Genomic DNA, 57,671 nt, shown 5'->3' with positions numbered 1-57,671 from the left:
TTGGTCACGCGCTGCACGCAGCTGCGGGGACTTGCCCCGATCATCTTGTTGCGGTTGTCCGTCACCAGCGTGAACTCGTCGCTGCTGAAATCCTGCGCAATAACCCCGATGTGATCATTGCAGACCAGGATGATATTCCCGGAACCGGTCGTGCGGTGCAATGTGCACTCGACGAACTTTTGCGCCGAGGTCATAGTCTTTCGGGCACGATCTTGGTGACCTACGGCGATGTCCCCATGCTTGATGCAGATACCCTGAATGCTCTTGTTCGTTCTCACGATGAGCGCGGCGCAACAGTCTCAGTGCTGACGACAATTGTCAATGATCCCACCGGATATGGGCGGATCATCCGTGATGATGCCAGCGGTGATGTTTGCCGGATTGTCGAACAAAAAGATGCATCCGAAGCAGAGCGTCAGATCCGTGAAATTAATGCCGGGATCTACGCATTTGATGGTGAATTCCTACGTGATGCGTTGATGCACGTTGGGACCAATAACAATCAGGGTGAGGTTTACCTTACGGATGTCCTTGCTCAGGCATACCAGGCGGACCGCGTAACAAACGGTGTTGTACTTGACGATCAATGGATGGCGCAGGGCTGCAACGACCGGGTCCAGCTTGCTGAATTGGCCGCAGAAATGAACCGTAGGATCTGTGTGGAACATATGCGTGCAGGCGTTTCCATTGTGGATCCCTCAAGCACGTGGATCGAATGTGATGTTCGCATTGATGCGGATACGACGATCTATCCCAATACTGTTCTGCGCGGTCGTACCCAGATCGCCACGGGCTGTGAAATTGGCCCGGGAACAACGCTGACGAATGCGCAGGTCGGGCCGGGGTGCCGAGTACCTGCCGCCTGGGTCAGTAACACACGCCTAGAAGGCGATACGATAGTAACGCCTTTTACTTCGATCGAACGGTGAATAAGGTTACTGCTCGACGAAAAAAGTCCGCATAAACGGGAGGGACATACCGCATGACGGGGCTGGTAACCAGCGGTGAAAAGCGTCTGGTTCTTGTATCGGGTCGAGCACACATTGAACTCGCCCAGCAGGTTGGCGAAGAGTTGGGTTGCGGAGTTTCTCCGACGACCGCGTATGACTTTGCCAGTGGGGAAACCTACGTTCGTTTTAACGAATCAGTACGTGGTGCGGATGTCTTCGTCCTGCAATCGCATACCGGTGAAGTGAATAAGTGGCTGATGGAACAGCTCTTGATGATCGATGCAGCGAAGCGAGCATCGGCCAAGCGCATTACCGCAGTCGCCCCCTATTACCCCTACGCGCGCCAGGATAAGAAACACCTGGGGCGCGAACCTATTTCTGCCCGGCTTATTGCTGATCTGTACAAGACGGCAGGAGCGGATCGCATCATGAGCGTTGACCTGCACGCTTCACAGGAACAGGGCTTCTTCGACGGTCCGGTTGACCACCTCTGGGCAATGCCCGTCCTGGTTGAGTACGTGCGCTCACACGTTGATCTTTCCAATGTCTGCATGGTCTCGCCCGATGCCGGTCGCATTCGTGTCGCAGAGAAATGGTCAGCAAAGTTGGGTGGATGCCCTCTAGCCTTTGTTCACAAGACTCGTGATACCACCCGTCCCAATGTCGCTGTTGCTAACCGTGTCGTTGGTGATGTTGCGGGTAAGCAGTGTGTTCTGGTCGATGACATGATCGATACCGCCGGTACCATTTCCGAAGCCGTTAAGGTTGTGATGAACGCGGGTGCCTCGTCTGTTATCGTTGCTGCAACCCACGGCATTTTGTCCGATCCTGCAGCTCAGCGTCTTTCCGAATGCGGTGCCCAGGAAGTGATCGTTACTGACACCCTGCCCATTGCACCTGAGAAGCGCTTCGATAATCTGACAATCCTGCCGATTGCTCCGCTGCTTGCACGTGCAATCCGCGAGGTTTTCGACGATGGATCGGTCACATCTCTCTTTGATGGGGTCGCCTGAGGCCTCAAAACGCGCTATTCTGGCTAGGTTGCTCCGGCGAGGGCGCGAAAGCGCCGTTATCGACAGGGCTTTCTGTAGGGTTATCCTTCAGATTCCTAGCGCCGGTGCGTGGAATGAACTATTTGAAGGAGGCTCTCATGAGCAACCCCACGCTGGTCGCACAGACCCGTTCTGAATTTGGTAAGGGTGCAGCACGTCGCGCACGTCGCGCAGGCCTGGTTCCCGGTGTCCTTTACGGTCACGGTGGCGAGCCCGTTCACGTTGATCTCCCCGCTCACGAGCTCTTCCTGGCTGTCCGTGGCCAGAAGAACGCTCTGCTTGAGCTGGTCATCGAGGGTAAGAAGCAGCTTGCTCTGGTGAAGGAAGTTCAGCGTCACCCCGTCTCCCGCGATCTGCTCCACGCAGACTTCCTGGCCGTCAAGGCCGGTGAACTGGTTGACGTTGAGGTTCCCGTCTCGATCATCGGTGAGTCCGCAGCCGGCACCCAGCACACTCAGGAAGAGTTCGCACTGCTGGTTAAGGCCCCCGCCACCGCTATCCCCGAGTCCATCGAGGTTGACATCACCGGTGTCGAGGCCGGCACTGCCGTTCGCGTCGCCGATGTGACCTTCCCCAAGGGCGTTGTCTCCGAGCTCGATCCCGAGACCGTCGTTGTCACGGTTTCTGAAGAGGTCGTCGAGGTCGAGGAAGAGGAAGCACCTGCCGAGGCTGCTGCAGAATCTGCTGAGTGATCTCACTTCGCTTAAGGGAGGCTTGCCGTTTGGCAAGCCTCCCTTTTTATTACACTGAGAACTATGAATCGACTTCACGTCATTATTCCCGCCGGGGGAGTGGGCTCTAGGCTGTGGCCACTGTCGCGTAAGGATCGGCCGAAATTTCTGCTTGACCTTCGCATGAGCGGAAAGAGCTTGCTCCAAGAGACCATTAACCGTCTGGCTCCAATTGCCGCTTCTTTCACGATTGTCACGGGGCGTGCACATGAACAAGCCGTTCGTGCTCAGATCCCCCAGGGACTTGATGTCACTGTTCTTGTCGAGCCTCAAGGACGCGATTCGATGCCCGCTATTGGTTTGGCGGCTTATGTTATTCGCCAGCGCTTTGGTGACGAGGCTCCGATTGCTTCCTTCGCGGCCGACCACGCGATTACCCATCCTCAGGTTCTTCTTGAGTGCATAGAACGTGCGCTGGAAGTAGCTCAGAAGGGCTACGTTGTCACGATTGGCCTCAAGCCGCTGACCCCTTCAACGGCCTATGGCTACATCGCCCCGGGAGAAACCTTTGAGAAGGAGTCTCCCGAAAAGGGATCTATCGTGCGTTCTTTCGTTGAGAAACCGGATGAAGAGACCGCGAAGCGTTACTGCGAACAGGGCTACCTGTGGAACGCTGGAATGTTCATCATGACCGCAGGGACTCTTGCTCGTGCACTTACGCGTTTTCACCCCGATATGGATACGCATCTAAGCGCGATTGGAAGCCAATGGGGAAGCGATAGCTTTGCCCAGACGCTCAGCGAAGAATGGCCCGCACTGACGAAGATTGCCATCGATCACGCCATCGCCGAACCGCTTGCCTCTGAGGGGGGAGTGGCTGTTGTTCCTGCAACGGATATGGGCTGGACCGATGTAGGCGATTTTGATGCGCTTGCGCAGATTAGCTCTGAAGGTCAGGCCCTTCGGATTGAGTCGCCTGGTTCATTCGTCCGATCGTTGACCGGCCAAAAGATTGTTGTGGTTGGAGCGCCGAATATGGCTGTCATCGCTACAGAGGACGCAATCTTGGTTGTTGACCGTAATCGCGCGCAGGACGTGAAACACGTGGTTGACCAGTTGACGCAGAGCGGAGAGGAAGAACTCCTTTAGGATGAAGACCATGACTCGACACGCGCGTGCACACCTATGCGCAGCAACAAGCGTTTTTCTGCTTCTCCTTGCTGGCTGCTCCTCAGCCCCTTCCTCACATGCTCAAACTCAACTGTGCGGAATTTCTGACGCAGCTGGGTGGGAGAGCGCGACCTCGCAGACTCCGGCGAAACGGGCAATTTCGCAGGCGGCCTCGGAAATCGGAGGGGAGGCAAAATTTGCCACCGGCGAAGGTGAATTGGACGGCCTTCTCAAGGGCGGATGCACCATTGTTGTCTCCGAAGGCCAGGGAATGACCCAGGCCATCACTCAGGCGGCAAAGAAAAACTCATCAGTTCGCTTTATTACCGTTAATTCTGGTTTTGAATCAGCAAATAAGACTGTTGAGCTCAGTAATGGCAAGGCTGTTGTCTCGCGCGCAACCCAGGGCGCCTATATGGCTGGCTATGCTTCCGCCGGTTTGACGACGACCGGAACCATTGCCGGATTTGGTGGGATTGAAACCAGCGAACGCGAAGCATTGATGGATGCCTTTGCGCAGGGAGTCGACGCCTACAACCTTTCGTATGGGACATCGATCCGCTTTGAAGGATGGGATACCACCCGCATGCGCGGAACCTTCACCGGAAACGATGATCCGGCAAGCATTAAGGACGCAGCGTCCAAGGCGCTTGCTGCGGGTGCAGATATCTTGGTTCCCTTCGCAGACGCTGGGAACCAAGGTGCGCTCCACGCACTTGAGGCAGCTGGAAATAACTCGGCCCAGCGCGTGGTATGGATGGGGGATGATCTTCCCAGCGATCTTCCCCAGGTTATTACAGCGGTCACTACGACCACGAAGGACCATGCGACCGAGGCTATTACTTCCGCACGAGGAAGCGATTTCTCAACGAATGCGGTCATCGATTCTCTTGATAATAACGGCGTGACGCTGGCTCCTTTCGCTGCTCATGAGGCACTCATGACCCCCGAGCTCAAAGACTCCTTGGCGTCGATGCGCCAGCAGCTGCTTACTGGCAGTCTTGTGATCACGACCCAATTTGATCCCCTCTTGATTTCTCCCCATAAGTGAAGGAACCCATGGAACACACACACCAGAATTCCTCCTATCGTCGAGGCCCGGTAATCCTTCGTGGAGGAAAGATCCCCCGCGAAACATCCGATACCGGCCTGCTGCGCCCCCAGTCCTCTGCGGATTGGCTGCACGAGGACCCCTGGAGGGTGCTTCGTATCCAGTCGGAGTTCGTCGAAGGTTTTGGAGCGCTTGCCGAGTTGGGGCCGGCAGTGTCGGTTTTCGGCTCGGCTCGCACCCCTGCCGGAAGCGAAGATTGGGAGCGTGCGCGCGCCATTGGCTCCCTATTGGTTCAGGCGGGCTTTGCCGTGATTACCGGTGGGGGACCGGGAATTATGGAAGCGGCCAATAAGGGCGCGTGGGAAGCGGGAGGAACCTCCGTCGGCTTGGGAATCGAGCTTCCTCACGAGCAGGGAATGAATGAATGGGTCAATGTTGGAATTAATTTCCGTTATTTCTTTGCCCGCAAGACCATGTTCATGAAGTATTCTTCGGGCTTTATCGCTATGCCGGGTGGTTTTGGCACCATGGATGAGCTGTTTGAGGCGGCAACCTTGGTGCAAACCGGTAAGGTACATTCCTTCCCGATCATTTTGGTTGGGCGCGACTATTGGGGTGGATTAGTTCAATGGATTAATTCGACCATGAAGGAATCGGGAATGCTTTCAAGTAATGACCCTCAACTTTTGCACGTGGTCGATAGTCCCGAAGAAGCTGTGGAAATAGTAATTGGACACAAATAATTCAATACCTTACTAAATTACGCCATTCTCGGTAGAATAAATGTGTTTTTAGCGGTATTTAATACCCGGCGTTCAGAAGGGAAACGAACATGGCAGCTATGAAGCCGCGAACCGGAGATGGCCCCCTCGAGGCAGAAAAAGAGGGTCGTGGGATTGTCATGCGTATCCCCAGCGAAGGCGGTGGCCGTCTGGTCATCGAACTCAGCGCTGACGAAGCACAGGAACTGGCTCAGGCCTTAGCTAACGCCCTGTGAGGCACTCAGGGCTTCCTCAAGAGTCAGACTCCCGACATAGAGAGCCTTGCCAACAATCACTCCATCCAGATAACCTTCACGCCTCAAGGTGTGGATATCCTCGACATGACGGATTCCTCCTGAGGCAACCAGAAGCGTAGGTGTTTTCGCCCGTAGATCTCTGAGTAGGTCTACGGGCGGACCCATAAGTGCCCCGTCTCGTTGGCGCTCGGTGACGATGTAGCGCTGCACACCCGCAAGATCTAGAGCGCGGCAGACTTCCCAGAGGTTCCCCGCGTCTCCATCAACGCCTCGTGGACGAATTCGATCGCCCTCTACGTCAATGCAGATGTTGAGGTGCCCGGCAAACTCAGCGATCAAAGTGCGGACCCGATCGATATCAACCAAGGCTTGAGAAGCCAGATTGACGCGATCAGCACCTGCCTGAAGCGCTGCTTCGATATCCTCCCCGCTGCGTACACCACCAGACCACTCGATGCGGCATTCAGAGGTGTGCCTGCCTGGGCCGGATGCTCCAGATCCGTCCAGCTCAGAAATTACCTCAGAAAGCACATCTGAGTTGCTTCCTCGCTCAAAGGCCGCATCAATATCGACCAGATGAATCCAGCGAGCACCCTGAGCGATGAAGGAACGCGCAACCTCGCAGGGATCAGCACTGGCCTGGTCCTCACCTCCGTCAGCTCTACGGTGCGTGAGGGCCCGGCCATTGGCGATATCAAGTGCGGGAAGAATATCCACGACTCAGTTGTTTCCGTGATTGAGGGTCGCTTGGTACATCGGTGCGAAGAACTCGCCCAGCCGCACAAGAGTTTCGTTCAGCGCTTCTCGAGTGCCGTTCTTTTCCTCTTTCGCGATTTGGGCCGCGTGCTCGGCGATGATGCGCACGATCGCTGAACCCGAAATCGCGCCATCTGCTCCCGCTTGGAGTGCAGCACGCACGTGTTCGGGTCGCGAAATTCCAAACCCCAAGAGAACGGGAGCGGCCGCTTCTTCGCGAAGCTTTGCAACCGCCTCGTGCAAGCCCACGGTCGAGGCCTCGTGATCTGCGCCCGTCACGCCCACGCGAGAGACCGCGTAGACGTAGCCGCGTGCAGAGTGCGCGACGTCGCTCAGGGTGCGAGGCGAGGCCGATGGGGGAGCGATGTACACGCTGTCGATGCCCGACTTGAGTGCTGCTTCTCCAAATGGATGCCCCTCGCGGATCGGGAGATCTGGAATGAGTACCGAATCGACTCCCGCCTGCGCGCAGAGCTCATAGAAACGATCAACCCCAATGGAGAAGGGCACATTCGCGTAGACCAGCAGGCCGATGGGGAGATCGGGGTGTGAGTCGCGAATGCGAGAAATGATCCGGAAGCACTCATCGATAGCAGTACCGGCCTGAAGGGCCCGCAGGTGTGCTTCCTGAATAACAACGCCGTCTGCGACCGGATCTGAGAAGGGAATCCCAAGCTCCAGAGCATCTGCGCCATCGGTGATGAGCGCCTCGATGATGGCCTCGCAAGATGAAGGAGTGGGGTCACCCAGCATAACGAAGGGGACGATTGCCCCGCGTTCCTGTGCGGCGCAGCGCTCAAACATTGATGCGTAGCGAGTCATCGTTCCTCCTTAGATGAACCCAGATCATAGGAATGAGTCCTATGGGTTCCAGAACCGGCGCGTTCTTGTGCAACAAGCTCAGCGGCGCGGGCAACGGCTCCGTCCCTAGAGAAGGAGCCTCCCAAGCGCTCGCGGACTTGGTCAAGGTCCTTGTCACCTCGGCCGGATAGACACACAAGCAGTGTGGGGACGTGTCCCTCGCGTGTCTCGAGCCCCTCGGTGTGGCCCGTATCCTTGAGCTCGCGCGCCATCTTGAGGGCGTAAGCCAAGGCGTGAGAGGACTCCATTGCCGGAATAATTCCCTCATGACGTGAGAGGTCGATGAAGGCGTTGACGGCCTCGTCATCGGTAATTCCCACGTAGTGAGCGCGGCCGCTCGCAGCTAAGTAGGCGTGCTGTGGACCGACACCGGGGTAGTCCAAGCCGGCGGAAATTGAATAGGACTCTTCGACTTGTCCCTCGTCAGTGCGCATGAGGTAAGAGCGCGCACCGTGAAGAACGCCGACCTTACCCTCATGAATCGCCGCGCCGTGGTGTCCGGAATTCAGCCCCTCACCCGCAGGTTCAACACCGTAGAGTGCAACAGATGGGTCGTCAATAAAGTCAGCGAACATACCGATTGCATTCGAGCCTCCACCCACGCATGCAATAACCGCGTCGGGGAGTGCACCGGTTTGCGCGAGGATCTGAGCACGGGCTTCGGTTGAAATAATGCGGTGGAATTCGCGAACCATGGTGGGGAAGGGGTGCGGACCGGCCGCGGTTCCCAACAGATAGTGCGAGGTCTTAAAGGTCGCTGTCCAGTCGCGCAGGGCCTCGTTAACGGCGTCCTTGAGGGTCCCACTGCCCGCGGTCACGGGGACAACAGTTGCACCCATGAGCTCCATGCGCTCGACGTTTGGGGCCTGTCGAACAACATCGACCGCGCCCATGTAGATCGTGCATTCCAATCCCAAGAGCGCGCACACCATTGCGGTTGCGGTCCCGTGTTGGCCGGCTCCGGTTTCAGCGATGATGCGCGTCTTACCCATGCGCTTAGCCAGCAGAGCCTGTCCCAGAACCTGATTACCCTTGTGTGCGCCACCGTGGACCAGATCTTCACGCTTGAGGAAGATCCGAGCACCGCCACCGGGAAGGTTGCGCAGCTCTGTGACGGGGGTGGGGCGTCCCAGGAACTGATGGAGCAGAGTGTTGATCTCCTCGATGAAGGTTGGGTCGTCAATTGCCTGGACGAAGGCTTCTTCAAGCTGGTCCAGTGCGGGGATCAGAAGCTCGGGAACGTATTGTCCGCCGAATTGTCCGAAGTAGGGAGAAAGTTTCGTTGGGCGCTCGGGAGTTTCTTCGTCGTTTGTGCCCTCTGTCTTTGCGCCGAGGCGCTCACTGGAGTAGGGCCTCCACGAGGTGTGCAGTGCAACTTCTTCGAGGAAATCATGGCCGGCACTGGGCTGGCCTCCTGTGATCTGCCAAGCTGCCTGCGCGGGATCATCCGATCCCGAGAGCGAGGAGCCAACCAACAGTGCATCAACGTAAGGGGCAAGAGTCAGCACATCATCGCGCGAATGAACGCCAGACTCGCCAACGATCACTGCTCCCTGTGGAGCAAGGGGAGCCAGCTTCTGCGTGCGGGTGATGTCGATCTGAAGCGTGCGCAGATCGCGATTGTTGATGCCAATAATGCGTGCGCCCAAGCGCTGGGCGCGGCGCATATCCTCTTCGCTGTCAACTTCGGTGAGGACGTCCAATCCCAGGCGATGTGCCGCCAAGGAAAGTTCTGTGTAGTCCTCATCGTCCAAAACGGACAGCATCAGTAGGATCGCATCTGCCCCGTGCGAGCGAGCAGCCGTGATCTGAATGGGATCGATGATGAAGTCCTTGCACAAGACAGGCTGGTTAACCTCGTCTCTGACCTCATCGAGATCAGTGAAATTACCGTTAAAACGGTCGGGCTCTGTTAACACACTGATCGCTGCGGCGTAGCGTGAGTAGGCACGAGCCAAGAGACGTGGAGAATATGCCCCCTCGATAATTGTGCCCAAAGTTGGTGAAGCGGACTTGCACTCCATGATGATTGCCGGGCCGCTGGGATGAGGCTGGAAGCCTTCCTTTTCGTCGTAACGACGCGTGCGTAGTGCGTCCTCAAAAGAGCGTGTCGAGCGAGGAAGCGTCAGGGGATCGATGTGTCCGTAGGCCTCGTGCAGTTCGGGAAGACGCGTACGACGCTGAGCGACGATCGAATCAAGGACGGTCCCGGTTTCGCGCAATCGCGTGGAAATGGGAGAGAAAGACGGCTGGTTCACTGATTCTCCTGCTCTTTCAATTCGCGTGCGGTTGAAACGATGGTGTCAAGGTGGGAGGCAACGGCGCCGCTGGAGAGTTGCGACAGTGCCAATTCAGTTCCCTGGTTCAAAGATTCCGCCTTGCCAGCCAGATAGAGCATCGCACCGCTTGTCGCAGCGATGGCCTCTCGTTGGGCTGGCGCACCCTTTCCGGCGAAGATCTCAGAGATCAGACGCAGGTTTTCTTCTGCATCCCCACCGACCAACTCTGAGAGTGGAGCAGGAGTAATTCCCAGCTCCTCAGGGGTCAGGGTAAATGAAGCAATACCCTCTGGGGTGATCTCGCGGACCTCGGTGGGGCCATGGACAGCAAATTCGTCCGTACCGCTACCGTGAACCACCAGTGCATGCTTCAGGCCCAAGGACGCCAAGGCCTTCGCAACGACATCGAGGAGTTCAGGTTTACCAACCCCCAGTACCTGGTAGGACAGCGGTGCAGGGTTCACCAGGGGACCGATGAGATTGAAGATTGTCGGGTTCTTCAAAGCGCCGCGCACGGGTGCAACATAGCGCATCGCCGGGTGGTACTTCTGTGCGAATAAGAAGCAGAAACCGGTGCGTTCCAGGAGCGCCGCTGAAGAGGCGGGGGAGAGGTCTAGGGGGATACCTGCAGCCTCAACAAGGTCTGCGGCTCCCGCCTTCGAGGACACCGCTCGGTTACCATGCTTGGCAACCTTGAGTCCCATGGACGCCGCAACGAAAGCCGAGGCCGTCGAGATATTGATTGTTCCGACACCGTCACCGCCCGTTCCAACGACGTCAATGACGTCTGGGGCCGTTGTCGTGAAGTGTTGTGCTGCTGAGCGGAAAGCTTCCGCAGCACCCGCAATTTCACTGGGCTGTTCACCGCGCGCATGAAGCGCTCCAAGGAAAGCTGCGATTTCAATTTCGCTGAGTTCCCCGCGTGACATCTCCTCGAAAACGGAACGTGCCTGTTCCTGGTCTAATACGTGACCGTTCAATGCGCGGCGCAGAAAGGACTCACTCATGTTCATTCCTTGAATTAGTAGCGGTGGATAGGGTTAGGTCAGTCAGTAGAGCACGCAAAAGAAGCGGCCCAGCCGGGGTTAGGATCGATTCTGGGTGGAATTGCAGACCGATACACGGTGCACTGCGGTGACGCGCAGCCATGACAATCCCATCACGGGTGTGTGCTAAGGAAACCAAAGCATCGGGAAGGCTACGCGTGCCCAGAGAATGGTAACGAGCGACGGAAATATATCCGTGCTCAGCATCGTCACCGGGACGAGGTGCCTCTGCAATTGCGGAGAAAGCAGGATCTTCAATACCGGCCTCGGTAAGCTCAATGCGGTCGGTGCGCCCATGGGTTGCCCCTACGGGGCCGACGATGCCCCCACAGGCCTCGACCATTGCTTGGAAGCCCAGGCAAATCCCCAATGTTGGGATATTCTCGCGGAGGGCCACCTCAAGGATGTCCATCATGTTTCCTGCGCCTCGGGGGTGTCCCGGACCGGGGGAAAGAATCAATAGTGGGCGTTCTCCCGCGGCGCGCTCGGCTTCGGTCGGAACAAGTGCCTTGAGGAGCGTTGCTGTTGGGGTCGTATTGCGGAAGACCTGCACTGCGGCCTCGCGGGCGGTTAAATCCACCAAGTTATAGACGAAAGAATCGCGGTTATCCAGGAAAATCACGCGCATCTTAGAACTCGCTTTCTTCCGCATTTGAGGAAATAGTTAACGGCCGAGCGGTTGAGGCGGCCAAAGCGCGCAAAACAGCGCTTGCCTTGTGGACGGTTTCTTCAGCCTCGCGAGCGGGGACAGAATCTGCAACGACTCCGGCTCCGGCCTGCACGATTGCCTGTCCGTCCTTGACGAATGCCGAACGGATGACGATGCAGGTATCAAGTTCTCCGTCGCCTCGAAGGTAACCAACAGCACCACCGTATGAACCGCGGCGTTTGCCTTCGTAGTTGCGAATGAGCTCTGCCGCACGAAGCTTTGGAGCGCCCGTCAGTGTACCCATGGTCATCGAGGCGCGGAAAGCGTCCAAGGGGTGCAGATCTTCTGCCAGAGTGCCGCTGACCTCAGATACCAGGTGCATGACTCGGGAATAACGGTCGACGCGCAAGAGCTGTTCAACGCGACGAGTTCCTCGTTGTGAAACGCGCGCGACATCGTTGCGTGCCAAGTCGACGAGCATAACGTGTTCGGCAACTTCCTTCGCATCCGAACGCAATTCAAGTTCCAAGCGGATGTCTAGTTCGTGATCGATGTTGCCGTCGGGGGCAAATCCTCGAGGGCGTGTCCCCGCGATCGGACGAATTGCAACCGTTCCGTCCTTTGCTGAATGAAGGAGCGAGGATTCCGGAGATGCTCCGAAAAGCTCGAAGTCGTCCGCGCCGATATAGAACATGTAAGGACTGGGATTCTCATCTCGCAAAAAGCGGTAGCTTCTCAGTGCATTCGGGCAATCCGCGATAAAACCGCGCGAGGGAACGACCTGGTAGATGTCGCCAGCAGCGATGTGCTCTTGCATGGTCGTAACCAGAGCCTCAAAGTCATCATCAGAGATGGTCGGGCGTGCAATAAGAGGCTGCGATGAAGGATCGATCTTCATTTCCGAGGCCGTGGGAGTCTCGGTCGACAGCGGGGCGTGGTCGATAGCCTGGGCAAGCGCATCGATTTGCCGCTCAAGAGAATCACGGTCGAGTGAGGCTCCGACAATGTTGGCGCTTTGCGAAGGATGGTCGACGACCAAGATGATTCGCGCAAGGAAGAACAGGTAATCAGGGCAGGAATTAAATCCCTGTTCGATATCGGGTAGGGATTCGTATGTTGCGAGGTAATCGAAAGAAACGGTTCCGGCGACCAAAGGCAGGTGCGGGTGATCGATGGGAGTATCGGTAAGAACTCGCAACGGCTCCATGGTTGCGCGCTCTTTCAAACGTGTTTCCTCATCGGCCTCGTCTTCGCGGAGGGAAGGGAGCTCAAAGAGAGCATGCGTGTCCTTCCGCTCGCGTAGAGCGTTCGGGAGAGCCTCGCAGACCTGATTGAGCGCGCTTTGGCCATCAACCGGATTGGTTGAGGTGACGCGTACGAAGTCTCCATCGCATTGAATCGACGCGGAAGTATCAAGAACCGCAATGGTGGTGAGGTGCTGCTTCGAAGCGATATCGGCGCTATCCAACAGGACAACTCGTGTGGGGTGGCCCGAGGCCGATTGGGGGACCAATCCCTTCTCGCACAGGTACGCCAAAAGCTTGCCGCCGTCTGGGTGGTAGCGCACCTCGCGCGAGATCACGTGGGGTGTGTCTGCGTGTGTCATTGTGTTCCTATCCCTTGCCCTCGGCGGGCCAACGCAACGAAAAAGGCCCGCCACATGAGCGAGCCTTGATCATTTCCAGGTACGTCAAAGGAGGCCCGCCCTTAGGGGAGCCACCACCACATCTGTGATGCTGAAGTACCAAACATGTTTTTCATACTAATGCGGGGTGCTCGGGGGCGCCAACGGTACCAGTAAGTGAGACATACGAAGTGAGTCGGATAGGGGAATCATCAAGAGCGGTGCCCGTAGATCGCGAGAACGAGATCTACGGGCACCAGAAGAAGGGAAGAAGAAGCGGCCTGGCTCAGCGTCGTTTGACTGCAGCAAGAAGGCCATCGCCAACGGGGAGCATCGCGGGAATGAACTCCTCAGAAGATCCCAGAACCTTTGCAATCTCGCGCATCATGACGGTTTGCTCATCGCGCTGCGCGGGATCAGCAACCTGGTCATGCCAGAGAGCGTGGACAATCACGATCAGTCCGCCGGGGCGGAGGACACGGAGCGCATGATCCAAATAATCGGGGATTTCAGCGTTGGGTGCATCGATCACCATCATGTCGTAACCGCGGGCAGCCATACGGGGTAGAACATCCAGCGCGCGACCGGCAATGAGGCGGGTGCGTTGGGAGGGAATCCCAGCTGCCGTAAAGGCGCGGCGTGCGTGCTTGTGAAATTCGACCTCTTGATCGATAGTGGTCAAAACTCCATCCGGAGACATACCTTGGAGCAGCCAGAGACCAGAAACGCCGGCACCCGTACCAATCTCCAGAACCGCTTTCGCGCCGCAGGTTGCAGCCAGAAGACGAAGGGCGGCGCCAACTCCGGTTGAGACAGGATCAGCACCCAAATCGGTGGCAGCCTCGCGAGCTTGCGCAAGAAGCTCGTTTTCTTCGACGAATTCTTCTGCGAAAACCCAACTCAAGGCTTTATCTGACGCCATCTTTTCCTCCGCACTCGTGTACCTATGTCTCATAGGTTACGCACAACCCTTGTCAACTTTATGACTACGCGCCATGGTGGCGGCGATTCCTTGAATTAAATGGTTTTGTTCAGGGGAGCGACACCCAGCGGGCGTCCCGCAAGTCCGCGCGAGGCGTGAGCAAGCTTTCCAGCGAGCTCTTGGAGGACCTGCGCAGCGGGACCTTCGTGTGTTGAAACAGGATCGCCAGCGTCGCCGCCTTCGCGTAGTGAAATGTCCAGCGGAACCTGTCCCAGAAGCGGAACCGAATAGCCGAGCTGAGCGCTCAAACGATCAGATACAGACTGGCCGCCACCGTGACCGAAGATCTCCAACTTGGAGCCGTCAGGCTGGGGGAGGTAGGACATGTTCTCGATGACACCGATGACCTTTTGATCAGTCTGGGTTGCAATGGAACCGGCGCGCTCAGCGACCTCGGCCGCAGCAATCTGCGGAGTTGTCACAACAAGAATTTCAGCATTGGGCAGGAGCTGTGCGATTGAAATTGCAACATCACCGGTGCCGGGAGGCATATCGATGAGTAGAATATCAAGGTCGCCCCAGAAAACATCTGCAAGGAATTGCTGAAGTGCGCGGTGGAGCATGGGGCCACGCCAAATGACGGGCTGGCCATCGGGGACGAACATGCCAATCGAAACGACCTTGACTCCTTCGGCTCCCAAAGGCGGAATAATCATTCCGTCAATGACCTGAGGATCATGGCTCACTCCCAGCATTCGAGGAATTGAGAAACCGTAGATGTCGGCATCCATCACGCCGACCTTGAGGCCTTGGCGAGCCAATGCAGCGGCAAGGTTTGCGGTCATTGAGGACTTGCCGACGCCGCCCTTTCCTGAGGTGACGGCAATGACGCGTGTCAGAGAATCGGGGCGTGCAAACAGAATTTCGCGCTCGGGGCGACCGCCGTTGAGCTTTTCGCGAAGAGCCTTTTTCTGCTCATCGTTCATGACATCCATGGTGACCTTGACATCCGTCACGCCATCAAGGGCGCTGAGAGCCTTATTCACGTCCTCTGAGATCGTTGTGCGCAGAGGGCACCCCGCTGTCGTCAGCAAGATCGTGACCGAAACCGTTGAGCCATCGATATTGATGGCATCGACCATATTGAGATCAGTAATTGGACGACGAATTTCGGGGTCGATAACAGTCGACAGGGCATCAAGAACGTTCTGCGAGGTCAAAGTCATGGTGTTAATCCTATGACCCAGCAACGGTTTGCGCAGACTGGTTTAGCTGTCGGCGTGAAGCGGAGTAGACAGATCCGCAGAATCTTCTGCTTGGTCCGTATTTGCCTGAGCGCTGAGCTGAGCAAATCGTTCGTCACGCTCTTCAAGCTCCTCGCGCAGATCGTTGAGCATATCGCGAAGTTCCGATCGGACGAAGTCGCGTGTTGCAACATCTTGCAGTGCAATGCGAAGAGCAGCAATTTCGCGGGTCAGATACTCGGTATCGGCAAGATTGCGTTCCGCGCGCTGACGGTCTTGTTCTGCTTGAACGCGGTCACGATCATCTTGGCGGTTCTGTGCAAGAAGGATCAGAGGCGCCGAATACGAAGCCTGGGTTGAGAAGGCGAGGTTCAGCAGAATAAAGGGATAGGGATCCCAGGCGTACTGTTCCGAAACCTTGTAAAGAAGGACATTCGCGACAATCCATGAGACGACGAAAATCGTCATGTAGAGAATAAACTTCGGCGAGCCCATGAAGCGGGCCGTGGCCTCGGCAAACTGGCCAAAACCATCGCCGGAGGAACGGCGGCGGAAAAGCTTAAACTTCCGCTCGGTGGGGGTATCAAGACGATCAGCCATCAATACTCCTTGCCATTACTCGGTCGGTCACATCATCATCCCAGTCGCGCCAGTCACGTGGCAGCAGCTCGTCCAAAACGTCATCAACGGAAACGGCGCCCAGAAGGTGTCCATCCTCATCGACAACGGGAAGAACTGTCAGGTTGTATGTCGCCAGCAGACGCGTCACAGTCGCGACGTGAGCGTCGGGGGAGAGCCTGTCGAGGTCGGTGTCCATGATGGTCCCCAAAAGTGTATTCGGGGGTTCGCGAAGTGCGCGCTGGAAATGGACAGCGCCCAAGTATTGGCCCGTCGGTGTTTCCAATGGGGGACGTGCGATGAATGTCGCTGCGGCCAAAGAAACCGGAAGATCGGAGCGCCGAATAGAAGCGAGCATCTGAGCGACAGTTGCATCGGGGGCTAAGATGACCGGTTCGGTAGTCATCAAGGAACCGGCTGTTGATTCTTTGTAGGCCATCAGTCGGCGAACGTCTGCAGCTTCATCGGGTTCCATCAAGGACAGCAGAGACTGTGCTGTTTCAACGGGAAGCTCAGACATGAGGTCGGCTGCATCGTCGGGCTGCATCGCGTCCAAAACGTCCGCAGCGCGCTTGGATTCCAGCTGAGAAACGATCGAGACACGGTCGTCTTCACCCAGCTCTTCCAGCACATCTGCAAGACGTGAGTCGGGGAGCTCCGTTGCGACGGCCAATTGTCGTTCTGCAGGAAGGTCGTGAAGGAAGTCTGCGAGGTCGGCAGCCTTCATGTCTTCCGTGTGTTGAATCAGGGCGGTAGCAGCTTGGTTCGAATCGGTCTTAAGCAGTGAAGAGACCTCATCGACGCGAACTGTCATGGTTGTTCCGCCGCGTTTGAAGCCCAAAGTTGTTGTGCGGACGCGCTGGACGTGCAGGGTGGAGATGATCCAGTCGCGAGGCCGGCGCTGCTGCATAGCGACGTCAAGGATCTTCACAGCGCCGCTTCCGTCATTCATTGTGACTTCACGATCGAAAAGCTCAGTGATGACAAGCGTTTCAACGGGGCGCTGGTTGAAGGAACGAATATTGAGCAGGCCGGTGGTGATGACGGAACCGGATTCAATCGCCGTCACGCGGGTGAAGGGCAGAAACACGCGTTTTCGAGGGCTGACCTCGACGACGAAGCCAATCACATTGGCGGTCGAATTCAGGCGAAATGTCACGACAACGTCGTGAATCACACCAACTTTCTCGCCCAATGGGTCAAAGACGGAGGTACCGGCAAGTTTGCCGATGTAGATTCGGCGTCCGGTTGTGCCGACGTTTATAGGTGCACTGCTCACTTGGCCAGTTTATCCCCAGAGCGAACTTCTTACCCGCCCACGCCAAGCAAGTTCTCGCTACGATGGCAGAATACGAAAGGGAAAAGTATGAGCGTACCTGTGAGCGGAACCCGGCGGACCCGTGGGGGCGGAAGCCTTCCTGACGGCACCGAAGTTGCCTCCTATGCTTCTTACGATCAGGCTTTGGCAGCGCTTGAGGTCTTGTCAAACAATGACTTTGAGGTTGAGAACGTCAGCGTGGTTGGTACCGACCTCTATTCGGTTGAGCGAATTATCGGGCGCGTGACCTGGGCTCGAGCGGTTTCCCAGGCAGTGATGAATGGTGCGCTGTGGGGTGCCATGATCGGTATCGTGCTCTCTGTCAATCAGGGAAACACGATGGTCTGGGTAGGTGCCTGCATGTTGGCGGGTGCCCTGATCACAGCCTGTCTAAGCACTGCAATGTTCTTGATCCGCCGCCGTCGAGGGGACTTTTATTCTCAGTCCCAGGTAGTCGCCGGTCGCTATGCGGTGATCATTTCGAAGGCTGCTGGTAGTGATCGCATTCGCGAAGCTTTCGATCTCCTGCAGAAGACCGAAGGTAATCAGATGCGTCCGCGTCGAGTTCGCACTGTTCGCGAAAGCACTGGTCCAACTGAGTATGGCTCACGTCCCGATGAGAAGCCTCGTTTTGGAGTGCGTTTGTCGCAACTGCCAGAAACTGACGCCAGCGCTACCGGCGCGGAGCATCGCGACGACGAAAGCTCGCAAACGGATCCTCAGAACTGACGTATATACGCGCGAAGTGGCCTCGTCCCGGCTGGGACGAGGCCACTTGTGCATTCAGGCTTATGCGCGCCCTTGAGCGCTGGCAATCCACGCCTCAACATCGGCAATGGTGCGCGGGATGTCTTCCGAGATTCGGGTGACGCTGCCATCAGCGTTCACTAAAACATCATCCTCAATGCGCACACCGATTCCGCGGAATTCCTCGGGGATTGCCATGTCATCGGCGCGGAAGTACAAACCGGGTTCGATGGTGAAGCACATTCCGGGCTCCAACAGCGCATCCTGGTACATTTCGCGACGCGCCTGAGCGCAGTCGTGAACATCCAGACCCAGGTGGTGGCTTGTGCCGTGAGGCATCCAGCGGCGGTGCTGCTGACCATTGGGAGAAAGCGATTCCTCTGCACTGACGGGCAGCAGGCCCCATTCTTCAAGGCGTGCGGCAATAACCTTCATAGCGGCATCGTGCACATCGCGGAAGCGGGTTCCGGGTTGATTGGCACGCTCAAGAGCGGCCTCGCAGGCATCCAAAACTGCCTGGTACACCTTCGCCTGAGTGGGGGAGAAGGTTCCATTGACGGGCAGAGTACGGGTGATATCTGCGGTGTAGAGCGAATCAACCTCAACGCCGGCATCAACCAAAACCAGGTCGCCATCGTTAACTGGACCGTCGTTGTCGATCCAGTGCAGAGTATTCGCGTGGTTGCCCGAGGCGGCGATGGTGTCGTAGCCCAAGCCGTTTCCTTCTTCGCGGGCTACCGCACCAAAGGCGCCCTCAATGACGCGTTCGCCGCGGCGGTGACCAACGGCTCGAGGAAGTGAACGAAGGATATCTTCAAATCCAGCCTTTGTGATCTCGACTGCGCGACGCAATTCAGAGATCTCAAATTCGTCCTTGCACAGGCGGATTTCTGAGAGGCGCTCTTCTAAAGCGTCATCAGTTTCGGCCGCGTCGCCACCAAAAGGCAGGCCTGCCTGCATGCGCACCTCGTTGACCATGGCTTCCACGGCCTCGTCGACGTTGCGAACCACGCGTAAACGGACGATTCCTGCGTCCTTGGCCAGAGCATCGCGAAGGGTATCGATGTGTTCGCAACGCAGACCGGTTTCGGTTGCAACTTCCTCGAGGGAAGGGCGGGCACCCACCCAGAACTCACCGTAGCGTGAGTCAGAGTAGAACTCTTGGGAAGAACGGGAGGTGCGAGGCTTGAAATACAGCACCGCCTCGTGACCGCCTTCTGGAAGGGGTTCAAGGACAATGACCGAATCGGGTTCGCGCTCTTGCCCAAGACCGGACAGGTGAGCGAAAGCCGAGTATGCGCGGAAACGGTAGGTGCAGTCGTTTGAGCGAACTTTGTAGGTCCCTGCGGGGATAACCAGTCGTTCACCGGTGAAAGGTTCTCCGGCTGCAGTTGCGCGAGCGGGAAGGTAGTCGGCAACGGCCGATCGAGTAATACCCGGATCGGGACGTGGCCCCCAATGGGAGCCCATGAATTCTCGGAATGCATCTGAGGATGGGCGGCGCGAGCGATTATTCACGCGCTCAGCCAAAGAATCGGGTGCTTCCTCCGCGGAGGTTGTTTCAGTCGTAGTCATAGAGTCATGGTCTCACTTTCCCCGTGCGGCGTGCTACGCGGACCGTATTCTAAATACATGACGAGGATCGATCTTCATACACACAGTGCGTACTCGGACGGTACCGATACTCCCGCCGAACTCATGGAGAAAGCGCGTCAGGCGCATGTGGATGTCGTGGGGCTGACTGACCACGACACCTACGCTGGCTGGGACGAGGCCGCAGCCTGCGTTGAGCGAACTGGGGTGTCCTTAGTGCGCGGGGTCGAGTTGTCCTGCGCGCGTGAGGGGATCACTGTTCATCTTCTGGGATACCTTCCCGATCCCGCGAACGAGGCCCTGCTCGCAGTGCAGCGTCGTGCAACTGAGTCGCGTCTCACGCGTGCGCAAAAAATTGTTGAACGCCTCGCAGAGGATTACCCAATCACGTGGGAGCAGGTGCGCGCTCTTGCTCCTGAGGATGGACCGGTTGGGCGTCCGCATATTGCTGATGCCCTGGTTGAAATAGGCGCTTTTCCTGATCGCAGTGCCGTTTTTACGCAGACTCTGCATCCTTCCAGTAAGTATTACGTCATGCACTGGGCGCCTGACCCCGTCGATGCTGTAGAGCTGGTTCGAGCCGCCGGGGGAATCCCTGTGCTGGCTCATCCGCACGCGCGGGCTCGCCAAAGGCTTCTGCCAGAGGAAGTCATTGATATGATGAAGGACGCGGGCCTGTTCGGGATTGAGCGCGATCATCGTGATCATGCCGAAGAGGATCGAGCCGATGTGGAGCGGATCGCACGCCGTTTGAAGCTGGAAGTATTTGGTTCCTCCGACTATCACGGCTTAGGAAAGCCGAATCAACTTGGTGAAAACCTAACGGATCAGTCGGTGCTGAACAAACTTGAAGAGGAAGCGTTTTTAGAGGTCCTGCACCCATGAGTATCGGTTCTGTTGTGGACATTACGGTCTTGTTGACGACTTTTGCGACTTTGATCGTCATTTTGGACCCTATGGGCTTGATGCCTGTCTTCTTGGGCTTGACCTCCAAGCTGTCACGCACGACTCAGCGTAAAGCGGCTTTTCAGGCCTCGCTGGTGTCTTTCGGAGTCATCCTTGCTTTCGCGTTCCTTGGGCAGCAGATTTTGCGCGCACTCCATATTTCAATGGAATCTTTGAAACTTTCCGGTGGCGTACTGCTGTTCTTGGTTGCAATGGAATTGTTGACCTCCAGCGACATGGAGCAGCCGGATACCGGTGATGACGCAGTGAACGTTGCATTGGTTCCGCTGGGGATTCCACTGCTCGCGGGCCCGGGTGCGATTGTTGCTGTGATGGTCTCGATGGCACAGGCTCACACAGTTGGTTCCATTGTTGGCGTTGTTGGTGCAGTGGTTGCAACCCACGTGGTGATTTGGCTGTCAATGCGTTTTGCTTTGGAGCTCTCACGGTTCCTGGGAACGGGTGGCATTATGTTGCTCACGAAGATTTCCGGTGTGCTTTTGGCCGCTATTGCAACAGAACTGGTCATGGGGGGCGTTTTCGACTTTATTAAGAACGCTGGAATCGTTCACTAGTCAGGTTGGCAGTCCGTCGTCTTTTTTATCTCGCCCCGCTTTGCGGGGCTACAGTAGGCTTATTCCAGTGCTACCGGTAGTGCTGAGTCAATCGCAAGGAGAGATTTTATGAGCCTGTCCCTAGAGGAACAGCTGAAGTCCCAGGTACGCGCCGTGTCCGGGCGTCCAGAACGCGTCTCGACTGAAATGGAAGCGTGGCAGGGCCTTTCGGCGGCAATCATTGATCATATTGCTGATCGCTGGCATGCAACTGAGCGCAGCTACTCAGTGGGTCGTATGGAACACTACTTCTCCGCAGAGTTCCTCATGGGACGCGCGTTGCTCAATAACCTTTCCAACCTTGGAATGGTTGACGAGGCGCGCGAGGCTTTGGCTGCACTCGGCAAGGATCTGTCCGTGGTTCTGGAAGAAGAACCCGATGCCGCTTTGGGTAATGGTGGTCTTGGCCGTCTGGCAGCGTGCTTCCTTGATTCTTGCGCAACCTTGGATCTTCCCGTTGCCGGTTATGGCATCTTGTACCGCTACGGGCTTTTCAAGCAGCTCTTCGACAACGGTTTCCAGACCGAGCACCCTGATCCCTGGATGGAAGAGGGCTACCCCTTCGTCATTCGTCGCGAAGAAGAACAGCGCATTGTTCGTTACGCGGATCTGACCGTTCGCGCGATTCCTTATGACATGCCGATTACCGGTTATGGCACCCAGAACGTCAATACTTTGCGTCTGTGGAAGGCCGAGCCCATGGAAGAGTTCGACTACGACGCCTTCAATTCGCAGCGCTTTACCGATGCGATTGTCGACCGCGAGCGCACCATGGATATCTCCCGTGTTCTTTACCCGAATGACACGACCTTTGAAGGTAAGGTTCTGCGTGTTCGCCAGCAGTACTTCTTCTGCTCTGCGTCGCTGCAGGCCATTGTTGATAACTACGTTGCTGAGCACGGTTCGGACCTGCGCGGTTTTGCAGAGTACAACGCCATCCAGCTCAATGACACTCACCCTGTTCTTGCGATTCCTGAGCTCATGCGCATCCTGATGGATGAGCATGGCCTGGGTTGGGAAGATGCGTGGGATGTTGTCTCGCGTACCTTTGCTTACACAAACCACACAGTTTTGGCTGAGGCGCTTGAGACCTGGGATATCCACATCTTTGATCGCCTCTTCCCGCGCATTTCCGAAATCGTCCGAGAGATCGACCGTCGCTTCCGCATTGACATGTCCGAGCGTGGTGTTGATGGCGCGACTATTGACTACATGGCTCCCGTCGCCGGTAACACGGTCCGCATGGCCTGGATCGCCTGCTACGCCTCGTACTCGATCAATGGTGTGGCCGCGCTGCACACTGAAATTATTAAGCGTGAGACGCTCAAAGAGTGGTACGCGATTTGGCCTGAGCGCTTCAACAATAAGACCAATGGCGTGACTCCGCGTCGTTGGCTCAAGCAGTGCAACCCCCGCTTGGCAACCCTTCTGGATGAAGTGACCGGCTCGGATCGCTGGGTGACCGACCTTGATGCGCTTTCTGAGTATACGGGTGCGGGTAACTCGGAGCTTTATTCTCGTCTGGCTCAGATTAAGCATGCGAATAAGGTTGACTTTGCTGCATGGATCAAGGACCGCGAGGGCGTCGAGATCGACCCAGATGCAATTTACGACGTCCAGATCAAGCGTCTGCACGAGTACAAGCGTCAGCTGCTCAATGCGTTCTACGTCTTGGATCTGTACTTCCGTATGAAGGACAATCCGGCTTTGGATGTCCCCAAGCGAGTGTTCATCTTTGGTGCGAAGGCCGCTCCCGGCTACATTCGTGCGAAGGCGATTATTAAGCTGATTAACACCATTGCCGATCTGGTCAACAATGATCCGGATATCAATGGCCGTATCAAGGTTGTTTTCGTTCACAACTACAATGTTTCGCCCGCCGAGCACATCATTCCCGCCGCGGATATTTCTGAGCAGATTTCGATGGCCGGTAAGGAGGCTTCCGGTACCTCGAACATGAAGTTCATGATGAACGGTGCGCTGACCTTGGGAACCTTGGATGGTGCGAACGTTGAGATTCTCGAGGCCGTGGGTGAGGAGAACGCTTATATCTTCGGCGCGACCGATGATGAGCTTCCCGAACTTCGTCGCCACTACGATCCTCGTTGGCACTATGAGAACGTGCCTGGTCTCAAGCGCGTGATTGATGCTTTGACCGATGGCACCTTGGATGACTCCAACTCCGGTTGGTTCCATGATCTGCGTTGGTCGCTTCTGGAATCGGGATACGAGCCCGCTGACGTCTACTACGTCTTGGGCGACTTCGCCTCTTACCGTGAGACGAAGGACCGTATGGCACAGGATTACCGCGATCAGGAAGCTTGGTCGCGCAAGGCCTGGATCAATATCACGGGTTCCGGTCGTTTCTCCTCTGATCGAACCATCAGTGACTACGCTCGCGAGGTCTGGCACATCAACGCCGAACCGATTGCGTGAATGCGTAAAATGCGGCCTTTCAAAGGCTGAATGCATGGCTTAATGCCGTAACGCCCCGTTGGGATTTCCCAACGGGGCGTTTGCTGTTGTTCGTCTTCTGAGCAAACTGTATTACTGTGTTGACACAGTTTCGATAGTGTGGCACTGTATTAGTGTATTAATACAGATAGACAGGAGGGACACATCGATGCGCATCGATGACACCCGTCCAATCTGGATCCAATTAGCTGATTCGTTTCGCGGTCGTATTACCGACGGTACGTGGAAACCTGGCGAAAAGATCCCCTCCGTGCGTGATCTCGCGATCGAGGCAGGCACCAATCCCAATACCGTTCAGCGAGCTCTGAGTGCACTTGACGAAGAAGGGTTGACGGTCCCGAAGCGGACCGCAGGACGCTTTGTTGCAACTGATGAGAGCGCTCTGCATGCTCTGCGGACGAACGACGCGCATCTCGCGGTAGATGCTTACATTCGCGCATGTCGTTCACTGGGAATCGATCTGGAAGGTGCTCAGGCTCTGATTGATCAACGTTGGGATACCACGGAGAAGTAGCCAAGGAGGAAAACTCATGACCACACAAACTGAGCGGTCGAGGTGTGCGGGGCAGGGCCTCGTTCACGTCGAGCACCTCACGAAGCGTTACCGGAAAACACCGGCTCTACGGGACTATTCGCTGTCACTGGATGCCGGGCACATCGTCGGTCTGATGGGCCCCAATGGATGCGGCAAGACCACGCTGCTCAAGATTCTCGCCGGAGTCCTCTCTGACTATGAGGGAACCGTGAGCATCGACGGGCACGCGCCCGGCGTTGCCACCAAAGAGATCGTTTCCTACTTGCCCGACGCAGACTTCCTCAACGCCGAGTGGACCGCGGCCGATGCTATCCGCGTCTACTCCACGTTCTTCGCTGACTTCGACGCCGAAAAGGCTGCCTCGATGGTTGACTTTTTCGGATTGCCCACCGACCGACGCCTCGAGGAGATGAGCAAGGGCATGGGGGAGAAGCTTCAAATCAGCCTCGTCATGTCCCGGCGTGCCCGCGTGTTTCTGCTCGACGAACCCATTAGTGGCGTCGACCCTGCCACGCGCGATGTGATCCTCGAGGGCATCCTGCGCGAGTTCGATCCCACGTCCCTGCTCATCATGTCCACCCACCTCATCTCCGACATCGAGCACTTCGTCGACTATGCGCTCTTCATGAAGGACGGACAGGTCCTTCTACAAGGAGACGCCGACGACCTGCGGGCCACCCACGGCGATTCCCTCGACGCCATCTTCCGGAAGGAGTACCGCTGATGTTCACCAAGCTGCTTGCCTACGAGATCCGCTCGCGTTACCGCACGGACGCCCGCTCCTTCGGGGCGTTCATCGTTACTATTGCCGTCGCGTCGGGAATCGTCGCCGCCGCATAGCCGGGGATCAGCGGCTCCACCGCTGTCCTCGCCTACGCCCTGTGTGCGCTCACGCCGGTCGCCTGCGCGATCGCGGCGATGGCCGACTACTGGAAGACCCTGTACGGTCAGCGCGGCTACTTCACGATGAGCCTGCCGATCTCCGGAAGGGTGATCTTCTGGGCGAAGAACACGCGCATCGCGATCGAGTGCCTCCTGGCTCTGTCTCTGGCCGTCGGTGGAATTATCGCCGTCGCTTCGGCTGCCGCGTGGAGCGACGGCATTAGCCTCGCCGAGTACACGGCCGGGCCTCGTTCCCTCGTCGCCGGAGTTCCGACCTCCACCGTCGTCATCATGATTGTGGTGCAGGTGATCCTGTCGCTGTCCTGGATCGTGCAGGGCAGCGCCGTCATGTCCATCGGTGCTCAAGGGTGCTTCAACCACCTCGGATTTGGTGCCCCCATCATCGGTTTCGTCCTCGTGTACGTTGCCGACCAGGTGCTGTCCATGGTCGCTACGTTCTTCCTCCCGCTGTCTGTCACGACTGATGGACACTTCAGCACCGAGATCATGTGGACCTCGTACCGCGCGACGATGGGTACCGATGGCCAACCGAACGTCATCGGCATCGCCTCCTACATCCTTGTGCCCCTTTTTGCGCTATTCCTAGCAGTGTGGGCTTCGCGCTCGATTGAAAAGCGAACCTCCTTGCGTTAATAAGAGCTGGTCAATAAGCGGTATGCCGCCCGGGACGCATTAACGTGCATCCCGGGCGCAGCTGTATTCTTTGAGAGTTATCTGCTTGTGTGACAGGGAAACTCATGCTCTTCGCGACTTTTATTTCATCTTTCGTTCAGTTGGGAATTTCTCTGCTGATTCCAGTGATTTGGTGGGCGGTGACAACTAAACGTCGCCTGGAATTTGCGACCTGGATTGGTCTTTATGTTCCGATGTGGAAAGTCGGTCCTGTTCAGCGTGTTTCGCAGAAGCAACTGGGCATCGCCTTAGCGTGCTGGGTCGCTGTATCGCTGGCATCTCTGCGGATTGCAAGTCCGGTATGGGGCGCTCTGGCGACCTCGCGATTTATCGGCGCCGGACTTCTTGCAGTCGTCCCGATCCTTCTCTATGCCTTTATTCAGACCGGCTTGGCTGAGGAACTATTCTTCCGTGGTTTCTTAGCTAAGCGTTTATGTGCGTCCTTTGGTTTTTCCCGCGGAAACGCCATTCAAGCCATCGTGTTTGGTCTTCTTCACGTGCTGTTGTTTATCAACTATCTCCCCGTATCAAGCCTTGTTGCCATCACTGTTCTTTCTGGAATCAACGGCTGGGTTATGGGGTGGTTGAACGAACAGGCGGCCGGAGGTTCTGTGGTTCCCAGTTGGATGCTGCACTCTTTAGCAAATCTCCTGGTCGCTCTGGGGAGTGCGTTTAATCTTCTGTAGTTTTGAAGTGGACTACTCCGGGAATCCAATACCCTCAAAGGGCAGGTTTAATAAAAACGTATAAACTATGTTTTATTAGAAGCTGTTGCTCAGGCGCTTGATTCAGTCGCCGAGCCCCACGAAAGGGATCTCATGATCGAGCCTAATTCCAACCTGCCCGAATTCGAACTTCGTGATGTTTCCGCTGAAAAAGCACAGGAGCCTGCTCAGTCCGGTGGTTGCGGCTGCGGTTGTGATCATGGAGCTCAACTTCCGCGCTTGGATGCACGTCCCTTCCCGCCTCGCCTGCGTCACCCCGCAATCCTAGGTGCCGTTTCTTCTTTGAACGTCGGCGAGGCCATGGAGCTGGTTGCGCCTCACGTGCCCACGCCGCTTCTCAACCAGATCGACATGACTCTTGAAGGCGATTTTTCCTACGAACTGGTCGCCGTCAGCGATGAAGGTGCGATCGTTAAGATCACCCGCGTTGGCTGATCAGGAGATATAGACTGCTCACCTTGAGAGATTGAATAACTCTTACTGCGCTAAGTGTGTGCCCCGTACCGATTGGTACGGGGCACACACTTAGACGCTCTGCCTGCTTATGGGTGTCACTCTTCGCTACCCTTACGGCGGCGCACCCGCTTTCGCGGTGCGGGGGAGTGCTCACCTCGGCCTCGGCCCTTGGTTCCGCGATCGGAACGTCCCTGCTTTCCGGAATTCAACGTCTGATCTCCGTCCTTGCGGGTACGACGTCGGGTGCGGGTCCGTTCGCCAGAAGTTGAACGTTCTCCGCGTCCTCCCGAGCGGCCAGAGGAACGACCACCCCGGCCTCGGCCTCGGCCACCACGCGAGGAACCGCCCAAGTCCTCAATCTTTTCGGCGCTAAGCCCCTCGCGCGTACGCTGTGCGCGCGGAAGACGTCCTGTAACGTCCTCGGGAATATCCAAATCCGTGTACAGGTGCGGCGAGGTGTGGTAAGTCTCCAGAGGCTCTGGAACTCCCAAGCCCAGCGCCTTCGAAATCAACGACCAACGCGGGACATCGTCCCAATCGACGAAGGTCACAGCTGTACCGGAATTCCCCGCGCGACCGGTACGGCCAATGCGGTGAATGTAGACCTTCTCGTCTTCGGGGCACTGGTAGTTGATGACGTGAGTGACATCGTCAACGTCGATGCCTCGCGCGGCAACATCTGTTGCGACCAAAACATCGACCTTGCCATTGCGGAAGGCACGCAGGGCCTGCTCACGCGCCCCCTGACCGAGGTCGCCGTGAAGGGCAGCAACCGCGAAACCGCGCTCACTGAGTTCGTCGGCAACGCGCGCGGCCGCACGCTTGGTACGACAGAAAATCACAGCGCGACCGCGGCCTCGTGCCTGCAAGATGCGCGCAACGATCTCGGTCTTGTTCATGGCGTGAGCGCGGTAAATCACCTGCTGGACCGTGTTGACGGTCTGACCCTGATCGTCGGGATCCTGCGCGCGGATGTGGGTCGGCTGGGTCATGAACTTGCGAGCCAGCGTGATCACAGGTCCGGGCATGGTCGCCGAGAAAAGCATCATGTGGCGGTCCGCGGGAATGCGTGAGAGCAAGGTTTCCACGTCGGGGAGGAAACCGAGGTCAAGCATCTCGTCGGCCTCGTCAAGGACAACATTTTCCACGCCGTTCAGGTGCAGAACGCCTTGGCGGAGCAAATCGATCAAACGCCCCGGGGTGCCGACAACGATATCCGCGCCTCGCTTGAGTGCTTCAATCTGCGGTTCAAAAGCAACGCCGCCGTAGATGTCAACAATGCGCGTTGAGAGCTTAGAAGCCGCTGCACGCAGATCATCGGCCACCTGCTTGGTGAGCTCGCGGGTTGGCAAAATAATGAGTGCCTGCGGCATATTCGGGTTGAGAAGGTCTTCGTAGCCTTCTTCATCCGGAGCAATGACATCTTCCAGTACGGGGATGCCGAATCCCAGAGTCTTACCGGTACCGGTCTTGGCCTGGCCAATAATGTCGTGGCGATCCAGTGCGACGGGAAGAGTCAGTGCCTGGATTGGGAAGGGGTGGGTGATGCCTCGTTCTTCAAGCGCATCAACAATGGGGTCACTGACCCCGAAATCAGCGAAAGACTTCGCTTCGAAAGTTTCATTTCCCGAGTTCGTAATATCGGGGGTGGTTTCATCTTCTTGGGTCGAAGGGGCTTTGATTGAGCCCAAACGTACGACGCCAGCAGAGTAGTCAGACGGTGAAGTCACGATCAACCTGTTCTGGGAAAAACCCGTTGGAAATTGCAGCCGATCGCGGTTCTTCTTCAAGGGGCGTAGGTGCCCGGGCAAAATATCTCACGTGCGATCGGTCAGCACTGTCATTTGTATTCTACGAGGTTGACGCGGATCGCTCGAGGAGGAACCCGTCACGTTTATCTGATGTAGTGTTAGTGCATGGAACGCACCTATGAATCTGTGCCGGATCGCGACGCTGACGTTGTCGGTCTGATCGCGTATTCGATTTTGGCCGCAATGACACGCTTGGCAAAGGACAGTGACCAGGCGCCGACTTTCGAGGCGAAGGTCGAGCATGCGCGTATGGCCACTCGAGTTTTTGATACCTACACCCAGGTTGAAACGTGGTGTCAGCATCGCGGTGTTGACTTAGCTGTGAAGGCTCAAGCTTTTGATGGACTCTATGACGATCTGGATGCGCGTACTCGACCGACGACCTGGTACGAGCGCACGGTCAAAACCTATGTGACCTTGGGAATCTTGGGTGGCCTGCTGCGTGAGATTGCGTCGCGTAAAAACCTTTTCGCGGGGGCGAAGTGGGATCTTGAGCAGGGGGAGTGGGAGCGTCAGAATTTGGCTCCGATTTTCGAGGCCGATGAGCAGCTTGCTGCGCGCCTGTCTTTGTGGGCGAGAAGGGTTGCTGGAGAGGTTTTGGGATTGGTGCGCTCAACCCTGTTCATGCACCCTGAGTTATCAGATTCTCCCGAAGATGCAGATGCTATTGCTCAGGCGTTGAGTGTTGAGCATGCAGAGCGTATGAAAGGAATCCACCTGCGCGGTTAGACGCAGGTGGATCAATGTCAGCTCATTCGGCTTACTTCTAGTGAATTGCAAAGCCGACGCGGTGCGTCTGCGGGGCAGTCACGCGCACGTAGGAAATCGCCTGGGCGGGAACGAGTGTTTTCTCTCCCTTGGTGTCCGTAAGGATCAGGGGAGTCTGCTCGCGTAGGGAATTGGTGACTTGGGCGAAGAGTTCGTCTTCGCTGAGGTCCAGCTCGAGGTCGAGTTCGCGCGGGCTGGCGTTGATACCGATCGTGATGTTCACTGCGACTCCCAGATGTTGTGGATCGAATGGTCTTCTGTGTCCCCATAGTACGTGCAGACGGGGGAGCGGGCCTGCTATTTCTGCGAGGGCGTAATTGTGGAGGCAGTTGAAGCGTCGTCGCGGTTTAGTCTCTAAGTGGTTAGCATGTAGGGTTGTGTTGAAAATAGTGCGAGAAGCGGTAGCTATCGGGTTGTGTTGACGAGTTGTTTTGTGTTCTGGCGGTAAAGCTTAAAGTTGAATCTACTCGAAAGGTGAACGATGTCTTTTCCTCCTTATCCTCAGGAAATGCCCGTTGAGGGGGTTTATTCGACTGTTCCTCCTCAAGGACAATTTGGAGTAGCAACTGTAGTTAAACCCTTATCTCCCCTTGCTATCACCGCACTCGTGTTGGGAATTATTTCTCTTCTCCTGTCCTGGATTCCGATTCTTCACAATCTAATTTTCATTCTGGCCCTTATTGCTACAGTCGTGGCGATTCTTGCTGTCGTTCAGACACGCCCGGATATGACTCACCGTGGCTCCGGTATAGCAATCACCTCACTGGTGATTTCGATTCTTGCCATTGTTGTTGTTTTTGGAAGCCAAGCTATGTATCCGAAGGCTAATGGTAAGGCCTTCGGGGCACCTTTTGTATCGTCTCGAGCTTCCAAAGGTGCGGCTACCTCGGATGTTGTTCAGCTGGAGAACGGTAAAGTCACGATTGAGGTGAAGAAGGTCGAGGAGTCGGTAGATGACCAGGAAGGTGAGCCAACGGTCGCTGTGACATTAAAGATCACAAATAATGACACAAGTAGTTTGAATCCTTTTGCATACTATGTTGAGGTATCCCAAAACAAGGCTGCGCTCGATAGTGCAGTTTATTCCGATAATCTAATGCCTGAAGGATACGAGCCTTTCGCGGACTTGGAAGAGCTCCCAGCTGGTAAAAGCATGACCCTTGTGAAAGGGTATGTTCTTCGCGATGCAGCTGCTCCAGTTACGCTGATGATTGACAGCACTGTCCCTTCAACGAAGGCATTCAAAAAGGAATATTCACTTCAGTAAAGGGTTAATCTCCCACCTTGAGTAGGACTGCCAGAATGTGCCCCCGAAGCCTCCGCTTCGGGGGCACATTTTTCTCAATTTCGATGTGAAGCCAAAAGTTGGCTCCAAATGCCGGTGGCCTCTGTCAGAATCACTATATGAACAACACACCGGTGCGTATCACGGTTGGCTCTGAATTCTCAGGGCTACCGGAACTCAGCGACCATCAGCGCTTGCTGCTTAAGCAGATTACTGAAGGTGATGCTGTACTTCGCGGTGCGCCCGGAAGCGGGAAGACGACTCTTCTTCTTGCTGCTGTTGCTGAACTTGTACGCAACGACCATTCGTTTTTAGTTCTCACTCCGGATCGTTTGCGTGCCGATCAATTAATGCCTGCGGTACAAGCGCTTGCTCCCAATGCAGTGCGCCCGGTTCGAACCCCCATTGGGTGGGCCTATTCAATCGTGTCGCAGTGGCGAAATACGCGTGATCAACCGCTGGGTGATGTTGAGCTCCTGACGGGCGCAAACATGGATCGCATGGTCTCTCAACTGTTAGAAGAAACTGCGATTCAGTGGCCCGAAGAGCTTTCAGACACCATCCGTTCACTTCCGGCATTTCGGATGGAACTACGTGATCTCATTGATACTGCTGCAGAGTCTGGGACCACTGCTGAGCATCTCGAGCAGCTCGGTCGCATCCGTGGAATGAAGCAGTGGGTGAGCCTTGCACCCCTGCTCAGGAAATGGAACGACCTTCCGCAGCTGGGGGTGGAGTTCCGAGGAACCATGTTGGCGCACGGGGCTGGATTGGGAAGGCAAGCTGCCCAGCTCCTTGCCCAATGGGATGATCGTGCGCAGTCCGTCGGAGTGCGGATTTTTGCCCCGATTCCACAGTATCTTCTGATCGATGACCTACAGGACTGCACCCCCTCGCTGCTGAAGCTACTTCATGTCGCGCATCAATTGGGAAGTCGTATCATTGCTTTCTCGAATCCGGATCTCTCAGTAACCTCATACAAGCGTGGTTATGCCCATATGGATCTCGATCTGGCCAGAATCCTCGATATCCAAATTGAAGATTGCGGGGCTGGCTACGTCGGTACTCCTCAGCTTCATGCGTTGACCCTTTCGCTTGCCTCACGCATTACACAAAGCGGACCCGCCGGAAGAAGAAATGCCGCATTTGCTGGTGACTCTGAAAGACGACTCGGTGAGCAAGGGATATTCATCCACAACTGTGCCAGCCTTGCACAGATGGGGGCGGCTCTGGGATATCAGCTGCGCTCCCATTATCTGCGTGACAACATTCCTTGGTCTCAGCAGATAGTGATTGTTCGCTCGCAATCTCTCATTCAGCAGGCCAGAAGGGCTCTCAAACGTAGCAAAATTCCCCTGGCTGGAGGGCAACAAGCCTTTAATTTTGCATCCAATTCAATGACCAGTGCGTTGCTGAAAACCTTAATTCCGAATGACGACAATGGCGTGGGAGTGATCGATCGCTGGCTACGTTCAGATCTGATCTCGATCGATGCTCTGCATGTGAGTTCGCTCCTTCACAACTATGTGTGGGCGCATAGCGATCAGAAGCTGGCACAGGGGCGCGTTCAGCACCTCAGTACAGAGACGATCTCTCGTATTCTTCAGGACCCTTCTCTTGTCTCACAGAACGTGGAAAAGGAACTGCGCAAGCTTCTTAAGGCCTCGACGCTATGGAAAGAAGTAGAAACCCTCAGCCCTCAAAAAGCGCTCTGGGAAGCATGGGCGACGGCAGATGTAGCGGAGGAACTGAGCAAACGGGCATTAGCGCACGACTCGGATTCAGATTATTTTGACGATGTCTTAGATTCGGTGATTGCGCTGTTTAGAGTCGCGGATATCTGGCAACAAAGAAATCCGCAGAGAACCGCCGCAGAGTTTGCGCGTGAGCTCCTCGAATCCGATGTAGTGACCGACACCATCGCTGCAACCGCATATCGCCACGAAGGGATCCAGGTTCTCACTCCAGAACAGGCGATTGGGCGGCATTGGGACGTCGTTGCAATTTATGGGCTTCAGGATGGCAGCTGGCCTGATCTCCGGCTTCGACAGCGTCTGCTGCGCGCCGATCTTCTTGGGGAGATCACACGTAGTACGGACCCTGCACAAGAGGTCATTGATGACCCTCGAATCCAACGTCGGGCAGTTTTAGACGATGAACTTCGGCGCCTTCTTGCTGCCGTTTCACGAACGAATCTGGCACTGCACATCGGAGTTGTTTCCAATGAAGATCAAGCACCATCGCAATTTGTTGAACTCGTTGCACAAGGAGCGGGGATCGAGATCCCCGAAGACGGTTTTCCCATTGAAGACGTCCCACCCGCGTTAGACCTTTCTGGTCATATCTCCAGACTGAGGTATCTTGCCGCGCAGGAGAATGGCTCCCAAACACCCGAGCTTGCTACCCGTCTGCTTGCAATTCTTGCCAGATGCGGAGTCGCCAGCGCAATTCCCAGCAATTGGATTGGAGCCGGAGGGATCAGCTCCGATAGCCCGATCTATGACCAACAGCGTGTCGCCGTGAGCCCCTCCAGTTTTGATAGCGCACGTCAATGTATTCTTCGCTGGTTCTTTGCTTCCAATAGCGGCACGTCGATGCCGACGCAGAGTGCAGCAGATGGAACGTTAATCCACAGCCTGGCCGAGCGCTTCCCATGCGGGCCTCGCAGTGCTGTTATGGATGCACTCGAAGAAGAGATTCGCGCAATGGGTGTGGATGAAGGACAAGCCGCAAGCAAAATCCACATGGACCACCTTCGAGAGATGGCATCTGCACTCGGCGAATATCTTGAGCAATCTAGTCAAATGGGGAACTGTGCAGATCCGAACGGAAATGTTCAAGTTGAAGTGCCATTCGATGTTCCAATCTCTTCAGTTCACATCCGCGGAAGAATTGACCGAATGGAATTGGAAGGCCAAGGCGTTCGGATTATTGACTTCAAGACCGGGAAGAAGGGAAATAAAACCGGCGCGAAAAAGGACCCGGACCACCCGCAGCTCGCTCTCTATCAACTCGCAGTCGAACAACTGGGTTATGAAGTTTTAGGAGCAGAGCTCAAATATCTTGGTTACGGTGATGTCCGGACCATCTCGCAAGACCCCTTAGACCCGGAAACAAGGGCGGATTGGATCAGCCAGCTTGATGAGATCGGGCAGAAAATGAAAGGCCCATCTTTTATTGCGACGCCCTCTGATGAAGCATGCCAATACTGCGAGTTCGCCCGTTCCTGCCCAGCTCGTGAGCAAGGAAAGAGGAGTGTGGAATGAGCATCGATAGTACACAGCTCAGTGTTGATGAAATTCTGCGTTTGGCCACCCCTAGAAGTCGCCAGTATTTCCCCCCAACGGATGAGCAGCGTGCCGTAATTGAAGCACCTCTTGAGCCCCTGCTTGTCGTTGCGGGAGCGGGCGCAGGGAAGACAACTACCATGTCACAGCGTGTGCTCTACATGGTTGCCCATCATGGAATCGAGCCGGAGCGAATTCTTGGCTTGACCTTTACACGAAAAGCAGCGGGGGAGCTGGGCCTCAAAATACGACAAGACCTCGGGGTCTTGGCATCAAATCTTGGCCGTAGCTTCCAGGGCGATCCAACGGCATTGACCTATAACTCTTTCGCCGCTCGAATCCTTGGCGAGTACGGCGCAACAATTGGGGTAGATCCCGATTCGCGCTTGATTGGACAGGCGCAGCAGGTTCAGATTCTTACCGAGATCGTCCAAAACTGGAGGGGAGAATATCCCGAAGAAGATGGACGATACAAACCGACATCATCAATTGTTGCCGCGGTACTTGCATTAAGCGGTCATATCGCGGAACAAAATATGACTCTTGAGCAGGGAACAAAAGCCCTCCGTGCATTTAGCGAAGAGCTGGAAGAAATCGCTCAATCTGCAGGAAAAGATCCAACTGGTTCCCTCAAATCCATGATTACCGTCAATGCCAATAGGATTTTGCTCCTTGATATGGCACGGGTATTCGAAGACTACAAACGCAGTCACGGTCTGATTGATTTTTCAGATCAGCTTCTTCTTGCAACACGAATCGTTACGGAGAATGCTGCAGTTGTCCGTCAGGTGCGCTCCGACTATCAAGCTGTCCTTCTCGACGAATTCCAAGATACATCGGTCATCCAGATGGCCTTCCTCTCCACTCTATTTGCAGATCATCCAACGACCGCAGTCGGTGATCCCAGCCAAGCAATTTACGGTTGGAGAGGTGCTTCGGCATCCGCGCTCAGTAACTTCTTGACCGCATTTTCAAGCCGGCATGAGGCAAACCAACTCACCCTATCTACCGCGTGGAGAAACGACCACGCGATCCTTCAGGCAGCAAATGCGGTTGCTCGTCCGCTGCGAGGCCTTCCCAGAATCGGGCAAGAAAACGGCTCAGGAAGCACCTCCATTAAGGTTCCCCAGGTCAAACCTCCAGTTCTTGGGCCAAGGCCTCAAGCAGGAGAAGGGAAAGTCAGCGCAAGCTATCCGCTGACCTACCAGGAAGAACTTGAGCATGTCGTCGAATTTATCCGACAGCATCGCATCCAAGACGAAAAAGGGAAGTGGAACACCTGCGCTGTGTTGTGTCGTAGGCGTGCAGATTTTCCTGCGATTGAACGTGCACTCAAAGACGCAAATATCCCGGTTCAAGTTGTCGGTTTAGGAGGCCTCTTAGACCAGCCCTCGGTCAGTGATGTTCGAGCCGCCCTTGAGCTCGCTTCAGATCCGACGAATGCCCCAGCCCTTATGCGCCTTGTCACCGCGATGGATATTGGCGCGGCGGACCTTCTGGTTCTTCACCAATATGCAAAATACCGGGCTCGACAGGGAACGCAGGCTGAAGAGGAACATCCGGATGTTTTCCTTATGGATGCCATCGATCAGCTTCCGCCTGTGGGATGGCATGCGCCTTCAGGAGGCCCGTCATTTACCGTCGTCGCACATGAACGACTTTCGCTTCTTGCACGCCGACTTGAAATTATTCGTCAAGGAACCGGTAGGCCACTCGATGAACAAATCGAGCGTGCAATGTCCATCCTTGGGCTCAGAGAAGCCATCATGTCCGACCCCCTGGGTGACGGGGGAATGGAAATGCTCGATGCATTCGTTGATATCGCGGCTGACTACGAAGCGCAGGTCGCAGGGGCTGATCTCTCCGGATTCCTGACATGGCTGGCGGTCGCAGAGGAAGAAGAAAAAGGACTCCCAATCCCTACCAGCGCCACTCGGGCCGATGCCGTCCAATTGCTGACGATTCACTCTGCAAAGGGTTTGGAATGGGATTCGGTCGTGGTCTTTGGCCTACAAGATTCGCGCTTCCCTAACCACAGTGCCTCTCCAAGAGACTGGAAGCAGGATCCTCCGGGGGCAAAAGAATGGTTTAACTCGCTTTCAGAGTTGCCCTACCCCGTGCGCAGAGATTATTCGGATCTTCCCCAGATCGTCCCTGAAGAGTACGGGCAAACCGGAATAGCAGAATATTTTGATCTGCTCGCATCTGAAGCAACAAGTTCGCGGACCACAGCGATGAGCATCTTCAACAACCATATGCAGGGAAAGTCCGGCAAGGAAACAAATAAAGAGAGCATCCACTATCGCCAAGGAATTCACCACGAATGCGAAGAACGGCGTTTGGCTTATGTCGCATGGACTCGAGCGCGACACGATCTACTCCTGTGTGGTTCTTGGTTTGACTCAGGAAGCCTGAAACCGCGCGATCCATCCCGCTATCTCATGGAAACAGTGAACGCACTCGATCTAGACGCTCAACAGGTCGCCGCGCGACCTGACGAAGACTGGGAATCTGAACAGCTTATCGAGGTCGATACTCGACTGCGACAGTATCCAATCCTTCCAGGACGTTCACGCCAGCTGGTCATTGAAAGCGCTGCACGCGTTCAAGCACTCATAGATCAGAGTGAAGGTGACCCAGATGTCTTGGATGCCAGCGACAATCCCTTGGTTCACGACACCCAGCTACTGCTTGAAGAACGAGAAAAGACTCTTCATTCGGCGCTTGATATTCGCATTGATCGCGTTCGTGCCACCGGGATCTCAGACTTGATTGGGAAGGCAGATACGTGGATTAACAATATCCGTAGGCCTTTGCCCGTTGAACCCCAATCAAGTTCCGTGCTCGGCACGATCTTCCACAAATGGGTTGAAAAAGAACTTCACCTCAGTACCGGTGAACTGTGGGATGAACCCGTGGAAGGCAGCGAAGCACTGGAAGCTTCTGATCAACAATTGCTTGCTCAGATGCAAGAAAACTTCCATTTGCTAGACCTAGAACAGCTTGAACCCATTGCGATCGAAGAGCCCTTTGCGCTTACCCTCGCGGGAATATCTATTCAAGGAAGAATCGACGCGGTATTTAAAGATGCCAACGGCACATACATCGTCATTGACTGGAAGACATCGCACCTTCCTGGGAAGAACACGCCGCTTTCGACGTGGGAATACTACGCGCGTCAGCTTCAGCTCTACCGCATCGCCTGGGCGCAGCGCGAAGGTCTCTCTCCCAGTGAAGTGCAAGCGCGAGTGTGTTTCCTCAGGGGTCCTATTAGCTACAGCATCGAAGACATCGTGACTCAAACCGGTGCGCCCGTCGATCAGCTTGAATCCCAGCTCACCCATGCACTCACCGAACTCCAGAAGAAAAATCCCAGCTAGCACTGACGGACAGTGAAGGAAGGATGGCTGCACGTTGAAGGTGTTTACCTCGCGTCGCTAAGTACCGCGTAGAAAAGTAGAAAAACTGAGAAATAATACAGTGCCTGATCTACTCGTGAGTAGGCAGGATCGCACTCATATCGATGTGCTCAGTCGGTGCTTCAGCCGCTTGCTTAGAATCACCCTCAGAATCAGCTTGTGACGTGTGGGCACTCAGCCTGATCGGACCGGAGTGAGGACGAGCATGACCTTCGCCCTTGCCGGTGGAGGCAGTGCTTCGAGCTGCGTCGGTAGCGAGCGGGCTCTCGGGAGTCGACTCAGATGTCCGAAGGGCTGTGTCCTCGCTCTGTGAAGAAGACTCTTTTTCTGCAGTCGAAGAATCGTTTGGAGTCTTCACAGGCTCTTCTGTGCGCTTCGGAGTGCTCTCTCCGACACTTGCCGAGAGCTCTGCCAACATGGCTCGGGCCTCGTCGACAATATCGGAATCCCCGCTGTGTAGACCGTGAACCAACCAACGCACCACGGCCAATTCGGAAAGAAGCTCAGCGCGCGCCAGAAGGTGCAAGTCCTTCTCGGAACGAGTCTGCTGGTAGGCCTCGTGGAAGCGCTCTAAAAACTCATCCGAAGCACGCGCAAATACCCACGCAATATCGACGGCAGGGTCGCCAACGTGTGCGGATGAAAAACCTGTCAATGCACAGACCCGACCGTGGTCGACGTGAATCGAAGTTTCGGAAAGGTCGCCGTGAATGGGGGAGGGGAGGAAACGCCACAGAGACAAATTCTCCAGCGACTCTTCCCAGCGATCCCACAAGTTTGCGGGAATGACGACTTCCTGCGCGGCCTCGTCCAAAACCGCTTGGTGACGGTCACGGCACTCGATTGCCGAATAAGCCGGAAGATTGACGCCGGTATAGATCAGCTCGGGAAGATTGTGTAGTGCGGCCAATGCATTTCCCAAAGATGCAGGAAGCAGGTGTGGGTCGTCGAAATCCGAGGTTTCCATGACGTGTCCACCCAGATCGCGGTGGACCATGACTCGATCACCCTCTGGGGTGCGGGTGAAACCAGCGGGACGCGGAACCTCAAAGGGGATCTTCGAGAAATCGTGAGCCTTCCCCAAACGCTCCAGAACCGCGTTCTGCGCTTCCATGTCCAGTCCGCCAACAGTGTCGTGTGGGCAGACAACCATCCAGCGGTCACCTGAAGTGTCAATGAGTCCGGTGACTGAAAGGACCTCATCGCTGAACTGCGGGGGACGCAGTCCGGCTACTTCGAGCCGCGGAACCGCAACTGTTGCAAGGGCAGCAAGTTCATAGGGAGTCTTAGATCGAGTCACGTTTAGACCTTAATGTGCTGGGAGAAAACAGCGGGGCAGGCGCATCGAGAGAAGGCAAAATTGTCGCCATGTACACCGAATATGTGAGCGTTTGCGGTGAGTTTTGCGTGCCTGTGATCAGAGCGCATGCAATGCGGAGTCCATATGTTGGAAAAGAAAAGGTAAATAAACCGGAATGTGCCATGATCAAGACATGAGTGAAAAGTTCGATACATCTCAGCTTCCCCGCGAGCTCGCATCGGTCTTCGATGAACTGGTAGCGCGCGACCCCCACCAAGGTGAGTTCCACCAGGCAGTCTTCGAGGTTCTCTCGACACTGACTCCTCTGGTTGAGCGTAAGCCCGAATATCAGGATCTGGCGATTTTTGAGCGAATTGTCGAGCCTGAACGCCAACTCATGTTCCGTGTTCCCTGGAGTGATGATCAGGGGCACATTCATGTGAATCGTGGCTTCCGCGTTCAATTCAATTCCGCGCTCGGCCCCTACAAGGGTGGCCTGCGTTTCCATCCCTCGGTGAACTTGTCGATCATCAAGTTCCTTGGATTTGAACAGATTTTCAAGAACTCTCTGACCGGCCTGCCCATGGGAGGTGCGAAGGGCGGTGCAAACTTCAACCCCAAGGGTAAGTCTGACGCCGAAATCATGCGTTTTTGCCAGTCATTCATGACTGAGCTTCAGCGTCATATTGGTCCCAACGTCGATGTTCCTGCCGGTGATATTGGTGTGGGTGGCCGCGAAATCGGTTATCTTTTCGGACAGTACCGTCGCATTCGCAATAGCTTTGATGCCGGTGTTCTCACGGGTAAGGGCCTGACCTGGGGCGGCTCCTTTGCTCGTACCGAGGCCACCGGTTATGGCTTGGTCTACTTTGCGCAGGAAATGCTTCGTGCTCGTGGTGATTCTTTCGAAGGCAAGCGCGTTGTTGTTTCCGGTTCAGGAAATGTGGCAATTTACGCGACCGAGAAGGCTCAGCAGCTGGGCGCGAAGGTCGTTGCAGTGTCCGATTCTTCCGGTTTTGTTATTGATGAAGAGGGAATCGATGTCGATCTGCTGAAGGATGTCAAGGAAGTTCGTCGCGGTCGCGTCAGCGACTATGCCGCCGAGCGTCCCAGCGCGCACTTCTTCTCAGAAGGCTCGATTTGGGAGGTTCCCTGTGACGTTGCTCTTCCGTGCGCTACCCAGAACGAGCTCGGTCTTGAAGGTGTTGAGGCCCTGATTCATAACGGCGTGCAGATGGTTGCGGAAGGCGCGAACATGCCCACCACTCCCGAGGCCATTGATGAGCTGCGCCGCGCCGGTGTCCTTTACGCACCCGGTAAGGCTTCGAATGCCGGTGGTGTGGCTACCTCGGGACTCGAGATGCAGCAGAACTCGGGTCGCACCCAGTGGCCCTTCGAAGAGACCGACGCAAAGCTTCACCAAATCATGGTTGGCATTCACGAGAACTGCCTTGCAACCGCTGACGAATACGGTGTTCCCGGCGATTACGTTGCAGGTGCAAACCTCGCCGGCTTCATCAAAGTTGCCGATGCGATGGTTGCTCAGGGCCTGATCTAATTCGAAGACTCGCAGCAGGGGGTCCTTCACGTCAATGGCGTGAAGGACCCCCTTTTAGATACATCATTCGCCTTTCGTGACCGGGTGGGGATATCGTTGAGAGTGCAATGGAAAGGTGAGCAGGACAATGCAATTAGTTGCCATAGTTGCTATCGCAGTCTCGTGGCTCCTTGCCGCTCTTGCGGTTGTCTTTGCTCTTCGGATGCGTCGCGACATTCAGCGCCTGCGTGCAGAAAAAGAACAACTACGCAAACTTCACCAGGACTACATGGCCGGCCCAGCGGTTCTCTCCCATGAATTACGCACTCCATTAACTGTTGTCAGGGGAGCGGCAGAACTTCTTGCTGATGGCTCGGCTGGACCTATGAATGATGTGCAAATGAAGTTTGCGAAGACCATTGCCGAAAATGCGCACCAGGTTGTCGAAATGGCCGATGATCTTCTGGCCGAAGTACGCCTGGAATCCGATTTATTCAATCTTCGTCTTCAACGCGTTGAAATGCGCGAACTAGTGCGTCGGCATGTCGCGCAGATGCGTCGTTTCCATTCCTCGCCTATCCGTTTGGAAAACCATGGCGCCCCCATCTATATGTCATTGGATCCGCGCTTGATGGGGCAGGCGATCGCCAATGTTATTAATAATGCAGCCCGTCATGCGGGCGATGATGTTTCGATTGTCGTGACAGTACAAGCTTTTGACGAAGATGTCACCATTTCTATCGTTGATGATGGTCGCGGAATGACCCAGGAAGAAAAAGAGCGTCTTTTCATCCCATTCGATACCGGAGGATCGCTACGACCTGGAACGGGCTTAGGGATGATGCTGACGCAAAAGATTTTGAAACTTCACGGTGGCACGATCTTGGTTGATACGGTTTCCTCCAAAGGAACAACCTTCTATCTGACTATTCCGCGTACCATACGAAGCGGCGATCAATCACTCCTGCCTGAGGGGGCCCAATGAGTGCGAAGGCTTTAGTTGTTGATGATGAGCCCCAGATCCTCATGATTATCAAATTTGCCCTTGAAACCGCGGGAATAACTGTAGAAACTGCAAGCGATGGGGCGAAGGCTTGGGAGAAATTCACTGCTCACTACTACGACCTGGTCATTCTTGACCTGATGATTCCCGTGATCTCAGGGATTTCGCTTGCTCAAAGAATTCGAGCGATGAGTGATGTTCCGATCATCATGATTACGGCGCTTTCTGAAGAATCCGACCGCATCAAGGGACTCGAAAGCGGTGCGGACGACTACATTACGAAACCTTTTAGCCCAAAGGAAATGACTCTTCGCGCTCAGGCTCTTTTGCGCCGAAGTAAGAAGGACCCCAACGATGTTGTGTCCAACGGTCCTTTACGCATCGATCGACGTGACCGGAAAGTCTACGTCGACGGTGTGCAGGTGGAGTTGTCCTCGACAGAACGACGGTTCTTGGATTTCCTTGCTTCGCATATTGGGGAGCCTGTGAGCTACCGCGAGCTTCTCAACTCTGTGTGGGAAACGCAGGATAGCTCTGGCGGGAAAGACATGATCAAGATGACCGCTTATCGTTTGCGAGGCGCTCTTGGGGATCGTGGGGGAGAGCTGATCCAATCGGTTCGCTCGGTTGGATACACAATGCCAGATCTTCGGTAACAGATCAGTTACCGCTCGTTACTAAGGGTGTGCTTTTCGTGTTCTGTTTCACGTAAGAATGAAGCCAAGAGCGCACGAGCATAGTGACAGCCCCGTGCAAACCCTCGATTCAAAGGAGAATCCGATGAAGAAGAGCTTCATCTCCCTTGCAGCATTCAGCGCGGCGGGTGCACTAGCACTTTCCGGGTGTGTTGTGAATGACTCAGCATCCTCAGGTAGTAGCGAAAGCGGATCTTCGGATTCCATTACAGTTGCTTGCGGCGCAATGGAAGACCTCTGCCAGAAGTGGACAGAGACCTTCTCTCAACAGACCGGAATTAAGGCAACCTACGTTCGCCTTTCCTCCGGTGAGACCGTCGCTCGTCTGGACTCCGCGAAGGACAACCCAGAGTTTGATGTCTGGCATGGTGGCCCGGTTGACGGCTATGGTGCAGCTGCAGGTAAGGGCCTGATCGAGGCCTATGATTCGCCCACCGCTAAGGAAATCCCGGATAAGTACAAGGACCCGAAGCACTACTGGACCGGTGTCTACGTCGGTGTTCTGGGATTCTGCTCGAACCAGAAGGTTCTTGAAGAAAAGGGTCTCCAGGTTCCTCAGTCCTGGGATGACCTTCTCAAGCCTGAACTCAAGGGCCAGGTTTCCACGGCACACCCCTCGACCTCGGGTACTGCGTTCACGACACTGTGGACCCAGGTTGTTCTTCGCGGTAGCGAGGATGCCGGTCTCGACTACATGAAGAAGATGCACGCAAATGTCCTGCAGTACACCAAGTCCGGTACTGCCCCCGGTCAGATCGCAGGGCGCGGCGAGGTCGCAGTGGGCCTGGTCTTCTCTCACGACTGCGTCAAGTACCGCGATGAGGGTATGAAGGACCTCGTTGTTTCCTTCCCCAAGGAAGGTACCGGCTACGAGATCGGTGGCGTCGCTTTGGTGAAGAACTCGAAGCACTCCGAGGCCGCCAAGAAGTACATCGACTGGGCAATCTCAGCTGACGCTCAGAACCTTGGCCAGACCGTTGGATCGAACCAGATTCTGACCAACCCGAATGCAAAGACCAACGACAAGATGGCCAAGCTCGATGAGATCAACCTGATCGATTACGACTTCGCTGCAGCAGCGGCCGCAAAGCCCGAGCTGACCAAGCGTTTCGATGAAGAGGTTGCCGCAAAGCCGCGCCAGTAGTGGTGCATAGGGAGGGGATGGTTCTTTCCATGTCCCTGTTCCATCCCCTCCCTCTTTCTTCGCGTGTCCACTGAAGGACATGCGCATCAACAGGGACTTTTCCGCGTTACGCGGGTACTTGGAGAGATCGGATAACCAATGTCAGTGGAGACAGTTGCGCCACCACGCACCCAAGGGGCGCAAACCCCGCAGGCGCAAGCCGTGGCCTCGGGAAAGAAAAAACGAACGAAGGTGCGTCGCGACCCTGTGACGGTTGCGATCGTCGCGATCATTACAGCAGTTCTCTTCCTTCTGGTCTTGCTGCCGCTGGTTACGATCCTGGCGCGAGCCTTCTCAACTGATGGCCTGAAGGTTTTGACCTCCTTCGCCAGTTCGACAACGAACCGAACGATTGCACTGAACACGATCGTTTTGGGCCTGGTTGTTGGCTTGATCGGCACTCTTGCTGGTTTCTTCTTCGCCTACGTGCAGGCGCGAGTCGATATCCCAGGTAAGAAGATCCTCCACCTGATCTGCATGATCCCGATCGTCTCGCCGCCTTTCGCTGTGGCAACATCGGTCATCACCCTGTTCGGTCGTAACGGCTTGATCTCGACGCAGGTTCTGGGACAACAGTGGAATATTTATGGCCTCTCAGGCCTGACACTGGTTTTGTCTCTTTCCTTCTTCCCTGTCGCATACATGAATATGCTCGGAATGCTTAAGAACCTTGACCCGGCGATGGAAGAGGCCGCCGCTTCCTTGGGCGCGTCATCGTGGACTATCTTCCGTACCGTCACGCTTCCGATGCTCGTCCCCGGTTTTGCCGCTTCCTTCCTTCTTCTTTTCGTCGAGGCCATTGCTGACCTGGCGAACCCGCTGGTCATCGGCGGCGACTTCACCGTTCTGGCCTCGCGCGCGTACATCGCTGTTAACGGCGAATACAACACGGCTGCGGGCTCGGCATACTCATTGATCCTTCTGGTTCCTGCGCTACTTGTCTTCCTTCTACAGCGCTACTGGTCAGGACGCTCCTCAACGGTTACCGTGACGGGCAAGCCGACCGGCAAGGTCCGTATGGTTCGCTCAATGAAGGCGCGCATCCCACTGGGAATTGCAACCTTGCTGCTGGCAGCTTTCGTTGTCACTATCTACGCAACGGTTATTGTCGGAGCCTTCGTCTCGATCTTGGGCGTGGACAACACCTTCACGCTGAAGAACTTCAAGTACGTGCTCTCGGGCATTGGCAATGATGCCATCATCGACACGACCATCTTGGCTCTGATCGCAACGCCCATTGCTGGCGTCTTGGGCATGGTTGTTGCATGGCTGGTGGTCGTGCGTCTGAAGGCCTCGGCCGGCTTCATGGACTTCCTGGGCATGCTCGGCCTGTCTGTTCCCGGTACGGTTCTGGGTATTGGTTACCTCATCACCTATAACAAGCCGATCATTGTCGGCGGAAAACTCATGCTGATGCCCGCGCTCGCGGGTGGCTCCGCCGTCTTTGGTGGTGCCCTGGCGATCATTATGGTTTACGTTGCGCGTTCGATGCCCTCGGGCCAGCGTTCCGGTATTGCTTCTCTCCACCAGGTCGACCATTCGATTGACGAGGCCTCAACCTCCTTGGGTGCATCGGGCTTGCACACCTTTATGAAGGTGACGCTTCCTCTGATTCGTCCGGCATTCATCGCTGGCTTGACTTATGCATTTGCGCGATCCATGACGACGCTGTCGCCCATCATTTTCATCACGACTCCTAAGACGAAGATCATGACCTCTCAGATTCTTGCTGAGGTTGATGCGGGCCGTTTCGGTAACGCTTTTGCCTTCTGCACGATCTTGATCGTCATCGTGATGGCTGTTATCGGCCTAACAAATGTTCTTGTTCGAGATAAATCTGTCACCGCCACCAATGGCGCGGGCATGTAATTGTTGACAAAGGAAAGACCCATGTCGAATACGAATGACACAAATGCTCCCGGCCGCCTGTCCCTGGTGGAGCTGACCAAGACCTTCTCGAACACCGCTTCCGAGGTCACCGCGGTTGATCACATCAACCTGGATATTCACCCCGGTGAATTCATTACCCTTCTGGGACCCTCGGGTTGTGGTAAGACCACAACCCTGCGTATGATCGCGGGCTTCGAAGATGCGACTTCGGGTCAGGTCATGCTCGATGGCGAAAACATGGTGGTTATTCCGCCGAACAAGCGCCCGATGTCCATGGTGTTCCAGTCCTACGCATTGTTCCCGCACCTGAGTGTGCGTGAAAACGTTGCCTACGGCCTTCATCTGCGTAAGAAAAGCGCAGCGGAAATTAAGGAAGAGGTTGATATCGCACTTGCGGCAATGAACCTGACCGCGATGGCGGATCGCGCTCCTTCCCAGCTTTCCGGTGGCCAGCAGCAGCGTGTTGCATTGGCCCGAGCGATGGTTGTGCGTCCGAAGGTTCTACTCTTCGATGAGCCTTTGTCGAACTTGGATGCAAAGCTGCGTGTGAAGATGCGCGTGGAGATCCGTCGGATGCAAAAGCGTCTGGGGATTTCCTCCGTGTACGTCACGCACGATCAGTCCGAAGCAATGGCAATGTCTGACCGCATTGTCGTGATGAATGCGGGACGAATCGAACAGGCGGATACCCCCGAAGAGATCTACCTGCACCCGGCCAGCGTTTTTGTTGCTGACTTCGTTGGTCGCGCGAACTTCGTTCCCGCAAAGGCCAGTGAAGTCGGCGAGGACGGCAAGGTTCAGATTGAGGCTCTGGGCCAGCAGCTCAATGTCCACGCTGCAGAGAGCGCAAAGGAAGCCGTTCGCTCGGGCGATGACCTGGTTGTTCTGGTTCGTCCTGAATCCATGCGTATTTCCGCAACCGATGAAAAGCCTGCGACACTGACCGGTTCGCTGGGTCAAGTTGTTACCTCGATCTTCTACGGCGAAACCGTTGAGTACGAGATTGAAACTGAGTGTGGCTCGCTGGTGTGTGTGGTCTCCGATCCGCGTGCAGAGGACCTTCTCGAAGAAGGGCAGTATGTGCGCCTCGGAATCGAGGCCGAAAAGGCGTGGCTCTTGCCTTCTGGCCAGCTGGCCTCCTGAACTGCTAGACGCATTCTCCTGAATGCAGGCGGAAGCGCCGTAGAGGCGTTCATACAATGAAATAACGGCACGGCCCGGGGCCGGGTGAGGGGAGTGATTATCCCTCACCCGGCCCCGGCCTCGTCAATAATTAGATGAATCGGCTACCCTTTAGACGTGGCCATTGAGTTTTCTGAAGAGATCCAGTCCTTGCGTACGACGATGGAAAATATTTCCGCCGTTGTGCAGCCCGAGCGTCTTCGCGCCCAAATTGCGGAGCTGTCGCAGAAGGCAGCTGCTCCTGACCTGTGGGATGACCCCGCGCATGCGCAGGAAGTGACTTCACAGCTGTCGCACCGTCAGAGCGAGCTCGATCGTGTTCTGGCAATGGAAGAACGCATTGACGACCTCGAGGCGATTGTTGACATGGCCCACGAGACCGCTGAGAGCGATCCTGCGGACGCGGAAGATATTTTTGCCGAGGCTGAATCTGACCTCGCCTCATTGAAGGACGACATGTCCGCCCTTGAGATCCGCACTCTTCTTGACGGTGAATATGACGAGCGCAACGCAGTCATCACCATCCGAAGCGGCGCTGGCGGCGTGGATGCTGCAGATTTCGCTGAGATCCTGCTGCGCATGTACCTGCGCTGGGCAGAACGCCACGGGTATCCGACGAAGGTTATGGATACTTCCTACGCAGAAGAAGCTGGCTTAAAGTCCGCAACCTTTGAGGTCCAAGCTCCTTACGCCTACGGAACTCTTTCGGTCGAGGCCGGCACCCACCGCCTCGTGCGTATCAGCCCCTTCGATAACCAGGGACGCCGCCAGACTTCTTTCGCGGCCGTTGAGGTTATTCCTCTGATCGAGTCGACGGACCATATTGAAATTCCCGAGTCTGAACTGAAGGTCGATGTCTTCCGTTCCTCCGGTCCCGGTGGTCAGTCGGTGAATACGACAGACTCCGCCGTTCGAATGACTCACATCCCGACGGGTATTGTCGTTTCGATGCAGGACGAAAAGTCACAGATTCAAAACCGTGCGGCAGCTCTTCGAGTTCTGCAGTCTCGCCTTCTTGTGCTCCGCCACGAGGAAGAGCAGGCGAAGAAGAAGGAGCTCGCGGGTGATGTGAAGGCCTCGTGGGGTGACCAGATGCGCTCCTACGTCTTGCAGCCCTACCAGATGGTGAAGGACCTGCGTACCGAATACGAATCCGGCAATCCTCAAAACGTCTTCGATGGTGATATCGACGGCTTTATCAACGCCGGAATTCGTTGGCGTAAGAACCAACAGAATCAAGACTGATGCGAAAAGCCCGGGCCTAGCCCGGGCTTTTGCGCGTGTCGCCTAAGTTTTGAGGCCCGAGCTGCATAGGGTAAAAGGGACCATAACCCCAATCAGAGACGGCTCATGATTCGATTTGATCACGTCACCATGGTGTATCAGCCTGGTGCGCGTCCGGCATTAGATGATGTTTCCCTTGAAGTGAAGCGCGGAGAGTTCGTCTTCCTCGTGGGAAAGTCCGGTTCCGGTAAGTCCACCTTCCTTCAACTCACCATGAGGGAAATTCGTGCGACGTCAGGAAAGGTGTGGGTCCTCGGCCATGACGTGGGTAAACTCTCGCGTTGGTCGGTTCCTAAGCTACGACGCCAGGTCGGCACCGTGTTCCAGGATTTCCGTTTGCTGCCTTCAAAGACCGTATATGAGAACGTTGCTCTGGCGATGGAGGTCATCGGTAAGCCTCGCCATGCTATTGAAACCCAGGTTCCCGATGTTCTGGAACTGGTCGGTTTGGCCGGTAAAGAAAAGCGCCTTCCCCATGAGCTTTCCGGTGGTGAAGAACAGCGTGTGGCAATTGCACGCGCGATGGTGAACCGTCCCGAGTTGCTTCTTGCAGATGAGCCGACCGGTAACTTGGACCCGGATACCTCGCTTGGAATCATGCGTTTGCTGGATCGTATTAACCGCAATGGGACCACGGTTGTTATGGCAACGCACGACGCTGCAATCGTGAACCAGATGCGTATGCGCGTCATTGAATTGCACGATGGAACGGTTGCTCGTGATCAGAACAGCGGCGTGTATGGGGCGGTGAAGTAATGAAGTTACGTTTTATTCTTTCGGAAGTTGGCAAGGGTCTGTCGCGAAATCGCGCGATGTCTGTTGCCGTGGTGATCGTCACCTTCGTATCCCTGCTGTTTGTGGGTATTGCAGGCCTTTCGCAGATGCAGGTCTCGCGAATGAAGAGTCAGTGGTACGACAAGATCGAGGTATCGATCTACATGTGTGCCAACAATGACCAGACTCCGAGCTGCAACAACCAAGAGGCAACGGAAACACAGATTGCGGCGGTGCGCGATAAGCTCCGTTCGGCGGAGCTGGCTCCCTACGTTAAGGACGTCTACGAAGAATCAAAGGCTGAGGCCTTTAAGAACTTCGTGAAGATCTACGGTAATTCTCCGCTGGGTCAGTGGACGACCGAGGACATGATGCAGGTTTCTTTCCGCGTCAAGCTGGTCAATCCCGAGCAATTCGGCATTATTCGAGACGAATTCACCGGTTCAGCGGGTGTATCCGTTGTGAAGGATCAGCGTGAGATTGTTGAGCCCCTATTCCAGGTTTTGGGTAAGGCCCGAGGCCTGTCGCTGGGCTTGGCGGGCGTCATGATCGTCGCCGCGGTCTTGCTTATTACGACCACTATTCGTCTGTCCGCGATGAGCCGTGAACGCGAAACCTCCATCATGCGACTGGTTGGTGCCTCAAACCTGTTTATTCAAGCTCCCTTCATGATTGAGGGCGCGATTGCTGCGGTGGTCGGTGCTCTCTTGGCAGTGGGAACCCTGTTTGTCGGTGTTCACGTCCTGGTGAATCAGTGGCTTGCGCAGGCTTTCCGTTGGACGAACTTTATTGGCATGCGTGAGGTGTGGATCATGTCGCCGATCCTCATCGTTGCTGCGGTGCTCCTTGCACTGTCGGCATCCGCATTCTCACTGGCGAAGTACACGAAGATCTGATCCTATGGCAAAGACGCGTTCTCACGGTTTTTCAACGGGAGTTACCAGTGCGGTGGCCTTGCTTGTTGTTGCAGCGCCCCTAGCTCTGGTACCACCCGCTTTTGCGGATGAAGACCGTGACCGCGTTGCCCAGGCTCAGCGCGAGTCCGCGCAGCACGTGCAAGAGCTTCGCAACAACCTTGAGGGTTTGGATGCTTCGCTCGCCCAGGTTTACTTAGACCTTGAAACTGCGAATGCACAGATCCCTGTTGCTCAGGCTGAGCTTGACACTGCTAATGAACGCTACGAGGGTGCCAAGCGTGAGCATGATGTTGCACAGGCACAACTGGATGCAGCTCAGGCAGAAGTTGCTCGTCTCAACACTGCGATGGAGAAAGCACGCAAACAGCAAGAGGAATCTCAAAAAGCTGTGGGCGCATTGGCGCGCGAGATGTATCAGTCTGGGGGAGTGAGCTCGCCCCTTCTGATCGCGCTGTCGTCTTCGGGAACCGAGGAAATTGCTGATCGTGCAGCCGCGGCGGATGCAATGACACGCGCTCAAGATAGTGCGCTCAGTCAAGCAATGGATATGCAGGCAGCGACACGTAACCAGCAGAGTAGGCAAGACGCCGTCACTTCGCGAATTTCCTCTCTAGAGGAGAAAGCACGTAAGGCCTCGGAAGAAGCTGAGAGCGCAAAGAACACTGCGGAAACAAAACTGCGCGAACTTGACGAACTGAAGAAGACCTCGGAAGAAAAACGCGCCCAGTGGGATGCGCAGAAGGCTCAGGCTGAAGAACAACTTGGCCAGTGGCAGCGCGAATACCAAGATGCGACCTCGAAGCTCGCTGCGATCGATGAAGAGAACCGCCGCCAGAATAGGCGCTATACCTCCTCCTCGAACTTTTCGAGCCCCCTTCCGGTTCCGCTGGTCGTGACGTCACCATTCGGGTGGCGCGTCCACCCTGTCCTTGGAATCTCTCGCTATCACAATGGAACAGACTTTGCGGCAAACTGCGGTACTGAAATTTATCCGGTTGCCGAAGGCGTTGTCACCGCTGTCACCGTTGAAACCGCTGGCGGGAACGTTGTCTACGTGAACCACGGGATGATGAATGGCGCGTCCATGTCGACCGCGTATGTTCATATGCAGTCCACCAATGTTTATGTTGGTCAGCACGTTGGACGCGATACGGTTCTGGGCTGGGTTGGTGCTACCGGATACGCCACCGGCTGCCACCTGCACCTGTCCGTCATGCGCAATGGTGCTGATGTTGAACCTCTGGATTACTTGTAGGACAATAGTTCTCCTGTAATTTCTCACTGAGGGGGTGCTTATGCCGAAGGAATGGAAGAAGCCAAAGCCTACCGAATCCGAGAAGCGTAAGGCCGCCTCGGACGCGAAGAAAACAATTGCGCGCAATAAGAAGGCTCGCCACGACTATCTCATTGAAGATACGTGGGAGGCCGGCATGGTCCTTTCGGGTACCGAAGTGAAAGCCCTGCGTATGGGCCGCGCGTCGCTTGTTGATGCGTGGGTAGAGATTAAGAACGGCGAGGCCTGGCTGTACGGGGCGAATATCCCCATGTATGCCCAGGGTTCGTGGACCAACCACGCTCCGACGCGAAAGAGGAAGCTACTGCTGCATAGCAGTCAGATTTCCACTTTGGCCGATAAGTCGTCTGCCAAGGGATACACCATCGTTCCCCTTGAGCTGTACTTCATTGGCGGCCGCGCAAAGGTTGAGATCGCCCTTGCTCGCGGTAAACAAGAGTGGGATAAACGTCAGGCCCTGCGTGAAAAACAGGACCAGCGTGAGGCAGAGCGCGCGATGCGTCGCTATGTCAAACAAGCACGTCGCTGATCTCGGCGACGCGCTGACGAGGAAGTGCTGTGTGCCCCCCTATTTGGGAGGGTACGCAGCCTGTTCTTTTTGAGGAGCGTTGATGAAGCCTGTTGTGCGATCGCTCAAGCGAGATATACGGCGGATGGTAACCGTACCTGCCGCGTGGATTGTCATTGTCGGTCTTCTCTTCGTACCCGCACTGTATGCCTGGTTTAACATCGTCGGATTTTGGGATCCCTATTCCAATACCGGCAAGATCAGGGTTGCGGTGGCCAATGAAGATCAGGGTGCGACGAAAGACATCATCGGTTTTATTAACGTCGGGGCCACGGTAGAAAATCAACTACGCGCGAATGACCAGCTGGGTTGGTATTTCGTTTCTGCCGATCAAGCACAAAAAGATGTTGAGCGGGGCCACGCGTATGCAGCGATCGTCATCCCCTCAGACTTTTCTCAAAAACTAACGGGCATTGTTGACGGCACCTATTCAAAGCCAAACGTGCAGTACTACGTGAATGAGCGCAACAACGCCATTGCTCCAAAAATCACAGGAGCTGGCGCATCTTCCTTAGACCAACAGATCAACTCGACTTTTGTCTCGACCGTTGCGCAGACCCTTTCTGCAAAGATCTCTTCAACAGGGCGCTCCATTTCTGGCATTTTGCAGGGTAACCGTTCTGATCTTAAAGATAAGATCACCGCAGCTCGCGACCAGCTGGGGGAAGCTGAACAGACACTTAAAGGAATGGACGGCAGGATCGATGCGGCCAAGGAAAAGATTTCTGGTGCACGCAATTCGTTGAATTCGGCCGATTCGAGCCTGTCTGATCTCAACAGCGCGCTGTCTCAGGCAGATCAGTTAGTCAATGACACGCGCTCCACTTTGTCGACTTTCAGCACCAATATGTCTGGTGCGCTCGATGGGCTGGCGAATCACGCTACTGATGCCACTGCGAAGGCATCGGCCGCAGGAGGAGCATTCAACGGGGGAGTGCAAGGCGCAACGACAACGATTAATGGGCTCCTGACAGAAGGGCAGTCCATCAACCAGACCAATGGGGACATCCTGCGCCAACTTCAAAACTTAGGAATCGCGCAACTACCCACGGCCTCGCAAGCTTTGCAGGACTTGAGCACGCAAAATTCTCAGGTTGGACAAACTCTGGCGAACTTGTCGACTCTTAACGGCAGCCTTGCGACGACCTCGAATTCGATCACCCAAGCGCTCGCGACACTCCAAAACTCCAGCCAAGCACTGAGCAATTCCGCTGCTCAAGCGCGCTCGGGTATCGGAGATCAACTTCCCGCGATTTCCAATGCGCTGGACCAAATGTCGAGCGCCTCAGCGAATCTTCGTTCCGCAATTGCCGTGCTTCAAGGTCAACGAGAACAGATGAATGGCCTGCTTGATCAGCTCACTGCGCTTCTTGATTCCACGAAGACCACTCTTGCGCAGTCAGCGACAAACGTCAGCGCATTGATGAATGATCTTGGAAGCGCACAGGGAGATATCTCTGCGATTTCTTCCTCGAATGCGATTCAATCTCTTTCAGGCTCCATGAATCTTAATCCTGAAAAGATCGCTGAATTTATGGCCGCACCGACCTCGATCCACACCCAGGCCGTCTTCCCAGTTGCCACATATGGCTCCGCAATGGCGCCGCTCTTTACGAACCTTGCGTTGTGGATCGGTGCATTTTCTCTCGTCGTTATTTTGAAGCTCGAGGTCGATGACGAGGAAGTCGGTCCCATGAGCTCGGTCCAGCGTTATATGTCGCGCTGGATGCTTCTGGCGCTCTTTGCTCTTGGTCAGGCAGTGGTTGTATCCATTGGAGATCTCATCATTGGGATCCAAACTGTCTCCAAGCTTGCTTTTGTTGGGACAGCGATGATCAGTTCACTGGCCTACCTCTCGATTATTTATATGTTGGCGACTTGCTTCCAACACATTGGTAAAGGCCTCTGTGTCGTCATTGTCATGCTGCAGATCCCGGGCTCTGCTGGCCTGTATCCCATCGAAATGATGCCCTCCTTCTTCCGTTTCCTCTATCCGCTTTTCCCCTTCACCTATGGCATTAATGCGATGCGCGAAACGGTCGGTGGCTTCTATGGCCACGCGTATCTTCGAGCAATTGGGGTGCTGGCGATTCACGTCGCGATCTCTTTCACCATCGGACTTGCTTTGCGTCCGTATCTTGTGAACCTTAACACGATGGTGACCCGTGATCTGTCGCGGTCTGGATTGTTTATTAGCGAGGCCACTCGCCTTCCCTCCTCGCGTTTCCGTCTTTCCCAGATCGTCTCTGTCCTTGCCGACCACGATTCGTATTCACGTTCCGTGTCGCGTCGCGTGCGCACCTTTGAACGTCGTTACCCGCGGATGCGTCGTGCAGCGCTGGTTCTGGGGATTGTCGTTCCGGCTCTCCTTGCGGTTTTATCTGTTACGAGTGCGACCGAAGTGCCGATTATGTTGGGATTGTGGATTGTGTGGATCCTCGCGATTATCGCATTCTTGATTGCTGTCGAGTTTGTTCGAGAGTCTCTTGAACGTCAGCAGTTGCTTACGAATATGAATGACTCCGATGTACGCTCGCTTTTGCAACGGAGGGCTCACGGTGCAGCAGCACTCTTCGCCTCGGCAGTGAAGAAGAGCGCTTCTGTGCGCGACGAAGAAGCGGCGGAAGAAGGGGGCGAGAAATGAAAGCGGTATGGGAAATCTTCCGCGCTGATCTTTCGCGAGCACATCGAAGCGTGATCAGTATGGTCGTTATTCTTGGGCTGGTTGTTCTTCCGTCATTCTTTGCGTGGTTCAACATATCCGCGTCATGGGACCCTTTTGCCAACACAAAAAACCTGCGGATCGCGATTGCCAATACCGACAAGGGGTATAAGTCTGATCTGATTCCCCTTGAGGTCAATATCGGTAACCGTGTTGTGTCAGCTTTACGGACGAATGAGCAATTCAATTGGGTGATTGATAGCGAAGAACAAGCAATTGAGAAGACGCGATCGGGGGAGTACTACGCGGCGGTTGTTATCCCTTCAGACTTCTCTCAAGAGATGCTGACTTTCTTCTCCAGTGACGCGCATTCGACGCCCCTGACCTACTACATCAATGAAAAGAAGAATGGCTTGGCGCCAAAAATCACCGGCCAAGGCGCAGAGCGCGTTTCTGCGCAAATCAACCAGATATTTGCGCAGACTGTTGCCGAAATTGCAGTGGATACGGCTTCTTCGCTTTCAGATTCGCTCTCTGATCCCACAAATGTTCGCGGTATCCAGGCGTTGAACTCTCGCCTGGAGTCGACCTCACAGCGCCTGAACGCTGCGGCAACCAGCGCAGATGCCTATGCCGGACTCATCGCCTCCTCCGTGCAGCTGGTAGATTCTACGCAGACCATGATTGCCAATGCCTCGAAGGCCCGAGATCCGCTGGAGAGCGCGGCAAATAACGCCTCGGCTTCCGTTGATCAGATCAGTGCTGGGGCTTCGCAAGCTGCCTTTGCCCTTTCCTCAGCCGTGAGTGCGTCTGCTCATTCCCTCGAGGTGCTTTCTGCATCCATTGATGATGTGTATTCCCGAGGCGGCAGTAGCGTCGCTTCGGCGGTGGCGACCTTGCGTTCCCAGGCCTCGTCGGTGGGCAATCAATCGACGCAGTACCTGCATGTGAAGGAAACGCTGGCAAATCTGCCGGGAACACCTATTTCTCAAGATGTTCTGGATCGCCTGCAAGCTTCTGCTGACCGTCTGAGCGCGCTGCAGAATGCGATGAATAAGCTTGCTGATGACATGGAAAAGAACGTCGCAGACGCTGGCTCCAATCGCCAAGATGTCAAGAACCTCGTTGGACAAGCGCACTCGGCTATCTCCAATTTGAAGAGCGATGTTGATTCCTCCCTGCGTCCGCAATTAGAACAGCTTTCGGGAACCATCAATTCAGCAACCTCGTCGATGGAAAATCTGCGCGCTCAGCTGTCTGCAGCTAGCTCCAGTGTCAATGATGGCTCGAATGGAGTTCGCGAGGGGCTATCGAAACTTCAATTGACGTTTAGTGGAATTGGAAACCAACTTCGCGAAGCCGCGCTAAAGATCGCAGAGGTTCACAACAAGTTGAATGATGCTTTGCAAAGTGGGAACCTTGCGCAGGTCCGCACCATCATTGGCTCAGATCCCCAGGCTCTGGCCGTTGCTCTTGCGGCTCCCGTGGGCGTCACTACCATTGCGGTGTATCCGGTCGAGAATTTTGGTTCTCAGATGGCGCCCTTCTATACGGCGCTCGCACTGTGGGTGGGGTCGGTGCTCATGATCATCACCATTCGCAGTGATGTAACCACAGAAAATGTTGTTGAGGGATTGGATTCTTCCCATCCAGCTGTCGAGTATTTCAAGAGGCGTCGCGTAGGTCTGTGGGAAGGCTTCCTTGGGCGCTACATGATTTTCGGGCTGCTTGCTCTGACCCAGGCCACCATTATGTGCTTGGGCTTGCTGTTCTTTGTGAAGATCCAGCACGTTCATCCCTGGCTATTGATCGTTACGGGGTGGGCGATTGCTTTGGTGTTTTCTTTCCTGCTCTACACCTTCATCGCTACTTTCGGTAATGCGGGGAAAGCCCTAGGCGTACTATTCCTGGTCTTACAGATCACGGGTGCCGGAGGATCCTTCCCCTTGGATATTCTGCCGAGTTTCTTCCGCTCGATTTCACCGTACTTGCCGGCAACACATGGGATCACGGCGCTGCGTGCCTCGATCGCGGGGTACTCGGGCAGTGAGTACCTTGATGCAATGTTGTTGCTGAGTGTTTTTGTAGTCGTTGCAGCGCTGCTTGGTTTTGGATTGCGTCCTTTGCTTATCAAGAGGACGCGACTCTTGGTTGAGAAGCTAGAGTCCACAAAGCTTATGTAGAGCCTCCCGGGATTTTTCTTCGCCGGGCCAAGGCATCGCGGCTACCTGCGTGTGGGGGAGGGGGTGGACAACCGCACATATCGTGGCTTGCGTGCGGCGCGGCCTCGGGAATCTCTTGCCAGCTCAGCTGCAGGGACGTATGATTTCAAGTCCGGTGTTTGTGCTGCTGCGGTGGCAGGGTGCCGGTGAGTGAAGAACTCAATAGGGGATGATCGGTTTCGACAGCGGTCGTCGATCGAGGGGAAGCGAGCCGAGGAGGCATGCTCTACTCGTTAACGATGTGTGCAAACCAATAGGTGCCGAACAGAATCGCACCGACTACGTTCTCGCCGCCTGATTGCCGCGTGAACCTTTAGTCCGTCAGCCCGGAAGTTGCTTCCGGTCCGGTGTCTGGCGTCGTCTAGGAAGCCACTGGGTGCCGTTCGTGTTGGTAGGACGGCTCCGACGCTCAATCAACTGAGCCTATCTGGTAGCAGGTCTGCATGATGCTAGGGGCTGAGAAATAATTCGCAGACTGCGCTCGGAGAAGACCTCGGGGTCGGCTGTTGGACGGGGGTTCGATTCCCCCCATCTCCACTGGTACCGTTTTCGGATCCTCAGAAAATCAGGGTTTTTCGTTGGAATACCAACGTTTTAGCCGGAAGCCTCGAAGGACACTAGAGGACATTAGAGGACATTTGAGGACACAAAAACGGTACCAAAACGGTACCAAAAACGGTACCATGATGGCACCACAGTGGTGCCGTAAAAGAGGGCACCCGGACCATGGGGGTAATTATGCCTGCCGAGCTGCCCAGGGGCATCGTCATGCACCGAGGACTCTACCGCGTGAGGATCAGCGTGGGAGGGAAACGTCACCTAGTGGGAGACTACACCAACCTCACAGATGCTAAAGCCGCCCTCACCCTCGCGAAGGCTGACGTGGTGCGGGGTGCCTACAAGTCGCCCGAAGAAGTGAAAGCAGAGCGGGAGGCGGAGCGGGCCAGGGAAGCCGCTATCCTGGCTGCCGCGAAAGCTCTTGAAGAAAAAGAACTCACCGTCTCCGCCTGGGCGGAGAAGTGGTTAGGCCAGCTGATCGAGACGGGCCGAAGCGACGGAACGCTGCGTACCTACCGTTCCACGCTTTCCCGCCATATCCTCCCGGCCCTGGGCAAGAAGAAGCTGGGCGAGGTCTCCCAGGATGACGTAGACCGCCTGCTCCGCTCCCGTAAAACTCCAGCCGTGCGGACCAACGTTTCGCGAGTCCTTCGCTCCCTATATCTAGCAGCGGTGGACCAGGGCGAAGGCGGGCTGACCGCCGTCCCCTTCCGCCTCCACGTGCCTAAACCACAGGTTGCACGCGGCCTCGACTCTTCCAAAGTGGCCACGCCTGAGCAGGTGCGCGCCCTGGCTGAAGCTCTGCCCGAGCAGTTCTCCCTGGCTGCCTACCTCGCGGCCATCATGTCCCTGCGCCTCGGCGAGGTGCTCGGGCTGCAGCGAGGCGACTTCGAGGGCCTCGACAGTCCAGGGCTCGCAGTGCTGCATATCCGCAGGCAGTGGAACTCTAAGGCGTATGGGGGCGGGGCCTCCTACTCTGCCCCGAAGGCAGGCAGCGAGGGTGTGCTGGCCGTTCCGGAGGAACTCGCAGCCCAGGTGCGCGCTCACCTGGATAGCTGGGTGGGCCGGAAAAAGGCTTCTCCGCTCTTCCCGTCGGTGCACAATCCAGATCGCCCGATGTCGCAGACACGGTTTGATG

General features: G+C 55.6%; 46 protein-coding genes, 1 other RNA gene and 2 pseudogenes (1 of these 49 running past the window's edge). 35 read left to right on the top strand and 14 right to left on the bottom strand.

Annotated elements, in window-relative coordinates; genetic code table 11:
- From QZR18_RS02755 to QZR18_RS02725, 7 genes are all read left to right on the top strand, one after another.
- Positions 1-929, top strand: the 3' portion of a protein-coding gene (locus QZR18_RS02755) for a bifunctional N-acetylglucosamine-1-phosphate uridyltransferase/glucosamine-1-phosphate acetyltransferase (RefSeq protein ID WP_178704571.1). Its footprint begins 103 nt before the window's first position; the window shows 929 of its 1,032 coding nt (coding positions 104-1,032); its start codon lies beyond the left edge, outside the window; it ends in the stop codon at positions 927-929.
- Positions 930-982: 53 nt separating this feature from the next.
- Positions 983-1,963, top strand: coding sequence for a ribose-phosphate diphosphokinase (locus tag QZR18_RS02750; protein ID WP_178704568.1), 981 nt, complete (start codon positions 983-985; stop codon positions 1,961-1,963).
- A gap of 137 nt (positions 1,964-2,100) precedes the next feature.
- Positions 2,101-2,694 carry a 50S ribosomal protein L25/general stress protein Ctc gene (locus QZR18_RS02745; RefSeq protein ID WP_295910268.1) on the top strand — a complete coding sequence of 198 codons (594 nt, stop codon included), beginning with the start codon at positions 2,101-2,103 and terminating at the stop codon, positions 2,692-2,694.
- A gap of 63 nt (positions 2,695-2,757) precedes the next feature.
- Positions 2,758-3,822: a mannose-1-phosphate guanylyltransferase gene (locus QZR18_RS02740; protein ID WP_178704562.1), complete on the top strand. Its 1,065-nt coding sequence runs from the start codon at positions 2,758-2,760 to the stop codon at positions 3,820-3,822.
- Positions 3,823-3,832: 10 nt separating this feature from the next.
- Positions 3,833-4,894 carry a BMP family protein gene (locus QZR18_RS02735; RefSeq protein ID WP_178704559.1) on the top strand — a complete coding sequence of 354 codons (1,062 nt, stop codon included), beginning with the start codon at positions 3,833-3,835 and terminating at the stop codon, positions 4,892-4,894.
- A gap of 8 nt (positions 4,895-4,902) precedes the next feature.
- Positions 4,903-5,637 (top strand): TIGR00730 family Rossman fold protein, encoded by a 735-nt coding sequence (locus QZR18_RS02730; protein WP_178704557.1) that lies wholly within the window; start codon positions 4,903-4,905, stop codon positions 5,635-5,637.
- A gap of 89 nt (positions 5,638-5,726) precedes the next feature.
- Complete coding sequence (locus tag QZR18_RS02725; protein ID WP_178704554.1) at positions 5,727-5,891, top strand: DUF3117 domain-containing protein; 165 nt, start codon at positions 5,727-5,729, stop codon at positions 5,889-5,891.
- On the opposite strand, the gene QZR18_RS02720 is transcribed toward QZR18_RS02725, so the two are convergent.
- The 10 genes from QZR18_RS02720 to QZR18_RS02675 all read right to left on the bottom strand — a co-directional run bounded on the left by QZR18_RS02720 (position 5,874) and on the right by QZR18_RS02675 (position 17,190).
- The gene (locus QZR18_RS02720; RefSeq protein WP_178704551.1) at positions 5,874-6,629 is read right to left on the bottom strand and encodes a HisA/HisF-related TIM barrel protein; all 756 of its coding nucleotides are present in this window, start codon (positions 6,627-6,629) and stop codon (positions 5,874-5,876) included. The genes QZR18_RS02725 and QZR18_RS02720 overlap by 18 nt on opposite strands.
- Before the next feature lie 3 nt (positions 6,630-6,632).
- Positions 6,633-7,490, bottom strand: coding sequence for a tryptophan synthase subunit alpha (gene trpA, locus QZR18_RS02715; protein WP_178704548.1), 858 nt, complete (start codon positions 7,488-7,490; stop codon positions 6,633-6,635).
- Positions 7,487-9,787: a tryptophan synthase subunit beta gene (gene trpB, locus QZR18_RS02710; RefSeq protein WP_178704545.1), complete on the bottom strand. Its 2,301-nt coding sequence runs from the start codon at positions 9,785-9,787 to the stop codon at positions 7,487-7,489. Before trpB ends, trpA begins: the two co-directional genes overlap by 4 nt.
- A complete protein-coding gene (trpD, locus tag QZR18_RS02705) occupies positions 9,784-10,815 on the bottom strand; it encodes an anthranilate phosphoribosyltransferase (protein ID WP_178704542.1) in 1,032 nt (343 codons plus the stop codon). The genes trpB and trpD overlap by 4 nt, the downstream gene beginning before the upstream one ends.
- On the bottom strand, positions 10,808-11,482 hold the full coding sequence (locus QZR18_RS02700) for an aminodeoxychorismate/anthranilate synthase component II (RefSeq protein ID WP_178704610.1): 675 nt from the start codon (positions 11,480-11,482) through the stop codon (positions 10,808-10,810). Before QZR18_RS02700 ends, trpD begins: the two co-directional genes overlap by 8 nt.
- Position 11,483: 1 nt before the next feature.
- On the bottom strand, positions 11,484-13,109 hold the full coding sequence (locus QZR18_RS02695) for an anthranilate synthase component 1 (RefSeq protein ID WP_178704540.1): 1,626 nt from the start codon (positions 13,107-13,109) through the stop codon (positions 11,484-11,486).
- Between the two features lie 304 nt (positions 13,110-13,413).
- On the bottom strand, positions 13,414-14,049 hold the full coding sequence (locus QZR18_RS02690) for an O-methyltransferase (protein ID WP_019127244.1): 636 nt from the start codon (positions 14,047-14,049) through the stop codon (positions 13,414-13,416).
- A 95-nt stretch (positions 14,050-14,144) separates the two neighbouring features.
- Positions 14,145-15,275, bottom strand: a complete 1,131-nt coding sequence (locus QZR18_RS02685) for an Mrp/NBP35 family ATP-binding protein (protein WP_178703712.1) — start codon at positions 15,273-15,275, stop codon at positions 14,145-14,147.
- A gap of 42 nt (positions 15,276-15,317) precedes the next feature.
- Positions 15,318-15,893, bottom strand: a complete 576-nt coding sequence (locus tag QZR18_RS02680) for a DUF1003 domain-containing protein (RefSeq protein ID WP_178703714.1) — start codon at positions 15,891-15,893, stop codon at positions 15,318-15,320.
- Positions 15,886-17,190 (bottom strand): magnesium transporter MgtE N-terminal domain-containing protein, encoded by a 1,305-nt coding sequence (locus QZR18_RS02675; protein ID WP_178703717.1) that lies wholly within the window; start codon positions 17,188-17,190, stop codon positions 15,886-15,888. The genes QZR18_RS02680 and QZR18_RS02675 overlap by 8 nt, the downstream gene beginning before the upstream one ends.
- An 87-nt stretch (positions 17,191-17,277) precedes the next feature.
- Between QZR18_RS02675 and QZR18_RS02670 the strand changes: the two genes are divergently transcribed.
- Positions 17,278-17,958: a general stress protein gene (locus QZR18_RS02670; RefSeq protein WP_295910261.1), complete on the top strand. Its 681-nt coding sequence runs from the start codon at positions 17,278-17,280 to the stop codon at positions 17,956-17,958.
- Positions 17,959-18,018: 60 nt separating this feature from the next.
- Here the strand turns inward: QZR18_RS02670 and QZR18_RS02665 are convergent, their stop codons facing one another.
- Complete coding sequence (locus tag QZR18_RS02665; RefSeq protein WP_178703720.1) at positions 18,019-19,551, bottom strand: aminopeptidase P family protein; 1,533 nt, start codon at positions 19,549-19,551, stop codon at positions 18,019-18,021.
- A gap of 57 nt (positions 19,552-19,608) precedes the next feature.
- Between QZR18_RS02665 and QZR18_RS02660 the strand changes: the two genes are divergently transcribed.
- The 8 genes and pseudogenes from QZR18_RS02660 to QZR18_RS02625 all read left to right on the top strand — a co-directional run bounded on the left by QZR18_RS02660 (position 19,609) and on the right by QZR18_RS02625 (position 26,873).
- Positions 19,609-20,454 (top strand): PHP domain-containing protein, encoded by an 846-nt coding sequence (locus tag QZR18_RS02660; RefSeq protein ID WP_178703723.1) that lies wholly within the window; start codon positions 19,609-19,611, stop codon positions 20,452-20,454.
- Positions 20,451-21,089, top strand: coding sequence for a MarC family protein (locus QZR18_RS02655; protein WP_178703726.1), 639 nt, complete (start codon positions 20,451-20,453; stop codon positions 21,087-21,089). Before QZR18_RS02660 ends, QZR18_RS02655 begins: the two co-directional genes overlap by 4 nt.
- A gap of 108 nt (positions 21,090-21,197) precedes the next feature.
- Positions 21,198-23,564 (top strand): glycogen/starch/alpha-glucan phosphorylase, encoded by a 2,367-nt coding sequence (locus tag QZR18_RS02650; RefSeq protein WP_178703728.1) that lies wholly within the window; start codon positions 21,198-21,200, stop codon positions 23,562-23,564.
- Positions 23,565-23,751: 187 nt separating this feature from the next.
- A complete protein-coding gene (locus QZR18_RS02645) occupies positions 23,752-24,117 on the top strand; it encodes a GntR family transcriptional regulator (RefSeq protein ID WP_178703731.1) in 366 nt (121 codons plus the stop codon).
- Positions 24,118-24,133: 16 nt separating this feature from the next.
- The gene (locus QZR18_RS02640; protein WP_178703734.1) at positions 24,134-24,862 is read left to right on the top strand and encodes an ABC transporter ATP-binding protein; all 729 of its coding nucleotides are present in this window, start codon (positions 24,134-24,136) and stop codon (positions 24,860-24,862) included.
- Positions 24,862-25,674 (top strand): annotated as a pseudogene (locus QZR18_RS02635) (hypothetical protein). Before QZR18_RS02640 ends, QZR18_RS02635 begins: the two are co-directional and overlap by 1 nt.
- 104 nt (positions 25,675-25,778) lie before the next feature.
- Positions 25,779-26,399: a CPBP family intramembrane glutamic endopeptidase gene (locus QZR18_RS02630; RefSeq protein ID WP_291459091.1), complete on the top strand. Its 621-nt coding sequence runs from the start codon at positions 25,779-25,781 to the stop codon at positions 26,397-26,399.
- A 132-nt stretch (positions 26,400-26,531) separates the two neighbouring features.
- A complete protein-coding gene (locus tag QZR18_RS02625) occupies positions 26,532-26,873 on the top strand; it encodes a DUF2249 domain-containing protein (protein WP_178705410.1) in 342 nt (113 codons plus the stop codon).
- Positions 26,874-26,989: 116 nt separating this feature from the next.
- Here the strand turns inward: QZR18_RS02625 and QZR18_RS02620 are convergent, their stop codons facing one another.
- A complete protein-coding gene (locus QZR18_RS02620) occupies positions 26,990-28,624 on the bottom strand; it encodes a DEAD/DEAH box helicase (RefSeq protein ID WP_295910254.1) in 1,635 nt (544 codons plus the stop codon).
- A 186-nt stretch (positions 28,625-28,810) separates the two neighbouring features.
- Between QZR18_RS02620 and QZR18_RS02615 the strand changes: the two genes are divergently transcribed.
- Positions 28,811-29,434 (top strand): ferritin-like fold-containing protein, encoded by a 624-nt coding sequence (locus QZR18_RS02615; RefSeq protein WP_178705404.1) that lies wholly within the window; start codon positions 28,811-28,813, stop codon positions 29,432-29,434.
- Between the two features lie 37 nt (positions 29,435-29,471).
- On the opposite strand, the gene QZR18_RS02610 is transcribed toward QZR18_RS02615, so the two are convergent.
- On the bottom strand, positions 29,472-29,696 hold the full coding sequence (locus tag QZR18_RS02610) for a DUF3107 domain-containing protein (protein ID WP_178705401.1): 225 nt from the start codon (positions 29,694-29,696) through the stop codon (positions 29,472-29,474).
- Positions 29,697-29,954: 258 nt separating this feature from the next.
- On the opposite strand from QZR18_RS02610, the gene QZR18_RS02605 reads away from it, so the two are divergent.
- The 3 genes from QZR18_RS02605 to QZR18_RS02595 all read left to right on the top strand — a co-directional run bounded on the left by QZR18_RS02605 (position 29,955) and on the right by QZR18_RS02595 (position 37,425).
- Complete coding sequence (locus QZR18_RS02605; protein WP_178705398.1) at positions 29,955-30,740, top strand: DUF5067 domain-containing protein; 786 nt, start codon at positions 29,955-29,957, stop codon at positions 30,738-30,740.
- A 137-nt stretch (positions 30,741-30,877) separates the two neighbouring features.
- Positions 30,878-34,024 carry a PD-(D/E)XK nuclease family protein gene (locus QZR18_RS02600; RefSeq protein ID WP_178705395.1) on the top strand — a complete coding sequence of 1,049 codons (3,147 nt, stop codon included), beginning with the start codon at positions 30,878-30,880 and terminating at the stop codon, positions 34,022-34,024.
- The gene (locus QZR18_RS02595; protein WP_178705392.1) at positions 34,021-37,425 is read left to right on the top strand and encodes an ATP-dependent DNA helicase; all 3,405 of its coding nucleotides are present in this window, start codon (positions 34,021-34,023) and stop codon (positions 37,423-37,425) included. The genes QZR18_RS02600 and QZR18_RS02595 overlap by 4 nt, the downstream gene beginning before the upstream one ends.
- Positions 37,426-37,534: 109 nt before the next feature.
- Here QZR18_RS02595 and QZR18_RS02590 read toward each other — a convergent pair whose 3' ends face one another.
- Complete coding sequence (locus QZR18_RS02590) at positions 37,535-38,764, bottom strand: phosphotransferase (RefSeq protein ID WP_178705390.1); 1,230 nt, start codon at positions 38,762-38,764, stop codon at positions 37,535-37,537.
- Positions 38,765-38,957: 193 nt separating this feature from the next.
- Here QZR18_RS02590 and gdhA point away from each other — a divergent pair, with 193 nt between their 5' ends.
- The 15 genes and pseudogenes from gdhA to QZR18_RS02515 form a co-directional block, all read left to right on the top strand.
- Complete coding sequence (gdhA, locus tag QZR18_RS02585; protein ID WP_178705387.1) at positions 38,958-40,322, top strand: NADP-specific glutamate dehydrogenase; 1,365 nt, start codon at positions 38,958-38,960, stop codon at positions 40,320-40,322.
- A 115-nt stretch (positions 40,323-40,437) separates the two neighbouring features.
- Positions 40,438-41,286 carry a sensor histidine kinase KdpD gene (locus QZR18_RS02580; protein WP_295910247.1) on the top strand — a complete coding sequence of 283 codons (849 nt, stop codon included), beginning with the start codon at positions 40,438-40,440 and terminating at the stop codon, positions 41,284-41,286.
- Entirely contained in the window at positions 41,283-41,960 is a 678-nt protein-coding gene (locus QZR18_RS02575) for a response regulator transcription factor (protein ID WP_178705384.1), read from the top strand. Before QZR18_RS02580 ends, QZR18_RS02575 begins: the two co-directional genes overlap by 4 nt.
- A 124-nt stretch (positions 41,961-42,084) precedes the next feature.
- Complete coding sequence (locus QZR18_RS02570; protein WP_178705381.1) at positions 42,085-43,143, top strand: ABC transporter substrate-binding protein; 1,059 nt, start codon at positions 42,085-42,087, stop codon at positions 43,141-43,143.
- A 138-nt stretch (positions 43,144-43,281) separates the two neighbouring features.
- Positions 43,282-45,051 carry an iron ABC transporter permease gene (locus tag QZR18_RS02565; protein WP_291459082.1) on the top strand — a complete coding sequence of 590 codons (1,770 nt, stop codon included), beginning with the start codon at positions 43,282-43,284 and terminating at the stop codon, positions 45,049-45,051.
- 21 nt (positions 45,052-45,072) lie between these two features.
- Positions 45,073-46,215, top strand: a complete 1,143-nt coding sequence (locus QZR18_RS02560; protein ID WP_178705378.1) for an ABC transporter ATP-binding protein — start codon at positions 45,073-45,075, stop codon at positions 46,213-46,215.
- A 156-nt stretch (positions 46,216-46,371) separates the two neighbouring features.
- The gene (gene prfB, locus QZR18_RS02555; protein WP_178704932.1) at positions 46,372-47,499 is read left to right on the top strand and encodes a peptide chain release factor 2; all 1,128 of its coding nucleotides are present in this window, start codon (positions 46,372-46,374) and stop codon (positions 47,497-47,499) included.
- 105 nt (positions 47,500-47,604) lie between these two features.
- On the top strand, positions 47,605-48,294 hold the full coding sequence (gene ftsE / locus QZR18_RS02550) for a cell division ATP-binding protein FtsE (RefSeq protein ID WP_009408207.1): 690 nt from the start codon (positions 47,605-47,607) through the stop codon (positions 48,292-48,294).
- Positions 48,294-49,208 (top strand): permease-like cell division protein FtsX, encoded by a 915-nt coding sequence (gene ftsX, locus QZR18_RS02545; protein ID WP_178704936.1) that lies wholly within the window; start codon positions 48,294-48,296, stop codon positions 49,206-49,208. Before ftsE ends, ftsX begins: the two co-directional genes overlap by 1 nt.
- Positions 49,209-49,212: 4 nt before the next feature.
- Positions 49,213-50,484, top strand: coding sequence for a M23 family metallopeptidase (locus QZR18_RS02540; protein WP_178704939.1), 1,272 nt, complete (start codon positions 49,213-49,215; stop codon positions 50,482-50,484).
- 40 nt (positions 50,485-50,524) lie between these two features.
- Entirely contained in the window at positions 50,525-51,052 is a 528-nt protein-coding gene (gene smpB / locus QZR18_RS02535; protein WP_009408200.1) for an SsrA-binding protein SmpB, read from the top strand.
- A gap of 82 nt (positions 51,053-51,134) precedes the next feature.
- Positions 51,135-53,735 (top strand): YhgE/Pip domain-containing protein, encoded by a 2,601-nt coding sequence (locus QZR18_RS02530; protein WP_178704942.1) that lies wholly within the window; start codon positions 51,135-51,137, stop codon positions 53,733-53,735.
- Positions 53,732-55,936 (top strand): YhgE/Pip domain-containing protein, encoded by a 2,205-nt coding sequence (locus tag QZR18_RS02525; RefSeq protein WP_178704945.1) that lies wholly within the window; start codon positions 53,732-53,734, stop codon positions 55,934-55,936. Before QZR18_RS02530 ends, QZR18_RS02525 begins: the two co-directional genes overlap by 4 nt.
- Positions 55,937-56,140: 204 nt before the next feature.
- Positions 56,141-56,515: a transfer-messenger RNA gene (gene ssrA, locus QZR18_RS02520) on the top strand.
- 198 nt (positions 56,516-56,713) lie between these two features.
- Positions 56,714-57,671: pseudogene (locus tag QZR18_RS02515) on the top strand (hypothetical protein); the annotation flags it as partial.

The sequence above is a fragment of the uncultured Actinomyces sp. genome (assembly GCA_900541895.1).
In the GTDB taxonomy this organism is placed as follows: Bacteria; Actinomycetota; Actinomycetes; order Actinomycetales; family Actinomycetaceae; genus Pauljensenia.
This window is presented reverse-complemented; position numbering and strand designations above follow the sequence as displayed.

Bases quoted from the DNA above. Each gene is read 5' to 3' on its own strand.
- QZR18_RS02650 (WP_178703728.1), top strand. From the start codon at position 21,198: ATGAGCCTGTCCCTAGAGGAACAGCTGAAGTCCCAGGTACGCGCCGTG.
- QZR18_RS02575 (WP_178705384.1), top strand. From the start codon at position 41,283: ATGAGTGCGAAGGCTTTAGTTGTTGATGATGAGCCCCAGATCCTCATG.
- QZR18_RS02700 (WP_178704610.1), bottom strand. From the start codon at position 11,482: ATGCGCGTGATTTTCCTGGATAACCGCGATTCTTTCGTCTATAACTTG.
- QZR18_RS02565 (WP_291459082.1), top strand. From the start codon at position 43,282: ATGTCAGTGGAGACAGTTGCGCCACCACGCACCCAAGGGGCGCAAACC.
- trpD (WP_178704542.1), bottom strand. From the start codon at position 10,815: ATGAGTGAGTCCTTTCTGCGCCGCGCATTGAACGGTCACGTATTAGAC.
- QZR18_RS02655 (WP_178703726.1), top strand. From the start codon at position 20,451: ATGAGTATCGGTTCTGTTGTGGACATTACGGTCTTGTTGACGACTTTT.
- QZR18_RS02530 (WP_178704942.1), top strand. From the start codon at position 51,135: ATGAAGCCTGTTGTGCGATCGCTCAAGCGAGATATACGGCGGATGGTA.
- smpB (WP_009408200.1), top strand. From the start codon at position 50,525: ATGCCGAAGGAATGGAAGAAGCCAAAGCCTACCGAATCCGAGAAGCGT.
- QZR18_RS02740 (WP_178704562.1), top strand. From the start codon at position 2,758: ATGAATCGACTTCACGTCATTATTCCCGCCGGGGGAGTGGGCTCTAGG.
- QZR18_RS02745 (WP_295910268.1), top strand. From the start codon at position 2,101: ATGAGCAACCCCACGCTGGTCGCACAGACCCGTTCTGAATTTGGTAAG.
- QZR18_RS02670 (WP_295910261.1), top strand. From the start codon at position 17,278: ATGAGCGTACCTGTGAGCGGAACCCGGCGGACCCGTGGGGGCGGAAGC.
- QZR18_RS02750 (WP_178704568.1), top strand. From the start codon at position 983: ATGACGGGGCTGGTAACCAGCGGTGAAAAGCGTCTGGTTCTTGTATCG.
- QZR18_RS02735 (WP_178704559.1), top strand. From the start codon at position 3,833: ATGACTCGACACGCGCGTGCACACCTATGCGCAGCAACAAGCGTTTTT.
- QZR18_RS02660 (WP_178703723.1), top strand. From the start codon at position 19,609: ATGACGAGGATCGATCTTCATACACACAGTGCGTACTCGGACGGTACC.
- trpA (WP_178704548.1), bottom strand. From the start codon at position 7,490: ATGACTCGCTACGCATCAATGTTTGAGCGCTGCGCCGCACAGGAACGC.
- QZR18_RS02725 (WP_178704554.1), top strand. From the start codon at position 5,727: ATGGCAGCTATGAAGCCGCGAACCGGAGATGGCCCCCTCGAGGCAGAA.
- QZR18_RS02645 (WP_178703731.1), top strand. From the start codon at position 23,752: ATGCGCATCGATGACACCCGTCCAATCTGGATCCAATTAGCTGATTCG.
- QZR18_RS02560 (WP_178705378.1), top strand. From the start codon at position 45,073: ATGTCGAATACGAATGACACAAATGCTCCCGGCCGCCTGTCCCTGGTG.
- QZR18_RS02540 (WP_178704939.1), top strand. From the start codon at position 49,213: ATGGCAAAGACGCGTTCTCACGGTTTTTCAACGGGAGTTACCAGTGCG.
- QZR18_RS02630 (WP_291459091.1), top strand. From the start codon at position 25,779: ATGCTCTTCGCGACTTTTATTTCATCTTTCGTTCAGTTGGGAATTTCT.
- ftsE (WP_009408207.1), top strand. From the start codon at position 47,605: ATGATTCGATTTGATCACGTCACCATGGTGTATCAGCCTGGTGCGCGT.
- QZR18_RS02570 (WP_178705381.1), top strand. From the start codon at position 42,085: ATGAAGAAGAGCTTCATCTCCCTTGCAGCATTCAGCGCGGCGGGTGCA.
- QZR18_RS02525 (WP_178704945.1), top strand. From the start codon at position 53,732: ATGAAAGCGGTATGGGAAATCTTCCGCGCTGATCTTTCGCGAGCACAT.
- QZR18_RS02680 (WP_178703714.1), bottom strand. From the start codon at position 15,893: ATGGCTGATCGTCTTGATACCCCCACCGAGCGGAAGTTTAAGCTTTTC.
- QZR18_RS02605 (WP_178705398.1), top strand. From the start codon at position 29,955: ATGTCTTTTCCTCCTTATCCTCAGGAAATGCCCGTTGAGGGGGTTTAT.
- QZR18_RS02730 (WP_178704557.1), top strand. From the start codon at position 4,903: ATGGAACACACACACCAGAATTCCTCCTATCGTCGAGGCCCGGTAATC.
- gdhA (WP_178705387.1), top strand. From the start codon at position 38,958: ATGAGTGAAAAGTTCGATACATCTCAGCTTCCCCGCGAGCTCGCATCG.
- QZR18_RS02640 (WP_178703734.1), top strand. From the start codon at position 24,134: ATGACCACACAAACTGAGCGGTCGAGGTGTGCGGGGCAGGGCCTCGTT.
- QZR18_RS02615 (WP_178705404.1), top strand. From the start codon at position 28,811: ATGGAACGCACCTATGAATCTGTGCCGGATCGCGACGCTGACGTTGTC.
- QZR18_RS02600 (WP_178705395.1), top strand. From the start codon at position 30,878: ATGAACAACACACCGGTGCGTATCACGGTTGGCTCTGAATTCTCAGGG.
- QZR18_RS02695 (WP_178704540.1), bottom strand. From the start codon at position 13,109: ATGACACACGCAGACACACCCCACGTGATCTCGCGCGAGGTGCGCTAC.
- QZR18_RS02685 (WP_178703712.1), bottom strand. From the start codon at position 15,275: ATGACTTTGACCTCGCAGAACGTTCTTGATGCCCTGTCGACTGTTATC.
- QZR18_RS02690 (WP_019127244.1), bottom strand. From the start codon at position 14,049: ATGGCGTCAGATAAAGCCTTGAGTTGGGTTTTCGCAGAAGAATTCGTC.
- QZR18_RS02625 (WP_178705410.1), top strand. From the start codon at position 26,532: ATGATCGAGCCTAATTCCAACCTGCCCGAATTCGAACTTCGTGATGTT.
- QZR18_RS02665 (WP_178703720.1), bottom strand. From the start codon at position 19,551: ATGACTACGACTGAAACAACCTCCGCGGAGGAAGCACCCGATTCTTTG.
- QZR18_RS02595 (WP_178705392.1), top strand. From the start codon at position 34,021: ATGAGCATCGATAGTACACAGCTCAGTGTTGATGAAATTCTGCGTTTG.
- ftsX (WP_178704936.1), top strand. From the start codon at position 48,294: ATGAAGTTACGTTTTATTCTTTCGGAAGTTGGCAAGGGTCTGTCGCGA.